This is a genomic window from Simiaoa sp., from assembly GCF_051972595.1.
In the GTDB taxonomy this organism is placed as follows: Bacteria; Bacillota; Clostridia; order Lachnospirales; family Lachnospiraceae; genus Acetatifactor; species Acetatifactor hominis.
The window spans coordinates 57,672-110,513 of the sequence record NZ_JBOKRY010000008.1 but is presented as its reverse complement, the minus strand read 5'-3'; the positions used below and the strand labels follow the sequence as shown (position 1 = coordinate 110,513).

51 protein-coding genes and 1 pseudogene (1 of these 52 cut by a window edge) are annotated in these 52,842 nt (G+C 46.7%); 15 read left to right on the top strand and 37 right to left on the bottom strand.

The window, feature by feature from the left end; genetic code table 11:
* Window positions 1–77: 77 nt before the first annotated feature.
* The 4 genes from ACTRDR_RS05105 to murC all read right to left on the bottom strand — a co-directional run bounded on the left by ACTRDR_RS05105 (window position 78) and on the right by murC (window position 5,151).
* Window positions 78–1,262 (bottom strand): ribose-phosphate pyrophosphokinase, encoded by a 1,185-nt coding sequence (locus ACTRDR_RS05105; protein ID WP_440526380.1) that lies wholly within the window; start codon window positions 1,260–1,262, stop codon window positions 78–80.
* A gap of 53 nt (window positions 1,263–1,315) precedes the next feature.
* Window positions 1,316–2,308, bottom strand: coding sequence for an ATP-binding protein (locus ACTRDR_RS05100; RefSeq protein WP_440526379.1), 993 nt, complete (start codon window positions 2,306–2,308; stop codon window positions 1,316–1,318).
* Window positions 2,309–2,340: 32 nt separating this feature from the next.
* The gene (locus tag ACTRDR_RS05095; protein WP_440526378.1) at window positions 2,341–3,438 is read right to left on the bottom strand and encodes a DnaD domain protein; all 1,098 of its coding nucleotides are present in this window, start codon (window positions 3,436–3,438) and stop codon (window positions 2,341–2,343) included.
* A gap of 315 nt (window positions 3,439–3,753) precedes the next feature.
* Window positions 3,754–5,151: a UDP-N-acetylmuramate--L-alanine ligase gene (gene murC / locus ACTRDR_RS05090; RefSeq protein WP_440526377.1), complete on the bottom strand. Its 1,398-nt coding sequence runs from the start codon at window positions 5,149–5,151 to the stop codon at window positions 3,754–3,756.
* Window positions 5,152–5,532: 381 nt separating this feature from the next.
* Here murC and ACTRDR_RS05085 point away from each other — a divergent pair, with 381 nt between their 5' ends.
* From ACTRDR_RS05085 to spoVG, 3 genes are all read left to right on the top strand, one after another.
* Window positions 5,533–6,801, top strand: a complete 1,269-nt coding sequence (locus tag ACTRDR_RS05085) for a glucose-1-phosphate adenylyltransferase (protein ID WP_440526376.1) — start codon at window positions 5,533–5,535, stop codon at window positions 6,799–6,801.
* Between the two features lie 2 nt (window positions 6,802–6,803).
* Entirely contained in the window at window positions 6,804–7,922 is a 1,119-nt protein-coding gene (glgD, locus tag ACTRDR_RS05080; protein ID WP_440526375.1) for a glucose-1-phosphate adenylyltransferase subunit GlgD, read from the top strand.
* Window positions 7,923–8,009: 87 nt separating this feature from the next.
* Complete coding sequence (gene spoVG / locus ACTRDR_RS05075; RefSeq protein WP_176862493.1) at window positions 8,010–8,285, top strand: septation regulator SpoVG; 276 nt, start codon at window positions 8,010–8,012, stop codon at window positions 8,283–8,285.
* A 67-nt stretch (window positions 8,286–8,352) separates the two neighbouring features.
* On the opposite strand, the gene ACTRDR_RS05070 is transcribed toward spoVG, so the two are convergent.
* The 13 genes from ACTRDR_RS05070 to ACTRDR_RS05010 all read right to left on the bottom strand — a co-directional run bounded on the left by ACTRDR_RS05070 (window position 8,353) and on the right by ACTRDR_RS05010 (window position 18,956).
* On the bottom strand, window positions 8,353–9,480 hold the full coding sequence (locus ACTRDR_RS05070; RefSeq protein ID WP_440526374.1) for a tocopherol cyclase family protein: 1,128 nt from the start codon (window positions 9,478–9,480) through the stop codon (window positions 8,353–8,355).
* 115 nt (window positions 9,481–9,595) lie between these two features.
* Window positions 9,596–10,615 carry a substrate-binding domain-containing protein gene (locus ACTRDR_RS05065; protein ID WP_176862489.1) on the bottom strand — a complete coding sequence of 340 codons (1,020 nt, stop codon included), beginning with the start codon at window positions 10,613–10,615 and terminating at the stop codon, window positions 9,596–9,598.
* Between the two features lie 201 nt (window positions 10,616–10,816).
* Complete coding sequence (locus ACTRDR_RS05060) at window positions 10,817–12,010, bottom strand: site-specific integrase (RefSeq protein WP_055152828.1); 1,194 nt, start codon at window positions 12,008–12,010, stop codon at window positions 10,817–10,819.
* 79 nt (window positions 12,011–12,089) lie between these two features.
* Window positions 12,090–12,293 carry an excisionase gene (locus tag ACTRDR_RS05055; RefSeq protein ID WP_009905235.1) on the bottom strand — a complete coding sequence of 68 codons (204 nt, stop codon included), beginning with the start codon at window positions 12,291–12,293 and terminating at the stop codon, window positions 12,090–12,092.
* Between the two features lie 431 nt (window positions 12,294–12,724).
* Window positions 12,725–12,985 carry a helix-turn-helix domain-containing protein gene (locus ACTRDR_RS05050; protein WP_005933821.1) on the bottom strand — a complete coding sequence of 87 codons (261 nt, stop codon included), beginning with the start codon at window positions 12,983–12,985 and terminating at the stop codon, window positions 12,725–12,727.
* A complete protein-coding gene (locus ACTRDR_RS05045; protein ID WP_021421424.1) occupies window positions 12,966–13,406 on the bottom strand; it encodes an RNA polymerase sigma factor in 441 nt (146 codons plus the stop codon). The genes ACTRDR_RS05050 and ACTRDR_RS05045 overlap by 20 nt, the downstream gene beginning before the upstream one ends.
* A gap of 463 nt (window positions 13,407–13,869) precedes the next feature.
* Window positions 13,870–14,607, bottom strand: coding sequence for an ABC transporter permease (locus tag ACTRDR_RS05040; protein ID WP_005933814.1), 738 nt, complete (start codon window positions 14,605–14,607; stop codon window positions 13,870–13,872).
* Window positions 14,608–14,615: 8 nt separating this feature from the next.
* Window positions 14,616–15,347, bottom strand: a complete 732-nt coding sequence (locus ACTRDR_RS05035) for an ABC transporter permease (protein ID WP_021421426.1) — start codon at window positions 15,345–15,347, stop codon at window positions 14,616–14,618.
* Window positions 15,340–16,263: an ABC transporter ATP-binding protein gene (locus ACTRDR_RS05030; RefSeq protein WP_440526383.1), complete on the bottom strand. Its 924-nt coding sequence runs from the start codon at window positions 16,261–16,263 to the stop codon at window positions 15,340–15,342. Before ACTRDR_RS05030 ends, ACTRDR_RS05035 begins: the two co-directional genes overlap by 8 nt.
* A gap of 15 nt (window positions 16,264–16,278) precedes the next feature.
* The gene (locus tag ACTRDR_RS05025; protein WP_021421428.1) at window positions 16,279–17,046 is read right to left on the bottom strand and encodes an ABC transporter permease; all 768 of its coding nucleotides are present in this window, start codon (window positions 17,044–17,046) and stop codon (window positions 16,279–16,281) included.
* A 105-nt stretch (window positions 17,047–17,151) separates the two neighbouring features.
* Window positions 17,152–18,075, bottom strand: coding sequence for a sensor histidine kinase (locus ACTRDR_RS05020; RefSeq protein WP_005933807.1), 924 nt, complete (start codon window positions 18,073–18,075; stop codon window positions 17,152–17,154).
* Window position 18,076: 1 nt separating this feature from the next.
* Window positions 18,077–18,775 (bottom strand): response regulator transcription factor, encoded by a 699-nt coding sequence (locus tag ACTRDR_RS05015; protein WP_005933804.1) that lies wholly within the window; start codon window positions 18,773–18,775, stop codon window positions 18,077–18,079.
* Complete coding sequence (locus tag ACTRDR_RS05010) at window positions 18,768–18,956, bottom strand: helix-turn-helix domain-containing protein (protein WP_025578756.1); 189 nt, start codon at window positions 18,954–18,956, stop codon at window positions 18,768–18,770. The genes ACTRDR_RS05015 and ACTRDR_RS05010 overlap by 8 nt, the downstream gene beginning before the upstream one ends.
* Before the next feature lie 160 nt (window positions 18,957–19,116).
* Between ACTRDR_RS05010 and ACTRDR_RS05005 the strand changes: the two genes are divergently transcribed.
* The 5 genes from ACTRDR_RS05005 to ACTRDR_RS04985 all read left to right on the top strand — a co-directional run bounded on the left by ACTRDR_RS05005 (window position 19,117) and on the right by ACTRDR_RS04985 (window position 22,044).
* Window positions 19,117–19,470, top strand: coding sequence for a helix-turn-helix domain-containing protein (locus ACTRDR_RS05005; protein WP_005933802.1), 354 nt, complete (start codon window positions 19,117–19,119; stop codon window positions 19,468–19,470).
* A gap of 264 nt (window positions 19,471–19,734) precedes the next feature.
* Complete coding sequence (locus ACTRDR_RS05000; RefSeq protein WP_015529200.1) at window positions 19,735–20,064, top strand: plasmid mobilization protein; 330 nt, start codon at window positions 19,735–19,737, stop codon at window positions 20,062–20,064.
* Window positions 20,025–21,374, top strand: coding sequence for a relaxase/mobilization nuclease domain-containing protein (locus ACTRDR_RS04995; RefSeq protein ID WP_117626625.1), 1,350 nt, complete (start codon window positions 20,025–20,027; stop codon window positions 21,372–21,374). Before ACTRDR_RS05000 ends, ACTRDR_RS04995 begins: the two co-directional genes overlap by 40 nt.
* A 60-nt stretch (window positions 21,375–21,434) precedes the next feature.
* The gene (locus ACTRDR_RS04990) at window positions 21,435–21,704 is read left to right on the top strand and encodes a helix-turn-helix domain-containing protein (RefSeq protein ID WP_015529202.1); all 270 of its coding nucleotides are present in this window, start codon (window positions 21,435–21,437) and stop codon (window positions 21,702–21,704) included.
* 46 nt (window positions 21,705–21,750) lie between these two features.
* Window positions 21,751–22,044: a hypothetical protein gene (locus ACTRDR_RS04985; protein WP_025579757.1), complete on the top strand. Its 294-nt coding sequence runs from the start codon at window positions 21,751–21,753 to the stop codon at window positions 22,042–22,044.
* A gap of 146 nt (window positions 22,045–22,190) precedes the next feature.
* On the opposite strand, the gene ACTRDR_RS04980 is transcribed toward ACTRDR_RS04985, so the two are convergent.
* From ACTRDR_RS04980 to ACTRDR_RS04895, 18 genes are all read right to left on the bottom strand, one after another.
* The gene (locus ACTRDR_RS04980; RefSeq protein WP_005933796.1) at window positions 22,191–22,556 is read right to left on the bottom strand and encodes a cysteine-rich VLP domain-containing protein; all 366 of its coding nucleotides are present in this window, start codon (window positions 22,554–22,556) and stop codon (window positions 22,191–22,193) included.
* The gene (locus ACTRDR_RS04975) at window positions 22,553–22,765 is read right to left on the bottom strand and encodes a transposon-transfer assisting family protein (RefSeq protein WP_005933795.1); all 213 of its coding nucleotides are present in this window, start codon (window positions 22,763–22,765) and stop codon (window positions 22,553–22,555) included. The genes ACTRDR_RS04980 and ACTRDR_RS04975 overlap by 4 nt, the downstream gene beginning before the upstream one ends.
* Complete coding sequence (locus ACTRDR_RS04970) at window positions 22,762–23,706, bottom strand: hypothetical protein (RefSeq protein ID WP_117767613.1); 945 nt, start codon at window positions 23,704–23,706, stop codon at window positions 22,762–22,764. The genes ACTRDR_RS04975 and ACTRDR_RS04970 overlap by 4 nt, the downstream gene beginning before the upstream one ends.
* A 3-nt stretch (window positions 23,707–23,709) precedes the next feature.
* Entirely contained in the window at window positions 23,710–27,582 is a 3,873-nt protein-coding gene (locus tag ACTRDR_RS04965) for an antirestriction protein ArdA (protein WP_440526373.1), read from the bottom strand.
* Window positions 27,583–27,799: 217 nt separating this feature from the next.
* The gene (locus ACTRDR_RS04960; protein ID WP_054344402.1) at window positions 27,800–29,890 is read right to left on the bottom strand and encodes a DNA topoisomerase 3; all 2,091 of its coding nucleotides are present in this window, start codon (window positions 29,888–29,890) and stop codon (window positions 27,800–27,802) included.
* Window positions 29,891–29,905: 15 nt separating this feature from the next.
* The gene (locus ACTRDR_RS04955; RefSeq protein ID WP_015529206.1) at window positions 29,906–30,091 is read right to left on the bottom strand and encodes a hypothetical protein; all 186 of its coding nucleotides are present in this window, start codon (window positions 30,089–30,091) and stop codon (window positions 29,906–29,908) included.
* Window positions 30,088–30,813: a DUF4366 domain-containing protein gene (locus ACTRDR_RS04950; RefSeq protein WP_015529207.1), complete on the bottom strand. Its 726-nt coding sequence runs from the start codon at window positions 30,811–30,813 to the stop codon at window positions 30,088–30,090. Before ACTRDR_RS04950 ends, ACTRDR_RS04955 begins: the two co-directional genes overlap by 4 nt.
* Window positions 30,803–31,072, bottom strand: coding sequence for a DUF4315 family protein (locus ACTRDR_RS04945; RefSeq protein WP_005933780.1), 270 nt, complete (start codon window positions 31,070–31,072; stop codon window positions 30,803–30,805). Before ACTRDR_RS04945 ends, ACTRDR_RS04950 begins: the two co-directional genes overlap by 11 nt.
* A 31-nt stretch (window positions 31,073–31,103) precedes the next feature.
* Window positions 31,104–32,891 carry a CHAP domain-containing protein gene (locus ACTRDR_RS04940; RefSeq protein ID WP_439362997.1) on the bottom strand — a complete coding sequence of 596 codons (1,788 nt, stop codon included), beginning with the start codon at window positions 32,889–32,891 and terminating at the stop codon, window positions 31,104–31,106.
* A 152-nt stretch (window positions 32,892–33,043) separates the two neighbouring features.
* Entirely contained in the window at window positions 33,044–35,473 is a 2,430-nt protein-coding gene (locus tag ACTRDR_RS04935) for a VirB4-like conjugal transfer ATPase, CD1110 family (RefSeq protein WP_035394372.1), read from the bottom strand.
* Window positions 35,421–35,825, bottom strand: a complete 405-nt coding sequence (locus tag ACTRDR_RS04930) for a PrgI family protein (RefSeq protein ID WP_105309320.1) — start codon at window positions 35,823–35,825, stop codon at window positions 35,421–35,423. The genes ACTRDR_RS04935 and ACTRDR_RS04930 overlap by 53 nt, the downstream gene beginning before the upstream one ends.
* Window positions 35,826–35,846: 21 nt before the next feature.
* Entirely contained in the window at window positions 35,847–36,716 is an 870-nt protein-coding gene (locus tag ACTRDR_RS04925) for a VirB6/TrbL-like conjugal transfer protein, CD1112 family (RefSeq protein ID WP_015529210.1), read from the bottom strand.
* Window positions 36,717–36,734: 18 nt separating this feature from the next.
* Complete coding sequence (locus ACTRDR_RS04920) at window positions 36,735–36,950, bottom strand: Maff2 family protein (protein WP_009906233.1); 216 nt, start codon at window positions 36,948–36,950, stop codon at window positions 36,735–36,737.
* Window positions 36,951–37,135: 185 nt separating this feature from the next.
* Complete coding sequence (locus ACTRDR_RS04915) at window positions 37,136–37,306, bottom strand: hypothetical protein (protein WP_179860393.1); 171 nt, start codon at window positions 37,304–37,306, stop codon at window positions 37,136–37,138.
* Window positions 37,299–39,089 (bottom strand): VirD4-like conjugal transfer protein, CD1115 family, encoded by a 1,791-nt coding sequence (locus ACTRDR_RS04910; protein ID WP_097771237.1) that lies wholly within the window; start codon window positions 39,087–39,089, stop codon window positions 37,299–37,301. Before ACTRDR_RS04910 ends, ACTRDR_RS04915 begins: the two co-directional genes overlap by 8 nt.
* A complete protein-coding gene (locus ACTRDR_RS04905; protein ID WP_440526372.1) occupies window positions 39,086–39,568 on the bottom strand; it encodes a PcfB family protein in 483 nt (160 codons plus the stop codon). Before ACTRDR_RS04905 ends, ACTRDR_RS04910 begins: the two co-directional genes overlap by 4 nt.
* Before the next feature lie 93 nt (window positions 39,569–39,661).
* Window positions 39,662–39,880 carry a DUF5348 domain-containing protein gene (locus tag ACTRDR_RS04900; protein ID WP_004611927.1) on the bottom strand — a complete coding sequence of 73 codons (219 nt, stop codon included), beginning with the start codon at window positions 39,878–39,880 and terminating at the stop codon, window positions 39,662–39,664.
* 24 nt (window positions 39,881–39,904) lie between these two features.
* Entirely contained in the window at window positions 39,905–40,873 is a 969-nt protein-coding gene (locus ACTRDR_RS04895; RefSeq protein ID WP_097771238.1) for a DUF6017 domain-containing protein, read from the bottom strand.
* A 674-nt stretch (window positions 40,874–41,547) separates the two neighbouring features.
* Here ACTRDR_RS04895 and xylB point away from each other — a divergent pair.
* The 4 genes from xylB (at window position 41,548) to ACTRDR_RS04875 (ending at window position 45,342) form a co-directional block, all read left to right on the top strand.
* Window positions 41,548–43,017 carry a xylulokinase gene (xylB, locus tag ACTRDR_RS04890; protein WP_440526371.1) on the top strand — a complete coding sequence of 490 codons (1,470 nt, stop codon included), beginning with the start codon at window positions 41,548–41,550 and terminating at the stop codon, window positions 43,015–43,017.
* 88 nt (window positions 43,018–43,105) lie between these two features.
* Window positions 43,106–43,747, top strand: a complete 642-nt coding sequence (locus ACTRDR_RS04885) for a DUF4867 family protein (RefSeq protein ID WP_440526370.1) — start codon at window positions 43,106–43,108, stop codon at window positions 43,745–43,747.
* Window positions 43,734–43,865: a hypothetical protein gene (locus ACTRDR_RS04880; RefSeq protein ID WP_440526369.1), complete on the top strand. Its 132-nt coding sequence runs from the start codon at window positions 43,734–43,736 to the stop codon at window positions 43,863–43,865. Before ACTRDR_RS04885 ends, ACTRDR_RS04880 begins: the two co-directional genes overlap by 14 nt.
* Window positions 43,858–45,342: an L-fucose/L-arabinose isomerase family protein gene (locus ACTRDR_RS04875; protein ID WP_440526368.1), complete on the top strand. Its 1,485-nt coding sequence runs from the start codon at window positions 43,858–43,860 to the stop codon at window positions 45,340–45,342. Before ACTRDR_RS04880 ends, ACTRDR_RS04875 begins: the two co-directional genes overlap by 8 nt.
* A 244-nt stretch (window positions 45,343–45,586) precedes the next feature.
* Here ACTRDR_RS04875 and ACTRDR_RS04870 read toward each other — a convergent pair whose 3' ends face one another.
* Window positions 45,587–46,144 (bottom strand): hypothetical protein, encoded by a 558-nt coding sequence (locus ACTRDR_RS04870; protein ID WP_440526367.1) that lies wholly within the window; start codon window positions 46,142–46,144, stop codon window positions 45,587–45,589.
* Window positions 46,145–46,337: 193 nt separating this feature from the next.
* Here ACTRDR_RS04870 and ACTRDR_RS04865 point away from each other — a divergent pair, with 193 nt between their 5' ends.
* Window positions 46,338–47,702: an MATE family efflux transporter gene (locus ACTRDR_RS04865; RefSeq protein ID WP_440526366.1), complete on the top strand. Its 1,365-nt coding sequence runs from the start codon at window positions 46,338–46,340 to the stop codon at window positions 47,700–47,702.
* Here the strand turns inward: ACTRDR_RS04865 and ACTRDR_RS04860 are convergent.
* Window positions 47,623–49,605 carry a glycoside hydrolase family 2 protein gene (locus ACTRDR_RS04860; protein WP_440526365.1) on the bottom strand — a complete coding sequence of 661 codons (1,983 nt, stop codon included), beginning with the start codon at window positions 49,603–49,605 and terminating at the stop codon, window positions 47,623–47,625. The genes ACTRDR_RS04865 and ACTRDR_RS04860 overlap by 80 nt on opposite strands.
* Before the next feature lie 144 nt (window positions 49,606–49,749).
* Here ACTRDR_RS04860 and ACTRDR_RS04855 point away from each other — a divergent pair.
* Both ACTRDR_RS04855 and ACTRDR_RS04850 read left to right on the top strand, forming a co-directional pair.
* Window positions 49,750–51,039 (top strand): annotated as a pseudogene (locus ACTRDR_RS04855) (ABC-F family ATP-binding cassette domain-containing protein); the annotation flags it as partial.
* 657 nt (window positions 51,040–51,696) lie between these two features.
* Window positions 51,697–52,842, top strand: the 5' portion of a protein-coding gene (locus ACTRDR_RS04850; protein WP_418624547.1) for a hypothetical protein. 105 nt of this gene lie beyond the right edge of the window; 1,146 of the gene's 1,251 nt are visible here — the first part of the coding sequence; its start codon is at window positions 51,697–51,699; its stop codon lies beyond the right edge, outside the window.

The following is a 52,842-nucleotide window of genomic DNA, read 5'->3' as shown; positions in this document are numbered from 1 at the left end:
CTTAGCCCCAATGCGGGCTACGGGGATTCGATAGCATTTCTTAATTAACTCTCAAGTTAAAATAAAAGGGGTGAGCTTTACAGCTCACCCTTCTTATATTTTGCAACGATATTCTGAATTCTCTCATTCGGATTCAGCAGATCGCTGATGGAAGAATCGTGGTTCAAAGTATCAATGATGTAAGCGATGTACTTACTCATATCGCAGTTGATGTACCATTCTCTCTGGAGCAGTTCCGGAGTCTGGTAGATCAGGTTGGTGGTCAGTACCTTATCGATGATGCCGTTTTCATAAGCCTTGTCGAACTTGTCCAGACCGTTGGTGAAGAGACCAAAGGTGGAGAAGACGAAGATCTTATTTGCCTTGCGCTCCTTCAGAGCAGCGGCTACTTCCAGCATGCTTTCGCCGGAGGAGATCATATCATCAATGATGATCATATCCTTGCCCTCTACGCTGGTGCCCAGGAACTCATGAGCTACGATAGGGTTACGACCGTTGACAATGCGGGTGTAATCTCTTCTCTTATAGAACATACCCATATCCAGACCTAAAACGTTGGCCACATAAATAGCACGTCCCATACCGCCTTCATCCGGGCTGATGACCATCATATGGTTGGAATCTAACTGCAGATCCTTCACATTGCGGAGCAGACCTTTGATAAATTGGTATGCAGGCTGTACAGTTTCGAAACCGTGCAGAGGAATTGCATTCTGTACACGAGGATCGTGAGCATCGAAAGTGATGATGTTGTCTACACCCATGCTTACCAGCTCCTGCAGTGCCAGTGCACAGTCCAGAGACTCACGGGAAGTTCTCTTGTGCTGACGGCTCTCGTACAGGAAAGGCATGATGACTGTGATACGACGGGCCTTACCACCGACAGCTGCGATGATACGCTTCAGATCCTGATAGTGATCATCGGGAGACATATGATTCTCATTACCGCACAGGGAATAAGTCATGGAGTAGTTCAGTACATCTACTAACAGGTAGAGATCGGTACCGCGGACGGATTCTAAGATCTGACCTTTTGCTTCGCCGGAACCGAAACGGGGCACCTTTGCATCCAGCAGATAGGAATCTCTCTGATAACCTGCAAATGCCAGAGATTCTTTATGCTCGCTTTCTCTCTCAACTCTCCATTTTACAAGATACTGGTCTACCTTTTCTCCTAAGGGCTTACAGCCGGGCAGGGAAATAATGCCCAGAGAGCCGACGGGGATGGTCTCCAGATTTCTTTTTTCTTCACGATTCGCCATTGGGGTAATCCTCACTTTCTGATTCTGTATACTGTTCGGTTACAATAAAATGATTAATTGTCAGATGCATTCTGCATACGCTTTTTGCACATACGGATATCGGGACCGGTGAGCTTACACAGATCGTAATGACTGGTAATGCGGGAAAATACCCGGTCGGAATATCGGTCGCGCAATTCCTCCAGACTTAAGTTCGTGGAGATGATGGTAGCTTTTTGGCGCAGATGTCTCTCGTTCAGACAGGAGAACAGCTGGGATGCCACAAAAGTATTGGTCATCTCCGTACCGAGGTCATCAATGATCAGCAGATCACAGTTGTAGATATCCTCGTAGAATCCGGAGAGGGCTTCCTTTGCCCTGGCGTCAAAAGTATAACGCGCAAGGGTATCAAATAACCCGGAAGCACTGAAATAGATCACGGAATGCCCGCTCTGCAGCAATTCACTGGCGATGCATCCCGACAAAAAGCTTTTGCCAGTACCTACTGTACCATAAAAGAATAAATTGTGGTAGTCTTGTTTGAAGTTTTGTACAAAATTGTGACAGACATCGACGCATTTTCGGAAATGCGACAGATCTTCTCCCTGATAATATTCGTAAGACAGGTTGGAAAAATTCTCGGAAGCGATCATATCCCGGATATGAGACTGTTCATAGAGAATATCCAGTTCCTGCTGATGAAAACAATGACATTTTTTGCGAAGACCATTGTCACTTTCGATATAACCGGTATCCTTACAGTCCGGGCAGGTGTAGACCGGTTCTAAATAATCGACGGGATAACCGGCCGAGACGAGCAATTCCTTTTTCCGGCGGGAAATGTCCTTCAGAGAAAGGCGTAGCCTGGTAAGCGCTTCATCATCGCCGTTTAATAAAAGCTTTGCCTGGGCTACGGAGAGTTCTCCAACAGATTCGTCCAGTCTGCCGTATTCCGGAAGCTTTGTATAGACCTCCCGGCGGCGCTGTTCCGTCAGGTGACGATTGCGGTCCCTGGTCTGTTCATAGTCTTTCATAATGGAATTGTATTGTGCGTTAGTCAGTGACACGACATGCTCCCCTTTACCTGCAAATATTTCGGTTAATTACTTAAGATCTCTTTTTCCAGAGCGGCAAAGTCATAACTGTTCTGGGCAAATTGTGTGAAACGGTTAGAGGATGCGGCAGGAGCAGGCTTTGTGGCCTTTTTCTTCTGGTAAGTGGCATCCGCCTGTTGGATATCCGCCTTGTGATGGATTCCTGCGTTCTTCCAGCTGCTTAAAATACCTTCGGCATACTCGAAACGATGCCTGTCCGTAGCAAGAGAACTGCGCTCGCAGGCTTCCAATATAATATCTGTACTGAAGCCGTACTCTCTGGTCCAGCGATTGATGAATTCCAGTTCCTTTGCTGTGGGAGCAGTACTGCGTCCTAAGCTGTTCATGATGGAATAGACACTTTTATCGTAACGGGTAGAGAATTTTTGCGCCTGCTTCGGCGTGGTAATGCCTTCCTCTGCCCAGTTGACAGCAACTTTTTCTATGTATTTGAAATCTTTCTTCCCACGTTCTACACAGTACTGCAGCAGATAATCGATCAGATCATCCGAAAAATGCAGCACATCTGTGAAGAACAGAATCGTTTTGATCTCGGAGGGAGTCAGAGGCTTACCGATATATGCTTCTGCGATGAACAAAAGTTGGGAAGTTTCTTCTCTCTCTTTAAATTCCCGCAACTGATCCAGGGAATAGGCTGGCTTGGTATAGACAGGAGTTGTCTCCTGCGGTGCAGTCTGCACGGGCTGTGCGACAGCAGCACTGATTACGGAGTTCCCTGCTGTATTCTGTGCCTGTACGGGACCGGAAGTTAACAGTACATTGTGCTGGGAGGCAGGAGTGGCCTGGGCACTCAGATCACGGAGATGGATACCTACCAGAGCCTTATTCTCATCGAAATCCAGATCCAGAATCTGCTGATTCTCCCAATACTTCAATGCACGGATTACATCCTTTTCCGTGTGGTTGAACTTGTCCGCAATTCCGGACACACTGATAGCCTGATCCGCATTCAGCATGCGCAGCAGATAGAAATAAACCTTCAGCTGTGCGTCGTTGGCATCCTTCATATATTCATCAATAAACAGATTAGACACTACCGTCGAATCTGCATAATTATCCTTATAGAGCGCTATTCGTGCCATAACACACAATACCTTCTTTCACAAATTTCACAAATCGTTCCTTTTTCAAAGTAAGACCAAGTATAGCATAAGACCTGTGAAAAAGAAATAGTCAATTTGCCGGAAAACCTTGTAAACACTGGGCTTGCGGACACACAAAGCAAAATGTGGAAACGGTGGATATTGTGGATACATACAGACGGTGTATCGGAAAAACCTTATATATCGGCAAATATGCGTCAAAATTCGACACAGAATTATCCACAGAGAAACAATAAAATATCCACAGGGAAAGAAGGGATAATCCCCAACCATCTCTGTGGATAATGTGGATAACTATTTGCCAAGCAGGTTTTCACCGATTTTTACTACATCTCCGGCACCCATAGTTATCAACAGGTCACCGTTTATGCAGTTTTCTAATAAAAAGTTTTCAATTTCATCAAAAGAAGGAAAATAGTAGCATTCATGACCCAGTGCCCGGATCTCTGTCTGAAGGGTCTCGGAACTGATTCCAAGGGTGTCGGTCTCGCGGGCGGCATAGATATCTGCCAGGACGACCTTGTCTGCCAGACTTAAGGCTTTTGCGAAATCTTTCATAAATGCTTTGGTCCTGGTGTAGGTATGGGGCTGGAAGACGCACCAGAGGGTCTTGTGAGGGTAATTGGCTGCGGCATGCAGGGTGGCGGCAATCTCTGTGGGATGATGCGCGTAGTCATCGATAATGGTGACACCACCGATGTTTCCCTTGTATTCAAATCTGCGGTCTGTGCCCGTGAAGCCGTGAAGTGCGGAAGCGGTAATTCCACGGTCGATCGACAACAGATCGGCTAATGCAATGGAAGCTACCGCGTTGCAGACATTGTGTTCTCCGGGAACCTGCAGGGCAAACCTGCCGGATTCCTCCCCATGACAATGAAGTGTAAAGGAAGGATGCCCCAACTCATCATAAGCAATATCCGAAGGATAATAGTCTGCGGCAGAACCGTCACTATTGACTGCTTCCTTATTAAAAGTGATCACACGGCAGTCAAGATCCCCTGTGATCTCCTGCAGTTTGTCAATGGCACCGTTGATGATCAGGCAGCCGTCTGCGGGCAGGAGCTTTGCAAACTTATGGAAAGAATTTCGGATATCGTTAATATCCTTGAAAAAGTCCAGATGATCCTCCTCAATATTTAAGATCATACCAACCTTGGGGAAAAAACTTAAAAAACTGTTGGTATATTCGCAGGCTTCTGTAACGAACAGATCGGTACTGCCTACGCGGATATTGCCGCCGATACTTTTTAACATTCCACCGATGGACAGAGTGGGATCTGTGCCGGCGTGCAGCAGGATCTCACTGACCATGGATGTCGTGGTGGTCTTGCCATGGGTACCGCTGATAGCGATGGGAGTTTTGTAATTCTGCATGATCTCACCTAAGAGCTGGGCTCTGGTCAGATACGGGATGCCTTTTTCCATCGTGGCGATATATTCGGGATTATCCTTATGGATCGCACTGGTAAATACAACACAGTCGATATCATCGGTAATATTCCCGGCACGTTGTCCATAAAATACATTGATCCCCTTTCTCTCCAGTGTTTCGGTAAGGGGGCTCTTGGAACGATCGGAGCCGGATACACGGAAACCGGCATCCTTAAGGATCTCTGCGAGACCGCTCATGCTGATACCACCGATACCTACAAAATAAATGGATGAGGGGTGATTAAAGTCTATCTGATACATATTGACACTTCCTTAATATAGTGTAGTTGCATTGCTTATTAACATTATATACATAGGAGCGGAAAAAAACAATCCGTAGGTACGATTTTGAAAAAATGTGTAAGTTCACAATTTTTTGGAATCTAATTTTTAATGTACTGGTAGAAATTTACAAAAAGAACGCGAAAGAGAAGATAATTATGTAAAAAATGAATATAAAAATCGTAAAAAGACAAAAAAATCAAGTAATAAATATTCACTTTCCCATGTCAATGTGTTATAATCGGATTATCACATCCGAAGGAAAGAGCGAACGCTTTTTCGAGACAGATGGATACATCGGATAATAGCCGCGAGCGACTATTTATTACAACAGGTGGAAGGCTAGATAGAGGTGAGGATATGATTAAGAAAGAAATGATAGCCATGCTATTGGCTGGAGGACAGGGAAGCCGTCTTGGTGTTCTGACATCCAAGGTCGCAAAACCTGCCGTTGCATTCGGAGGCAAGTATCGCATTATCGATTTTCCCCTTTCTAATTGTATTAATTCGGGAGTGGATACGGTAGGCGTGCTGACACAGTACCAGCCCCTCAGACTGAATACCCATATCGGAATCGGTATTCCCTGGGATCTGGATCGTAATATCGGAGGAGTTACCGTACTTCCTCCATATGAAAAGAGTACCAACAGCGAATGGTATACCGGTACTGCGAATGCGATCTATCAGAATCTGGAGTATATGGAGAGCTACAATCCGGAGTATGTGCTGATCCTTTCCGGAGATCATATTTATAAAATGGACTACGAAGTCATGCTGGACTTCCATAAGGCCAACAACGCGGAAGTTACCATTGCGGTAATGCCGGTTCCCATGGAGGAGGCAAGCCGTTTCGGTATCATGATCGCAGATGAGAATCATCGGATCACCGAGTTTGAGGAGAAGCCGGAACATCCCAGAAGCAATCTTGCAAGTATGGGTATTTACATATTTAACTGGAAGACATTGAAAGAGGCTCTGATCGCTATGGCAGACCAGCCGGCACTGGACTTCGGTAAGCATGTCATTCCTTACTGCCACGAGAAGGGATCTCCGTTGTATGCGTATGAGTTCACCGGATACTGGAAGGACGTAGGCACCTTAAACTCCTATTGGGAAGCTAACATGGAGCTGATTGACATTGTGCCCGAGTTCAACCTGTATGAGGAGTACTGGAAGATCTATACCAAGAGCGAGATCCAGCCCCCTGATTACATCGCTGCGGACAGTGTGGTAGAGAGAAGTATCATCGGTGAAGGCTCCGATGTCTATGGAGAAGTATATAATTCCGTCATTGGCTGTGGCGTAACGATCGGTAAGGGAACCGTGATCCGCGATTCCATTATCATGAATCAGACACAGATCGGTGATGACTGTGAGATCAATAAAGCAATTATTGCAGAAAATGTTGTGGTGGGTAATCAGGTAAAATTAGGTGTCGGTGAAGAAGCAGAGAACGATACCGCACCTCATATTTATAACCACGGACTTGTAACCATCGGTGAGAAGAGCGTGATTCCTGACGGTATCAGCGTAGGCAAAAACTCAGTGATATCCGGAGTGACAGCTGCTGCAGATTATGAGGATTCCCAGCTCGCAAGCGGCAAAACATTAATTAAGGCAGGTGAATAGCAGTGAGAGCGATTGGAATTATTTTAGCAGGCGGTAACAATCACAGGATGCGGGAACTTTCCCAGAAGCGAGCAATATGTGCGATGCCTATTGCCGGAAGCTACCGCAGTATTGACTTTACACTGAGTAATATGACCAACTCTCATATTCAGAAGGTGGCAGTATTTACCCAGTACAATGCGAGAAGTCTGAACGAACATCTGAATTCCTCCAAGTGGTGGGATTTCGGACGTAAGCAGGGAGGTTTATATGTATTTACTCCTGCTGTGACAGCAGAGAACAGCAACTGGTACAGAGGAACTGCAGACGCTATTTATCAGAATCTGAGCTTCCTGAAGAACAGCCATGAGCCTTATGTAGTCATCGCTTCCGGTGACTGTGTATACAAGATGGATTACAATAAGGTACTGGAATATCACATTGAGAAAAAGGCAGATATTACCGTAGTCTGTCGTGAGATGGAAGCCGGTACGAACGTAGAACGTTTCGGTACGATCCGTATGAACGAGGAGAGCCGTATCGAGGAGTTCGAGGAGAAGCCTTTACAGGCTAAGACCAACACCATCTCCTGCGGTATCTATGTGGTTCGACGCAGACTGCTGATTGAGATGATTGAGAAGTGTGCTGAGGAAGACCGTTATGATTTTGTAAGAGATATTCTGATCCGCTATAAGGATCTGAAGAGAATCTACGGATATAAGATCAAGGATTACTGGAGAAATATTGCATCGGTAGACGATTATTACAGTACCAACATGGATTTCCTGAAAGCAAATGTGAGAAATTACTTCTTCAAACAGTATCCGGATGTATATTCCAAGGTAGACGATCTGCCCCCCGCAAAATACAATCCCGGTTCCCAGGTGCGCAACAGCCTGGTATCCAGCGGATGTATCATTAACGGTGTGGTAGAGAATTCCGTTATCTTCAAGAAGAGTTATATCGGTAATAATTGTGTGATCAAGAATTCCATTATCCTCAACGATGTATATATTGGAGATAACACGCATATTGAAAACTGTATTGTAGAGAGTCGTGACACGATCCGTGCAAATTCGTACTTTGTGGGAGAAGGCGAAGTCAAGATCGTAGTGGAACGTAATGAAAGGTATGTCATTTAAGTGATCCGGATATCTTTAGCATTTTGAGAGCCCGCAGGGCGGAAAAATGTGTAAGGATCATGATAACAACACCAAGGGGGTTAGCCAATGCAGATTACAGATGTACGTGTTCGGAAGATTACCAAGGAAGGCAAGATGAAAGCCGTCGTATCTATTACGCTGGATGATGAATTTGTTGTACATGATATCAAGGTGATCGAAGGGGAAAAGGGATTGTTCATTGCAATGCCGAGCAAGAAGGCAACGGATGGAGAATACAGGGATATTGCACATCCCATCAATTCTTCTACCAGAGAAAATTTGCAGAGAGTGATCCTGGAGAGCTATGAGAAGGCTTTGGACGAGCCGGAAGAAGTCATCTGAACAGAATAATAATAAAAAGCTGTTGTCTCAAGAAAAATCTGAGACAGCAGCTTTTTGTTTGTTAAAATCAGGATCTCTGATAAGCGCACAATCCATTTTCGAATTGCAGTCTGTCGATTAACTCCAGAGAACCGCCGACTCTTCGATACAATTCAATGGTTCCGACAGCAGTGCCGCCCTCCCACAGAGGAGCGGGAGAGACTTTCCCATCCGGATTTTCATAGAGCAGGGGCATCATCTGCTCCTTACTGCAGCTTCCGGAGATTCGGATGACGGAAGTTAGGTTCTGGGCTTTGAAGTGCCAGATGAAGCGTTTGTTGGTCTCTTTGACTTTCCACTTGCAACGGGGCAGCGTAAGCGGTTTGCCAAAGTGATATTCAAAATCTTCTCCGGTATAAGTCAGCTGCATCAGAATTCTCCGACGCATGGGGAAAAATAAAAATTTCGGACAACAGCCGTCGATGGCGAGAGCGGAATGCTTCAGCTCACGACCGTTTCGTTCGCTGATCAGATGACCGGAAGCGAACTGCAGCCATGGCTGATTGTAGCTGCGTCCCCAATGCTTATCCGCATAACCGTAGGAAGTCTCCGGTGTAATATCATAGGTGACACCGTTTAAAATAACAGTACCGCGGAAAAAGGTCCGGATTCCCTCACCGTGCCAGTAGCTTTCCAGTGCATGAATCGCCGTGAAAAACGCGTTGGCAATATATCCGGTATGGCAGGCTACCGCCTTGTGCATTTCCAGATTCCACACGAAACTGCCGGCATCGGTCATCAGAGAGCGATGCCTTGCGGTATCCTCGGAGATCTCGATGGCACCACTGATGCGATTTTCACTTAAGATGCAGTCCTCAATCTGCATATAAAAAGGATCCTGCGCTACCTGCAGAGCAGTCATGGGATAGTAGGACTGCAATTGCAGTCCACCGTCACCGTCCTTCGGGAAAACGCCTGCTTTCACGCAGAGATAGGAGGGCTTCATGCCGTGCCGTCTGTAATAAGGATGTTGTCCTAAAATCGGTTGTGCAGCGCCAAGTGCCGGATTTAAAATACTGTATTCCACAAAAAAAGTGCGGGTCTCCTGTGTCGTAGGACAAACGCCCTGGAAAGAATGCCACCAGCGCATATAACCACGTTTTGCATCAGAACCCCGCAACATATATGCATTTCTCTTCAGATCAGATATGTTCATCGATGAAAGACTCCCCCGCTTTAGTACCCCTCAAACAACATTTCGTAGATAATATCTATATTATAATACTATATGTTGTGAATGACAAGGGTGTCGGAAGAATCTTAAGAAAGTTTTAGAGATTTTCTTTGATCCGGATATCCACCGCGGTATAATTGTATTCTTTCTCCGGAGTTTCTCCGGTGGTCAGATAGGCGAACAGCAGGGAAAGGGGTTTGCTGCCCTGGATTTTTGGCTGTTGGCAGATAGTAGCGGCAATGGTGTCATTTTCCAACATCTGTCTCGTGGTAGGAACCAGATCGAAAGCAATGATCCGGACGGAATCTTTTCTCTCCAGGGCTTCCACACTGCGGCAACCGCCGTAGACACCGCCGGCAGCAAAAAACAGCGCATTGATCTCGGGGTGTTCTGACAACAGTGCGGTGGTCTTCTCGTAGCTTTCTACTTCGTCATCGTGGATCTCCACCGTGTCTACCACGTGGATCCGGTTGCGGTAAGGGGCTAAGGTTTTAAGAAATCCGGCAATACGCTCCGTATGACAGAGGATCTTGGAGGAACCGGTGACGATACCAATGTTTACCATACCGGAAGTCATCAGCTGTAAAAGTCCGGCGGCAGTGGCACCACTGCGGGTATAATTGCTGCCCACATAAGCGAGGCGTCTGGAATTTTCAATGTCTGTATTCAGCGTGACTACGGGGATGCCTTGTTCATATAACGCATTGATACGGTTGCGGATCCGGTCGTCATTATAAGGAGTCATGGCGATGCCGTTTACCTCTTCCGCCAGTAGCTCGTCGATTGTCTGCAGCTGCGCCTCCACACCGAAGGAGATCTGTTTTGTAATTACAGTGCAGTTGTAATTTGCCAGCTCTTCCGCTTTTTCATCGATTCCTGCCAATACATCCTGGAAAAAGGGATTCCCGGTGGAAAACAGAATGACGCCTAACTTCAATCTCTTTTTCTGGGCAGCCAGGACCAGACCGGCACGGTTGGGCTTATAGTCCAGTTCTTTTGCTATTTTTCTGATCTTCTCAGCAGTCTCCGGGTTTACTGCGCCGCGGTCATTTAAGACACGGTCCACGGTGCCGCGGGACACTCCGGCAAGAGCTGCAATTTCTTTAATAGTAGCCATAAAAATCCCCCTGTATTTTTGATAAAATCACAAAGTAATTTTTGATTATCTTTTCAAAAGTTCTTATATGCCGGTATAGCCTATTGTTACAGGCTTTTCCGGCATTTTTTGTTATGGAAGATACTCTCAAATCTTCTTATATCCCCGTATGTTTTGATGTTCAAAAGTAGTATGTGGAGTAGTAAATTCTCCGTTTACTACTTATGCAATTAGCCGCTTCATTTCTGTTATCGACGTTTCGGAAGTCGTATGCGCGTAATAGTTCAGCGTCATATTGATGTTGGAATGTCCCATGATGTACTGCAATGCTTTGGGGTTCATTCCCGCATTTGCTAACGTGGTGCAGAATGTGTGGCGTAAGGTGTGCGGTGTCATTACTTTTGGCAATGCTACCTTTTGCGTTTTGTTGTATTTCCTCACAAGTCCTCGGAACATACTTTCATAGTTGACCGCCACTTTTGGCAAGCCGTTCCGGTTAAGGAACAGAAATTTTGTGTAGCCCTCTAAAATAATAGGCTGTGCATATTTCCGTTTGTTCAGCACCCGCTGAAATGCTTCCAACACTTTTTCACTCATAGGAATAACCCGGTTGCCGCTTTTCGTCTTAGGTGTTTCCACATAGTAGCCCACGTCTGCAATTTTCAAAAGTTGGTGGTCTACATTGATAAGCTGTTTGTCTAAGTCAATGTCAGCTTCCGTCAGTCCGCAGAGTTCCGAAATGCGAAGCCCTGTCCCTAACAGTATGATAATCTCGTCGTAGTATTTCTGATAGACTTTATCATGCTGCACAAAGGACAGAAAAGCCGCTTCCTGCGTAGGGGATAGAGGTTCCTTTGGTTCCGTATCATCTTCAAGGACGGTGTTCAACTGGAAGTCAAATGGATTTTTACGAATACAATCGTCCTGTATGGCTGTGTAAAAGGCAGCCTTTAAGGAACGCTTGTGGTTGTTAATAGTCTTGAAGCCGTAACCTTTTTCTTTCATGCGTAACGCCCATTCCTTTGCGTCGGAGAGCTTCACATTTTCAATCCGACAGGCTCCAAGTTTATCCTCCTGCAAAATCCGCATGAGCTGTTTTCGCCCCTGCTTTGTACCATGCCGCACATTTGCCCGGTGGCGTATCTGCTTTGCGTAGAGTTGGCAGACCGTCATTTTCTTTCCGATATGGTCGATACCGTCGTCAAGGTCTTTTTGGATTTCTTTCTCTTTTTCCCTCAACGCTATATCGTCGCGCTTTCCTGCCGGGGTTTTGTCCGTAGGCACTAACTTCCAAGAATAAACAAACTGCGGTTTCCCAAAGGTATCTATATATTTGTAGGCATATCTTCCGTCTTTTCTCTGGCTCTCTCCGGTTCGGAGAATACGATTTTTATTATCCCGTCTTTTTTCCGACATCGTTATGCTCCTTTCCATAATGGAAAGAGCCTTGATATGCTTGACTACATTGTACCACATTCAAGGCTCGATTTCACTATCAGATTGCGTCCACCGTATCAATCATTTTTTCAAACTGCTTACGCTTAATCTGAATACGGTTTCCGTTCATCATTACCCAGTCCGGGACGGGATTTTCTTCTGCCAGTTTCCGCAGCTTGCTTTCTCCGATACGGAAATATTTTGCTGCTTCTTCTATGGTAAGCGTGTACTTTTCCCAAATCGGCACGTCGTTATTGTTCAATTTGTCGTCCCCCTTTCTTAACGGGTCAAAAATCAATCTGTGACATAGGCTTTAATCGGACGGCTATTAGCGTAACCTCATGGGAGTTGCACCCCTCCGGCGGTCTGCCGAAGCCCTACCCATTGCCTGCGACGCTTCTAACGCTCGGACTATGGCTGTAAGGAAGTATCATTATATATTCTGTGCGTTATCGCCCGCAGGGTGCTATCCCTACTTTACGGTGTGGTATTTCTCGCTCGCTTTTCGGTTAAGAAAAAGGTCATGGCGTACCCACCGCATGGCTCGGCACAAAAGGAACGTATCCGATTTGCCTTATGCTGCGTCGCCGTTCTCTTGCGTCGCTTTCTTTGTCAAGGTTCAAAATGGCTGTGCTGCCGCGTCAGCAGCGGAACGGAAAAGGGGGAGTAAAGACGTTCCACCGCCGATTGCGGTTATTTCTCTGTTCTAAAATTGAGGACAGCCATCATCAGTTTGGCTTGCAGCCGTTCCCGAATGTCGTTGTCTATACCAAAATAAACATTTCCACGCTCGTCATATAACTTTCGCATGGATAAACGGGCTATATAACCGCTGAAATGCTGCAAGACCATTTTCATAGCGTCCGGGTCGCCCTTTGTCGCTGCCACAATGACAGGATAAGGAACAAGGGCATTTTCAGGGTAGCCGGGTTGATTACCATTCGTCCCATTCATCAGCATTTTCCTCCAAATATTTTCTTAATTGTTCAAAAGAGCTTGTCCGTCTGTACTGTATTGTACTTCTCGGTGTATTGAGCAACTCTGCAATTTCTGTATCGCTCATTCCCTCGAAATAATACAGCAATATGGCTTTGCGCTTTTCTTCCGGCAAAGTACGGATTGCTTCAAGAAGCAACTTCGGCGTGATTTTCTTTCCGGCTTTTTCAAAGACGGTTTCAGCAGTTTCCCGTTTGAAATATTCATCAAAGGTATGTAGCTGTCGCGCTTCATCTAAGGTCATGTCGGAAAAGGTTACTTCCTTTGCCTTATGTGTACGAAGCTCTCTATGAGCGTCGCACGCTTCATTGTGCAATACCGCATTGCAATACTTCTGAAAAGAACATTGCTTATAAAACTCCCTGCTATTAGGTTCCACATTCTCACCTCCTTTCTCGTTGAAAGTTGGTGGTGCTTCCCCCTTTTCGCGGGGTAATACGGAGCTTTGAAAAAATGCCAAATATTTTCGGAAATTTTTTCAAAAATTTTTTTAAGCATACAAAATGCGCCCGTCCGCAAAAAAACGCGGACAGGCGCATAGGAATAATAAAAAGTATTTAGATGATTTAATAGTTCATATCTAAGGGTAGGAATATCCCCGGTGGCGGTCGGGCTTTTTTTGATAAATCAAAGAATGTAAGAATTTGTTGTTGTAGTTTATAACTCATGGCGGCTACCTCCTAAAGCCGCCATGTCTACATGGTTAAGGGTCGTCGTACAGACAAAAAGAAACGGCGGCTCTGAAAATCAAAGCCGCCGAAATAGAATAGGCGCGTGAAAATATGGCTGCTCTGCGACGGCTTTTTTTCTTTGCCGTCGTCCGGCAGATGTTGGTTGTATCATTACTTATTTTTGATTGTTTTTTTAGATATTAAAATCAAGACAGAAAACAATCCACAAAAGAACAAACTCATAAGGCTAATAATGATTTCTCCAAAGGTGGCAGAATAATAGCCGGAAATATTGAATGTAGCAGTAATAGGATAGCAAGCCGAAAGAACATCGGATATACTTGTGAATAATCCTGCAAAAGAATAAATTACTGTAAAAATCAAAGCAAGCCAATAGCCTTTCTTTATTCTTGATACAACCGCAATAACAGGTGCAATAGCAAAGAAAATCCCAATGCCGTCAAGTAAATAGATTTTGAAAAAACTTAAAATCATTTTGATAGACAAGCCCCTAAAATGTAAAATAACTTCAACTAAAAATGTAATGCCGAAAAGCAGCAAATAAAAGAGTACGCTAAATGCAAAAGTAATAAGTAATTTTGCAATCGTCATTTTAGCTTCACTTATAGGAATTAAACGTAATGATTTAATAGTATCTTCTTGTTCCTCACGACAAATCATATAGCTCCCCAAAAGTGCAATAACCGCAGGAAGAACAAAAAAAGTTGCTAAAGACTGTGCTGCGTTCATAAACCACCCTGCGTCATCTATATAGCGTTTTTCCCCAAAAGAAAACTGCCCTTGAGTAAAAACAATAATTGCAACCATAATAACTGCGAATATGGCGACCAACACAATTTTTGAACGTCGGAGTTTTTGATGTTCTGCCCAAATCAATTCTTTCATCATTCAATCACTCACTTTCTATGCTTTAAGGAAATGTACGCAAATACGATAGAAACAATAGTCCATATACCGATACAAAAAAGTGCAGCCGGAATATTGACTTCCTGTGCCAAAATAACACCGGGAATATCTCGCATGATAATTGCTGTTGCACTGGATAGAGGGTGTAGGTACATATTAACCATAAGCAAAATAAAGCTAAGAAAGGTGTAAACCAGTGTCACACATACAGGGAGTATATAGTTCTTCCCGGCAGCTGCAACCGCTAAAAGTGGTAATATGGAAAATGCGGTAAGTATGGCGATTTCAATACATTTCTTAAATAGATAACTGATACTATTCCATTCAAAGGTTATATAACCGGGAAGCATACCGAAAAATACAGACGCTATGGCTGTAAGCAACATAAAACAAACGGAATAAGACAGTACAACAATAAATTTGCTAAAAAAATATCCTGTCTTGCTAATCGGTATAATCCACAACTGTTTGAGCATATCGTTTTGATTTTCGTCATACATGAGCATAGTAGAAACCAAACCCAATACAACAGGAAGTATAATCCAAGCTGTATAGCTGAATGTAGTCCACTTATAAAATTGTAATGGTTCAATAACTGTTTTATCAGCACTTCTGAAATAAAAAACTGCAAGAAGTGGCATGAAAAGAGCGGATAACAGCATTAACACAATAAATTTTTTTCGACGCAGTTTAAGAAACTCTGCCTGTATCAGCCTAAGCAATTCCTTCTCCTCCTGTGATTTTTTTGAAATAGTCCTCTAATGTATCATTGCATAGCTGAGAACTGATAACAGCTATATCCTGTACCACAAGAGCTTTATTGACAGCAGCCATATCCAACGAAGTGTCATAAATCCGCAGGGTGTGTTCGTCCTGTACGGAATATTCGGTAACCCCAAACTGCCTTTCCAAAACAAGAGAAGTTTTCGGTATATCAGAAACTTGCAGAAGTATATACTTACTGTTTTTCTTTTGTAGCTCATTCATGCTGTTTTCTTCCAGTAGTACACCATGGTCAATAATGCCGATGTCATCAGCCAGTAGTGCAATTTCGGACAGAATATGACTGGAAATAAGAATTGTTTTTCCGCGCTCGATACTTAAAGTCTTAATAAAGTCCCTTACTTCTGCAATGCCTATCGGGTCAAGACCGTTTGTGGGTTCATCTAAGATTAGCAGTTCAGGGTCATGTAAAATAGCATTTGCTATTCCAAGACGCTGCTTCATTCCAAGAGAATACTTGCTAAACAATTTTTTGTCCCGATAAGGCAGACCGACAATCTCCAAGGCGTTTTTTACTGCATTTGGCGCAGCAGTACCGCGCAGTTTTGCAAATATCTCCAAGTTTTCCGTACCTGTTAAATTCGGATAAAAGCCGGGTGTTTCAATAATAGCACCAATCCGGGGATATACTCTTTTTTCCCTCCCTTTGATATTTTGACCGAATACGTCTACTTCGCCGGAAGTAATATTGGTCAACCCCAAAATCATTTTCATAATTGTGGTTTTACCCGCCCCATTACGCCCCAACAGCCCATATATCTGTCCTTGTTTCACATGGATATTAACAGAATTGACTACCGTTTGCTCTCCATAAGTTTTTGTCAGTTGTTTTGTTTCAATTACATATTTATTCATCATATATCCTCACTTTCAATAGGTCTGTTTCCGCAATGCAAGTACGGAAACAATGGCTGAAATACTTCCAATTACCAAAAGAGAAATTAAACAGATATTCGGAGATATAGTTATTTCTATTCCTCCCGCCCATTTCTTAACCATTTCTGCTGCGTCAGATGAAATATAGGGATAAATTCCCATAACACTCGCCAGTGGGTGCAGTCCCATAATCCCCGACGGAATAAGCACGACAGGCACAAGATAAAGTAATGCAGCCCCAATCGGTAGAACATATCCCTTTGCCAATGTTGCTAAAAAAATAACGGGGAGCATTGCAAGTGGAACTAACACGCCACCGGCTAAAAATAATAATCCCGCCTGTAAAATTGTTTCCGTATTCAAATCTGTAAAGCCGCCTGCAAGAAAGCCGCCAAGAATACAGATTGCAAAAGTAAGCAGACATAGTGCTAATGACATAAAAATTACCACTGCTATCTTTGAAAAATAAAGTTGCGTTTTGGAAATCGGAATAATCAGAAGTCCTTTTAAGGTATCATTTTTCTGTTCATCAAAGAACAATGTGGTTGCAAACATACTCAACACAATAGGCAGAAACAAACTTGTAAGGTTCTTAAATGCCAATGTGTATAAATCACTAAAACTATTCATTAGTGAGCTACTTCTTGATATACTGAAAGCACGTTCAACTGCGAATATTCCTAAAATTGCAGTTAGAATAAAGATACCTAAGACTGTCTTATTGCGTTTCCATTTCAGCATTTCAGTAGAAATGATAGTCATTGTCTTTTCCTCCTTTCTACCTCCCATTATATAGTATCAACCTTGCCATAACCTTGCCGAAACCTTGCTTTTTTCTTGTTTTATAGCAGGAAAGCCCCGCATTATTTACAGGGCTTTGGGAAGCAATATAGTAAATACAGTCCCTTTATCAGAGCTGTTTTCAGCGGTAATGGTTCCTTTGTGAACACTGATAAGCTCTTTAGCAATCGCCAGTCCTAAACCATTTCCCTTTGCAGACCGCGACTGGTCGCACTGGTACATTCTTTCAAAAATATGTGGCAGCTTATCGGGAGCTATTCCTTTTCCATTATCTGAAATTATAATTTTAGCTTGTTGTATATCTTCACAAATATGCAGTGCCATTTTATCTCCCGCACTATGGATAATAATATTTTGAAAAAGATTGTTAAGTACGCGGGTATATGCGTTTACATCTATGTGAATAAAATACTCTGTTTCGGGTATGACAAACTCATATTCAAAATGATTGCTTTCTAAGACGGGAATCCAATCCGCTATAATGTTGCGGGATAACTCGTTAAGGTCAAATTTTTCAAAATGAAAAATCTGCTCTCCGGAATCCAGTTTTACCCATTCAAACAAATTTTCCACAAAGGATTTCATATAGTGGGCTTTTTCATGTGCGACATGGATATATTCGTCCTTTTCCTCTCCAATAACAATTTTGTTTTCAACCGCTTCCAGATAACCTACAAGAGAAGCAAGCGGGGTCTTTACATCATGTGAAAGACTTGTCATCAGCCGTTTATATGCCTGTTCAGATTGTCTTTGCCGTATAAGCTGCGCCTGACTGTTTACTGCTATTTTGTTAATGTCATAGCAAATTGTTTTTGTCATATCGTTTTCGCCTGCTAAAATACGTCGGTTCAAATTCCCGCCCTTTATATCCTCTAAGGCGTCTTTTATCAGCGCAAGCTGTGTCCGCACACGCCGTAAGACAAAAAGGAGATACATAATAATAAGCAGCATAAGGGCTATCACTATGAAAAGATAAACATTTATATCCATGTTACGCCTCCTTGTTAAAACGGTAGCCGACACCCCGGACAGTTAAAATGTAAAAGGGGTGGTCGGGGTCTGGCTCAATCTTTTTCCTTAATTTGCTAATAAAAGACATAATATTGCTATCATCAAAAGCGTATTCTTCCTCCCATACCTGTGAATAAATTTGTTTTTTGGTAAATACTCGTCCTTTGTTGGAAGCAAGAAAGAGAAGTAAATCAAATTCTTTTCCTGTAAGCAAAACGGGAATATCTTTGACCGTAACTGTACGATTTAATTTGTCAATTACCATATCTTTCAACGATATGCTGTCTATGTCTGCCGTAAAGGGGTTTAAGGTGGTATATCGCCGGATAAGGGAATTGACACGCGCCAAAAGCTCGTTAATACCAAATGGCTTTGTCAAGTAGTCGTCTGCTCCCAGTCGCAGACCGAAAACCTTATCTTCTTCGCTGCTTTTTGCAGTAAGCATAAGCACCGGGATATTGCTTGTATCTCTAATTTTTTGGAGAATCTGAAACCCGTCTATATCCGGCAGCATTACGTCCAAAATAATAAGGGAATAGCTATCTTTATTTTCATCAATTAGACGAACCCCCTCAATACCGTTATATACAGTTACGGCTGATAATTTTTCCTGCTCTATGCACTTTTTCATAAGAGCGCAAAGCTCTTTATCATCATCAATAATCAAAACTTTATTCATGGTGCAGCTCCTTTCCTCGTTTTGTTCTCCCGTCAATCGGTTTTTCAGCGTCCTTTGGTATCAGCCACATATATCCAAGTTTTGAAACACCCGGTATGCGGTTTTCTCTGCAAAGTACCTGTACCCGCCTTTCAGAAATTCCCCATTTCTTCGCTGCTTCGGGGCAAGACATATATTCCATAACACCCAAGTCCTTTCTACAAATCATATCAGTATAATTATAGTCGGACATACGAATAATAGCAAGTATATAAATATGAATTATTATGGCTAATTAGTGGAACTGTATAGACATATCCAAGAAGAAAGGGGAACAGTAAAATGTAACTGGGTGAATAAATATGGCAAAAAGACCAGTAGAAAAATATGACTTCAAAGCCTTTGGAGAAGCGATAAAAGCTGCGCGGACAGGACGCAAGGAAAGCCGCAAACAGGTAAGTGATGAAATGTATATTTCCCCTCGCTACCTTGCGAATATTGAGAATAAAGGACAGCACCCCAGTCTGCAAATCTTTTTTGAGCTTATGCTCCGTTACAATATATCCGTAGACCAGTTTCTTTTAGATACGCCCGTCGGAAAAGATACAAAGCGGCGGCAGCTCGACGCTCTGCTTGATGATATGAGCGATAACGGCATACGGATTGTAACAGCAACCGCAAAGGAAATTTCAGAAGTCGAAAAAGAGGACAAATAGAAACGTCCGGCAAAATTGAATATGGATTTTCGGAAGCGTTGTAATCTTTTTTGAGATTGCAGCGTTTTTCTTTTGCATAAGTTCGGCAAAATGGTTTTTTCTCCGTAGAGGGAAATAAGGACATAAAAGATAAAAAACTTTCTTAGCAAGCATAGGAAAAGAGTACCCTTTTCCGTATTTTCGCCCTCCCGCCCTGCGGTGCGTCGGTTAAAAATTGCTTGTTGGGAAGTGTCCCAAACCCTCGGAATGGAAAGGAACGATTGCATGAACGGACGCAAAAGAAAAGTACAAATCAAATTCTATGTAACAGAGGAAGAACGGGCATTGATTGAACAGAAAATGAAGCTCGTCCCTACCCAAAATATGGCGGCGTATCTTCGCAAGATTGCCATTGACGGGTATATCATTCAGACAGACCATAGCGACATAAAAGCCATGACAGCGGAGATACAGAAAATCGGGGTCAACGTCAATCAGATTGCAAAGCGTGTCAATGCGACAGGCAGCGTCTACCAAGAGGACATAGAGGAAATAAAGGGGGTGCTTGCAGAGATATGGCGGTTACAAAGATTAAGCCTATTAAAAGCACGTTGAGCAAAGCCCTTGATTATATCCAAAACCCGGATAAGACAGACGGGAAAACGCTTGTGTCCTCCTTTGGGTGCAGCTATGAAACGGCAGATATTGAGTTTGAATATACTTTGTCGCAGGCTCGGCAGAAAGGGAACAACTTAGCCTTTCATCTGATACAATCGTTTGAACCGGGAGAGGTGGACTGTGAGAAAGCCCACACAATCGGAAAACAGCTTGCCGACGCGGTAACAAAGGGACAGCATGAATACGTCTTGACTACCCACATAGACAAAGGGCATATCCATAACCATATCATTTTTTGTGCGGTCAACTTTGTTGACTACCATAAGTACAATTCCAATAAGCGCAGTTACTACGGCATACGGAACATAAGTGATAAGCTGTGCAGGGAAAACGGGCTGTCCGTTGTCATTCCGGGTAAAGGCAGTAAGGGAAAAAGCTATGCAGAATATCAAGCGGAAAAGACGGGAACAAGTTGGAAAGGCAAGCTAAAAATTGCCGTTGATACACTTATCCCCCAAGTAGCAAGTTTTGAAGAATTATTGCAGCGGTTACAGGCGGCGGGCTATGAGATAAAGCCGGGAAAATATATCTCCTGCCGCGCTCCCGGACAGGAACGCTTTACCCGCTTAAAAACCCTCGGTGCAGATTATACAGAGGAAGCAATCAAAGAACGGATTGCAGGCAAGCGCACAAAGGCAGCGAAAGCTCCCAAAGAGCAGCGCGGCGTATCGCTGCTTATCGACATTGAAAGTAGTATCAAGGCACAAGAGAGCCGGGGCTATGAACAGTGGGCGAAAATCCATAATCTGAAACTGGCTGCAAAAACTATGAATTTCTTGACAGAACACAAGATTGAGCAGTACGCGGATTTAGTCAGCCGGATTGAAGAAATAAATGCGGAAAATGAAAAGACAGCAGACGCATTAAAGAGCGTGGAGAAACGTCTTGCAGACATGGCGGTGCTGATGAAGCACGTTACCACCTACCAAAAAACAAAAACCGTCTATGAAGCATACCGCAGGGCAAAGGATAAGGACACATACCGGGCAAAGCAGGAAAGCAGTCTGATACTCCATGAAGCGGCGGCAAAGGCATTGAAAGCGGCGGGCGTTACCAAGCTCCCCAATCTTGCCGCCATGCAGGAAGAATACGGGAAGCTCCAAGCGCAGAAAGAAGCCCTTTACACTGATTATGGCAAGCTGAAAAAACAGGTCAAGGAATACGACGTTATCAAACAGAACATAGACAGTATTTTAAGACTGGAAAAAGAACCGGAACGGGGCAGGGAAACCGAACGCTTACAGTAGAAATATCTATAAAAGCGTGGTAGGATAAAGGTATTCCAATATAGACAGGAGCGTGAAAACATGGCAGACCAAACGATACCCGATTATGAAACCATAAGCGCCGCCGTTACCGGAGAAACATGGGCGGTGGAAAAGGTGCTTATGTGCTACAAGGACGAAATCGACAGGCAGGCAACTGTAAAGAAACGTCAGCCGGACGGAACATTCAAACTGGAAATTGATGAAGATATGCGCCAGTATATCACAATGAAGCTGATAGAAGCCCTCCCCCAGTTTCCCCTTGAAGAAATGGAAAGAGAGGAAAAAAGAAATCGGGACAAAAAATCATAAAAAGGTAGACGGGAAGCTGCTGCGGACAGATAAGCAGTTCCGGCATTTGAAGCAACGGCAGAAAGAAACTATCAGTACATGGCTTTATGAGGAATACCGCCGTCTTTGGATAGAAAAGGGACAGGAGCCGCATAAGTACAACAACCGGGAAATCGTTGCCGCTGTTATGGAACGGATAGAAGCTGCGGGGATATGGCTGCCGGAACAGGAAGTAACAAAATATTTTTACCGCAGGAAAACCCATTACCGGAACCGGATAGAAAAAGAATTACAGCCGAAGCCGGAAATGCAGGATAAAGACAGTCAGACACAAAAAGAACAGGGCGCAGGAAGCCAGTAATGACCTCCCGCACCCTGTTCTTTTATATAGGTACTGATTTTAAAATGTTACGCAGTAGAACCCCCATTTTAAGGGAAAAGGTATTCTGTATCGCCTATGCCAGTTTCACGTCATTTATGCCCTGTAAATCAAGGCTTTTTTTGCCCTTATCGCGTAACCGCCGCACGCCGTTTCCTCATGCGCTCGGCTGCCTGTCTGCGGGTAATCCGCTTCCGGCAGTCCGGGCAGTATTTGACGCTGTTCGATTTTGATACAAAGAACGTGCCGCACTCGGTACAACGCTTTTTGTCCTCTGTCTTGAAAAGCTCTGCATACAGTAGCTTATCAAGAGGAAGTACGGCAATTTGAAACCACTTGCATAAAAGCGAACAGGAAATGAGCTGCGGGCAGACACATTCCTCCCCGTCGTCCAGTAAGATACAGTGTCCGCGCTCGCAGTTGCAGCACTCCTTTTTTACAAGGCTGTTGACTTTTCGGCTCTGTGGCGGCGTAAGCCGCTTACCCCCGGTCATACTTCATCAGCGGCGAAAATGGCAAGCTCCGCATACTCGTTTTCTGTTAGCGGGGAAATTTTCTGTAAGGTGCGTTCTGCAAAGGGGCGCATATCCTCGTCCATGAACGGCAGCGCAGCCGTCATATTTTCCATAAGCTGTGCTTTGCTTCCCTCATGGTAAATACTCAACAGGTTCATTTCTTCAACGGTCAGTCTAATCATGCTCATACCTCCAATTCGTGATGTTTTGATTTTGCTGTCTTTTTCGGGACTTTTGGGGATTTTTCTGTTTGTAACTGCGCCCGGACAGAGGGAGGGGACTGTTTCATCTCTTTCTTCCTCTCGCTTTTATCTATCAGCGCATAAACGCCATGCCTGCCCTCCAACGTAGATAAGGAAAGGCTTTTGTAAGGGAGCATGGAAAGCAGCCGTTCCATATCCTTATCCGTTGCCAGTGGAACAAAGTAGGGAGAAAGTTCTACCGCACAATGGGTCTTTTCGGGGCTGTCCGGTTCTCCAAGCCCTTTTACATTTTCCACAATCCGGCGGGCTTCTGTTTCAATCTGTCTATCATGCAGGGCGGCGATATGTAACTGAAAATCCCTCTGCGTATGCGGTGTTCGTTTTTTCTGCTGTTCCCTCAAAAGGCTTTTTAAGGCTTCCGGGTCGTTTGGCTGTGCTTCAAAACGTATAAACTTTCCAAGTTGCGGGTCAGTGTCCCCGTCAAAATATTGTCCGGCAGGCTTTGTCAGCTCCCCATGCTCATAAATCAGCGTGTAGTTGTCGGCAGGGATTGATTTTTCGATTACTTCCCGGAAATGCTGCAAATAATCCAGTTCATAAAGATTGCCCTTGATTTTTTCCTGCTCTGTGCCTGTCAGTTCCACCGCATAGGCAAGGATAGTATCGCGGGTCTGTTCCCCGTAAAACCGCCATGTATTATGCTGCCTTGTGTCCTTTAGAAAAACGTCCCGTTCCCGGAAGCAGCACGTCCCGGACGGGCGGGAAAACCACAAAAGCCGTTTGTCCTCCGGGATAAGGCTTACCGCCGCTTTCCGCAAAATCTGTTTGTCTATGTCAAAATCGCTCTGATAAAAAGCGGTGTTCTGTTTCATTATGGCTTCAAGGGAAGCAATAACGTCCACATTTTCAAATTTTTGTAACTTCATAGGTCAGCTCCTTTCCAAATCCTGTGTTTTCTGTCTTGCCTGTTTCTTCGGTGCCTGTTCTTTCGCTGCTTTAAGCTGCGCCCGGATAGAGGACTTTTTCTCCGGCTCTGCCTGTTTCTTTTCTGCTTTGAGGGCTTCGGCGTATTCTGCAAGGGAAATCTGTCCTCCGGCTTTTGCTTTTTCTTCCAGTTCCGTAGCGGTCGGGGTGTTGTTTATCTGCCCGTCAATCATGTTGTAATTCTGCTCGGTGGTCTGTTCGGCAGCTTTCAGATAATTTTCCGGCTGCAAAAACTCCGGCACGTCCTTATAACCGAAGCTGTCTACATAGTGGGCGGTGTCCTGTCCGTTCTGATGAAGTACCACCACGTCGGAAACGGAAAGGCTGTGTCCCTTAAAATCTTTCGGGTGGTCGATATTAAAGCGGGTGTAAATATCTTCAAGGGAAGTCCCCGGCGTAAGAGGTGCGGAATAGACAAGTGTATAGTTTTTCGCGTCTACCCGGTGTCCGGCGGCAATCAGACGGTCGTAAGGCTCAAAACGCAAGTCCCTTGTTTCGTCCCCGCCTTTTATCTGATAAATGGAAAAGGTGTCTTTATCCTGTGGGGCTTCCTGCTCCGGCTGCCCTTGTGCGAATTGTTCCTGTGTAGCTACCTTTTGCGCCCGGATATGCGCCCGCTGTAACTCGGTAGGCTTTTCCCCGGTAAGAGGTGCAATCGCCTTGACATAATCAGCCGCATAATAGGCGTTACTGGTAAGCTGCCGCTGCCATACCCCGGCTTTTGGCGACCAACGGAAGCCGTTGCTTTTTAAGGCTTCCCGCGTAGCTTCGTCCGGCTTATCCTCAAAGAAGATTTGCAGACGGTTCGCTTCGGTGTTTGCTTCCACCTTGCCGCCGTCGAATTCCCAACCCACAAAACCGATTTCTTTTTGCTGTGAAAGGGATTTGATACGGTCTTTCACGCGCCGGATTTCCGCGCTGTTGTTGGATAACGCCCAAGTCGCAAAGGGCTTGTCCCCCAAATGCCAACTGCTCGCCATGTCCGCTTTTAATTTTTCAAGCTGTTCCGGCAACAAATGCGGGCAGCCGTCAAGGGTCTTGTGCTTACGGTAATAGGCGTTTACGGCTTTCATGGTTTCCTGTGATTTTTCAAGGCTTTCCAGTTTCTTTTCTAACTTCTGTACTGCCTGCGGGTCGTCTGCACTGATACCGCCCATGCCGGTACTGCGGATTTTATCAAGAAGTCCTTGTATGTCCTGCCATTCCCGGTAATTGCTGTCGCGGGCTGCGTTCTGCTTTTCTTTCTTCCTTGTGGGGAAGTTAGAGCCGCCCGCAATGAGGATAGAAGGAACACGCGCGTCAATCTCATAGCCTTTGTTCATGTTCGCCGCCAGTTTCCGGGCGTAGGTGTCAAGCAGGCTGTCGATTTTCTCATGGTACATCGGGTCTACCCGCTGTTTCTGCCTTTCTGCAAGCTGTACGGCTTCATCTACATAGTGCCTGTATTCAGCCGTCGCGCTGCCTTGCTTATAATCGAAAAAACTGTTTGCGTCCTTTGCACGTTTGGCGGCAGCTTCGTTGATTGTGTAATAAGGTGCGGCGGGTGCAGCTTGTTCCGGCTGTGGTGCTTCGCTGCTTGCGCCTGTATCAGCTTCCGGCTCGGTCTGTGCTTCTTTTTCCTGTACCGGGGCTGTTTCTTCGGGAAGCTCCGGCGCGGCTGCTTCTGCTTCGGGCTGTATGGTAGCTTCCTGTGGGGTCTGTGCCTGTTCGGTGGTCTGTTCCTTATCCTGTGCCTTTTGGATTTCTGCAAAATGTCCGTCTATGGTATCAATCAGACTTGCGGCGGTGCTGCGGATTGTTTCAAGAGAGCCTTTCAGTTCTGCAAGTTCTTTTCCGCTGCTCCACCCGGCGATATATCCAAAGGAATAGTCCGACGTATCAAGCCCGTAGTGTTGGCAAACGACATAGGCGACGCTTTCTGCCTGTACCTCGCGGGTGCGGCGGTCGGGACGTTCCGGCGCGTCTTTGTCTATGTCATGGAGTGTCGCATGGGCAATTTCATGGATAGCGGTCTTGATATTCTGCAATTCGTCCATGCCCTCGTTGATGAGAATACACTTTTCCTCATAATTGCAGCGTCCTTTTATACTGCCGCTTAGTGCTTCAAATCCCATAGCAAAGGGGGAAGTTTTTTCAAGGGCAGCGAAAAAATCCTGATACTGTTCCACGTCGCCCGTAAGCTCCTTTATCCCAAGGTCGGGCAACTCCTTACCCTCGGTCTGCGACACGTCAAAAACAGATACCACACGAAAGGCGGGGATTTGGATTTCCTTTTCCTCGGTAACGGCTTTCCCGTTCTTATCGAAAACAGGCTTTTGCGTGTCCGGGTCGATTTTTTCCACCTGTTTCTTAACGGTAAAGGGCGTGGGCGCAATTATCTTGATAGCTTTTTCCCCCGGCTTTACATGGCGGTCAAATTCCTTTTCCCATTGTTTATAGCCTTTTACAAGGTTGCCGCCCTGCATGGCGATAAGGATTGTATTGTTTAGGCTGTAATCATGGAATTTAGACATAGTACGCAGATAGTCGGCGTAACGGTCGCTTTCATAAATCCCCAAAATGCCCTGTTCCAGTCGGTCGGTAATCTCTTTCATTTTGTTGGCGGGCTTTTCGGAAGATAGGATAATCGGGAGAACCGGGGGCTGCTCTGTGGCAGTGGTCGGTATGGCTGCGGCAGCGTCAAGGTCTGCCTGTTCCTTTTCCTGTACTGGCGGCTGCGGTGTTACCCGATATTCCTCCGGCACGTCCCGTCCGTCATACCACTGTGTAAAGGTGTTGCGGTTGTTGTAGATATATCCCTGCTCGGTAAATCTGCCCCCGTCATTGATAGCAGCGTCCCGCCCGTATTCCTCATAGAGAAAATAGTTTTTTGCTTCTTCCGGCAGCTCCAACTCGTCCAGTTCTTCAATCAGATAATGCCCGTAATCTTCCTCGGTTTTTACGGACGGATAAATCCAGTAACAGTCAAGATTTTGTGCAAGGTTTATAATGTCCTGCAAGTCCCTTGTATGGTCGCCGTATGTGATAGCCGCAGCAAATTTTTCCCGGTCGTCGTCAAACTGCATTTTCAAAAGCTCGCCCAAATAGTTCAGTTCGTCAAGGCTTTCAAGCTCGGTCAATTTCCCTGCCAGTCCCGGAATAGAGGACTGATATTCTGTGATGTGCAGCTCCCCGTAGTTTTTGCCGTCTATCCCGATACGGTCAAAGACTTCTTTCAAATGTTCAGCAGTCGTGGGGAATGATACCCATTCGCCCGCAGGTCTGCCCTCGGTGTACTTTCCAAGATTAGAAAGATACCCGCTTAAAATCGTTTCTTCCATGCGCTCACTCCTTTCTTTCTCAATCATGCGGTGCATAAGCTCGTAGTCCTCCATGCTCATGCTCCCGTCAAATAGATAGGGGTCGGGTTCTTCGCCGCCCCGGTAGGCTTTTTCAGAAAAAGGCAGCCCCGCAGCGTGGGCGGCGGCTCTTGCTTCCTCGATAAGCTCCGGCGGCAGCCTGTCGTCGTGGGCTTCGATAAATTCCCCGATATTGCTATATCCGTTTTCGTAGTGGCGGCGCACCCCGGCGGTCAGTTCGTCAAGGTTCCTGTCCTCGCCAAGATAGCCGGAATAATAGCCGTTTACCACAACGGCGGCAGGGTCAGCCTGTTTGATTTCTTCCATGCGGCTTCTGTCCTCCGGGTAGAGAATATCGCCCATTTCAAGGTGGAAATATTCCGCGTTCCAAGAACGTCCCGTTTTCCAAAACGCCACCCAAGCGATACCGTCCCTTAATTCTTCTTGATAGTCTTTTACGGTGTCCCGTAAATTTGCCATGTGTAACCTCCTTTCCCAAAGGCAGCGCGGACGCTGCGCTTTCCAGTTTCATCATTCAGTACCCCGCGCCCGCGTTTTTGCCAAAGAGTTTAGATATTTTTTCAAGATTTCAGAGGGTTTGGGAAACTTCCCAACAAGCAAAAATCCCCGCCGTTCTCGGTAGAGAAAGCAGGAATTTTACGGAAAAGGGTACTCTTTTCCTATGCTTGCTATTCAGTTATTTTTTCTTCGGAAGCTCCACCCGGTAGTTGACATATTTCCCGCCCGTATCAGCCAATACGATAGTTCCGTCGTAGGTCTTGCCCGTCTTTGGGGAATAGAGCTTTTTCACATTTACCTTGCCGGATTGTAAGAGCGCGGCGGCAATCTTCGGGGTAAAGGTTACTTTTCGTTCTTCAAAGAAACGGTCATTTTTCCACATGGTAAAGATACATTCCTTATTGCTGCAATAGTAATTCTTCTTGCCCTCATAGACAGGAGAACCGCAGCGGGGGCAGCTTCCCAACGCTTCCCGTTCCGGCTTGAACATCTGCGCTTTATCATCAGAAAGAAACGGGTACGTCTTTACCAGTTCCCGCGCCATATTCTCAATACCCTCCATAAATGCGGCGGGGTCTGCCTTGCCTTTTGCAATCTGTGTCAGATTGTTTTCCCATTCTGCGGTAAGCTGCGGGCTTGTCAAGGTGTCCGGCAGGACGCACACAAGGTTGATACCGTCCTTTGTGGGAAGTAGCTGCTTGCCTTTTCGCTCCACAAAACCGCCCTTTACCAGTTTTTCAATGACGGCGGCGCGGGTGGCGGGAGTTCCAAGCCCTTTGCGTTCTGCGTCCGGGTCGGTGTCCTCGCTTCCGGCGTGCTCCATAGCAGAGAGCAGCGACGCTTCGTTGTGAGGTTTTGGCGGTGTTGTGTCATGTTCCGTTACCGTTGCCGCCGGATTTTCAAAGGTCTGTCCCTCGGTAAATGGCGGCAGGGTCTTTTCTGTGTCGCTGTCTGCGTCGTCCGTTTCGGGCTTGTTCTTTAAGGCTGCCCGGTAACGGCGGTCAATCTCTTTCCACCCGTCGTACAGCACTGTTTTTCCCTTTGCGGTAAAGGACTGTCCGGCACATTCAAATGTAGCCGTAACCGCTTCAAAGGTATGTACTGCGGCGGTCGCCATGAGCAGACGCGCCCCGGCAAGGGTAAGGATATTCCTTTCGCTTTCCGGCAGCGCGGCAAGGTCGGTCTTTGCAAGCTCCATAGTCGGGATAATGGCATGGTGGTCTGATACCTTTTTACTGTTCAGCACTTTTGCAAGCTCCGGCGCAAAGTCCATGCCCGCCATAAAAGAAAATTTCCCACAAAGCAGCTTGATAATGCCCGCCGCTGTGTCGCCCATGTCGTCGGTCAGAAATGCGCTGTCGGTTCTCGGATAAGTAAGCAAACGCTTTTCATACAGGGCTTGTGCAAGGTCAAGGGTCTGCTTTGCGGTATATCCGAACAGGCGGTTTGCTTCCCTCTGCAAAGAAGTAAGGTCAAAGAGCTTCGGCGGGGCTGCGGTCTTTTTCTCTTTCACAAGGGAAGTACAGACTGCTTTTGACGCTTCACAAGCAGCTTTCAGCCTGTCAGCTTCGGAACGGTCAGACAGTTTTTCGCTTGCAGCTTCCGCGCCGGATAAGGACAGGCGCACATGATAGTATTTTTCTTTCTTGAACGTGGTAATCGCCGCGTCCCGGTCAACAAGCATTTTTAAGGTCGGGGTCTGTACGCGTCCCACATTCAAGGTATGGTTGTAAAGGACAGAAAAAAGACGGGTGGCGTTGATACCGATTAGCCAGTCAGCCTTTGCCCTGCATAATGCGGAAGCAAAGAGCGCGTCGTATGCTTCGCCGTTCTTCAGATGAGAAAAGCCCTCTTTGATAGCAGCTTCTTCCATTGAGGAAATCCACAAGCGGCGCGTGGGCTTCCTGCACCCGGCAACTTCGTAGACAAAACGGAAAATGAGTTCTCCCTCGCGCCCCGCGTCGCAGGCATTGACGACTTCGGAAACGTCTGCCCGGTGCATAAGTTCCTTTAAGGTCTTGAATTGCTTTTCCTTGTCAGAAGCAACGGTGTACTTCCATTCCTGCGGCAAAATCGGTAAGCTGTCATAGCTCCACTTTTTATACTGCTCCCCGTAGGCGGCAGCTTCGGAAAGCCCTACCAAATGTCCCACGCACCAAGAAACGATATAGCCGCTTCCTGTGAGAAATCCGTCTTTCTTTTCCTTTGCCCCAAGTACGGCAGCGATTGTCTGTGCCACACTGGGCTTTTCTGCGATAACTAAAATCAATGATAATTCCTCCTTTTATCGTTCGGTCTGTCGTTTGTTTTCCAGTTTTCTCATACAGTACCCCACACAAGGGGACTGCCCCTTGTAAGGGCAGCCCGCGCAGCGTGGGGAAGAAAGCTCCGGCGGGGATTTTTCCCGTTTGCCATAGTCCGGCTTCTGTATCATCATCTTTTCAAAGGGATTGTCGGTAAACAGGGTCATACTTCCTCGTCCTCCGTTTCTTCCTCTTTGGAAACTTCCCCGGTATCTGCTTCCGGCTCGTCCTCGTCGTAATCCTCAAAGTCAAAATCTTCAAGGTCGGTGCTTCCTTTCACGTTATGCTTCGGTTTTACAAACTTAAAGTAGTAGAACGCCGCGCCGCCACCAAGCAGCACAAAGAGGACTAAGGCAAGCACCGCGCCGGGATTGCCGTCTTTTTCTTTGGGTTCTTCCGGCTGCTCGGTGGGTGTTGGCGTGGGTTCCTTGCCTGTGCAGCCTGTCAGAGTAGTTGCACATACCGGGCAGGACGTATTTACCTTTCCGACTTCGCATTTTTCCGTACAGTTGCAGACTTCCGGCTTTTTCGTGGCTTCCCCGGTTTCGGTCAGTGCCATAAGGTCGGCTTCGTCCACTTGATTAAGGAAATGTACGGTCTGTTCCCCCTCGGCTGCCCGGTCAATGAGGATATAAAAGTAGTTGCCGCCTTTGGTGGTAACAGTGATAAGCTGCTTATTGCCGCCGAAATCGTCCACCAGTGTTGCGTTGCCCTTTGGGGTAAGGGGCGGCGTTTCCGGTTCTTCCACCACTACATTGCTGTCGTTGGTCGCGTCCTCTGTGGGTGGCTCTGCGGCTGTTCCCTGCGCATAGGCAGGGACAGAAAAACCGCCCATAAGGATAAGGGCGGCACAAAGGGCAGTCATGGTCTGTTTGAGTTTATTTTTCATCTGCATTGTCCTCCTGTTCTTCGTAGTCTGCCGCTTCGGTAGCGGGTGCGGCGTTCATGCCGGGAATACCGCCGCCGGACAGCATAGCATTTAATTCCTGCGGGGTAAGTCGCATAGCGCGTACAAGCTGCACGATTTCAAGGTTTTCCGCTTCGGTTTTCTGCGCTTCCAGTCCTTTTAACTTGTTCTGATACTCTGTGATTTTCTCGCGGGTCTTTGCGATTTCCTTATTGATACGGTCGATTTTGTTGTTTGCCATAAAATAAATTCTCCTTTCTTTTCGGGGCTGCTTACCAGTTCATCAGCCCGTAGCCTTTGATACATTGATAGTTGAGGTCATAGCTTTTAATCTTGCAGGCGTCGCCGGAATTGCCCTCAACGGTATAGACGCGGCTTCCGTCCCTGCCAAGCACAAGCCCCACATGGTCGGCAACGCCGTCTAAATCCCAGTCGAAAAAGATAGCGTCGCCCGGTGCGATATTCTCATAGCCGCGTGCGCCCCATTGTCCCCTTGACTGGAACCAAGGAACGCCCTGCCATTCGCAGCCCGCAAAGCGGGGTTCGCTTTTTCCGGCTTGATTGTAGCACCATGACACAAAGCAGGCGCACCATTCCACGCGGCTGTTAAAGCCGTACCAAGACCAGTAAGGGTAGCCGCCCACGTTTCCGACCTGCTGTTTTGCAAGCTCCATAAGCTCCGGGTTTCCGGGACGTGTGCCGTTTACAAACTCCACGCCGCTTAAATCCTCGGACGGGCTTCCGTCGGGAGAGCCGCCGCCAAAAATCAACGGTTTGTTGCCCTGTGTCTGTAAGTACACCTTGAACATTTCAAACTGCTGTGGGTTCAGCAGTTCTTCCGCAAGGGAAGCAATCGGCTTGTTTGTCAGTTTCACATTTAAGATACGGTATTCGTATTCTTCCTCGTTGCCCTCCTCGTCGGTGGTGGTGCGTATCTCGATTTCTTCCGTCAGCGTCAAGGTGTACTGTAAGCCGAACAGCCGTTTTAGCTCTGCCTGTGCGCTCTGCGGGGTGTAACTCTGCAAAAGGGCAGTCAAGTACGACGCTAATTCGTGGGGGTTATGCCCGATAGTATCAAGGTCATAGCGGTATTCATCATAGCCGCTGTGGGTGCTTTCGATATTGTCAATTTCCTGTTGCAGCTCATTTTCCATTGCAGCATAGCTCTGTTCCGTTGCCACAAGGTCGCTGTCCTCGGACGTGTAGGAAGTCCCTAACACGCTGTTCATGCTGCCGGAAAACATTGCCCCACAAGAGGAAAGCCCTACGGATACCATGATGAACAGAAGCAGCGCGGCGATAGCGATTATCACGCCTGCCGGGTGTCGTCCTGCAAAGGCAGCCGCTTTCTTTGCTGCTGTTTGGGACGCTCCGGCGGCAGCTTTGGCGGTGGCTGAGCCGCTTTTCTTTACGGTTTTTGCATACTGGCGTTTGATTTTCTGTTTCTGCATGAACCGGGAAAAGGGATTGCTTGTAAGCTGCGGGTTCTCCTGCAAGGCTTTGTGATACTGAAAATTGACGTTTGCCTTAAACGCTGCCTGTTCTGCCTTTGCCGCTTCCCGGTAGGGTTTCAGCTTATGGCTGCGGTAGCCCTGTTTTAATTTTCTTGTCCCGTACCTTGCGCCGCGCTCGGCAAGTTCCTCCGATTTGTGCGCGCCCTCCACACCGGAATTATCTTTCTCGACGCTATGGATTTTGTTGTGAACAAAAATACCCGCTTCCTGCGCGGGGTGGGATAACGGGTTACTGTGGGCTTTGCCGCCGGGTATCGGCTTTTCCTGTTCTTCAAAGCGTAAACGGGTCTTTGCCTTTCCGGTGGTTTCCTCAAAGGTGCGCTCTTTTACAAGTTTCTTCTGCTTCGGGAGAGCTGCCTTTGCTGCGTCCAGTTTGTCGGCTGCTTTTTCCGATTTTTTGATGTAGGGTTGCAGTTTTGGCGTTTCCCGTTCCTCGTCGGTAAACTGCAAGCGTGAAGTGGAAGTACGCAAAACAGCCGCTTCCTGTGCTTTCTTGACTGCCTTTTTGCTTGCCTTTCGGGTATGGGCTGCGTCAAGGTGTTCCATGACACGCTCTGCGGTAGCGGTGTCCGGCTGTGAAAAGTCGCTGTCTGCTTCCCGGCTGCTGATACGCTCGGCAGTCTGCTGTGTTTCATTGATTTCCACCGCACCGTCGCGGGTCATTTTCTGCGTGATTTTATCGCGTGGTTTTAACTGTTTCATAGGCTGCTCACTTCCTCCGGCTTCGTCGTCATAATGCGGTAAAGCTCGGTATCTTTCGGGAAATGGTCTACAAAGGGAAGCACCACATTCCCATAAAAGATAAGTCCCTCGCCTGCTTCGGTGTGGGTTACATACTTCATCTGCTGTGGGCTGATATTTAACTGCTTTGCAAGGATAGCCCGGTCGCCCTGTGCCTGATTGAGCATGAGGACAAAATCAGAGTTTTCAAAGATATTTTCCACCTCGCGGGAAGCAAGCAAGTCCTTAATGTTCTGCGTGATAGCTGTGGGTATGCCTCCCCATTTTCTAAAACGCTTCCAAATCTCCACACTGTAAGCGGCGGTCTGTTCCTCTTTTAAGAGCAAGTGAAATTCGTCCATATAGTAGCGGGTAGATTTCTTTTCTGCCCGGTTAATGGTAACGCGGTTCCATATCTGGTCTTGCACAATGAGCATACCTAACTTTTTGAGCTGCTTCCCAAGCTGCTTAATGTCAAAGCAGACAAGGCGGTTAGAAAGCTCCACATTCGTTCTGTGGTTGAATACGTTAAGACTGCCGGAAACATACAGCTCCAATGCCGCTGCAATGCGGGCAGCTTCCGGCTCCGGCTGTTTTAACAGCTCGTCGTAAAGGTCGCCCAAGATAGGCATTTTTGCCGGGTCGGGGTCAGCAAGGTAGTCCCGGTACACATTCCTTACGGCGCGGTCAATGACGGTCTTATCAACGGGCTGCAAGCCCTCCTTGCCGCCAATGACAAGCTCGCAGAGGGACAGGATAAAATCACTTTTCAGTGCAAGGGGGCTGTCGTCCTCGCTGTAATTAAGGTTCATATCCATAGGGTTCACATACTGGGGCTTGCCGTCCATGCCTTTCCCGGTCGGGGATAAGCGTATCACTTGCCCGCCAAGCCGCTTGACAAGGGCAAAATACTCGGCTTCCGGGTCGCAGATAAAAATATCATCGTCAGTAATGAGAAAGGCGTTTGTGATTTCCCGCTTTGCCGCAAAGGATTTTCCGCTGCCCGGTGTTCCCAAGATAAGCCCATTCGGGTTTTTAAGCTGCTTGCGGTCGCAGAGTATCATGTTGTTGCTTAAAGCGTTCAGCCCATAATACAGGGCAGACCCGGTCTGAAATAGCTCCTGCGTGATGAACGGGATAAAAATAGCGGTGCTTGATGTGGTAAGTCCCCGTTGTATCGGGATAAGGTTCTCCCCCAAAGGGATAGAGGACATCAGCCCCGCTTCCTGCTGATAGTCAAGACGGGTCAGGGCGCAGTTGTATTTCTGTGCAATGCCCGCCGCCGCGAAAATGTCATTTTCCAGTTTCCGCTTCGTGTCTGCCATGTTTACCACAAGGAACGTGAGAAGAAACATTCGCTCGTTGCGGCTCTGTAAATCCTGCAACAGGTTCTTTGCTTCATTTCCAAAGGTGGCAAGGTCGGACGGGATTATATCCATATCGTAACCGCTTCTAACCGCTTTTTTCTGTTCCTCAATCTTCATCTTGTCAAGGTCAGTGATTTTGCGCTTAATGGTCTTGATTGCTTCCGACTGGTCGATACTTTTAATGTGGAGATTGACAATAACGCCTGTTTCCAAGTCCAACATATCCGCTAAGATACGGTCGTTTAACTCCGGGGCAAGGATTTCAAGGAACGATACCGCCCCCGTCTTTTTCCCCATAGCAAAGTAGCGTCCCTCCCCGAACTTGAAAGAGGACGGGGCGATAAAGTCCTTTGTGGTAAGCCCCGTCGGGGTCAGCCAGTCATAAGAGAATGAGAACGGCTCGCCTGCCGGGTGGAATACCCCATGCAGCACCTTTAGGCGTTCATAGCCGGATAAGGGGTGCGCCGATACCCCAAGCACCTTAAAATTATTGAGTACGTCTGTTTCAATACGGGAAAGCCGCGCCCTTGCTGCCGCCGGATTGTCCGCTTCAATGGAAAATGTGATGTACTTATGCTTGACAAGCCCGTTGTTCCCTTTGGCAAGCTGCGATTTCAGCATATCGGAATACTCAGTGCGGATAGAGTTAAAATCGTCATTTTGCAGCGGGATATGGATTGCCAGCGCTGCCTGTTCCTGCTGTGAGCCTTGATTGATGAAAGAAAGCTGCACGTTCACGCTTGCGTCAAAGTAGTTGAGAAAATCGCACCAGTTTTCAAAAATGGCGGTCTTATCGTCTGCCTGTGCAAGCTGATAGTTGATGTCCTCAAAGGCAATGCTCTTTGAATATTTCCGCTGTGCCACTTTGCAGATACCGTCCGGGTACATGGCAAGGTAGGGAATGGTCTGCTGTGCGGTGTGGGCTTTGCCGTCCCCCTTTGCCTGCCGGATAACCGCCGCTATCTGTTTCTTTTCCGCGCGGGTCAGCTTACGCCTGTTTCCTGCGGCTTCCCGCGTCTTTTTTGTCTGTCCTTTTGACAATCGCTGATACCTCCTTTTCTAATGCCCGCTGTTTCTCCAAGAGTGCATACAGGTTTTTCGTCTGATACGGTCGCACTTTGGGGCGGGTCAATTTTGTCTGAATGATGTTCTTTACAACCACTTCAAGGGGCTGCCCATGCTTTTCATACATGGCAACCAAGAAGCAGGGAAGCATGACGACAATCATTGCCATTGCCGCAAGGCTCGTCCCTGCGCTGTCTTTGAACAAAAAGAAAAGTGGCAGTCCCATAAGAAGTGCCACTGAAAAACAAAGGATTTGCCGCTTTGTCAGATTGAAAGCGACTTTTGTTTTGACTTTGGATAAGTCTTTGGGTACAGGTACATACGCCAAGAAAAAACCTCCTTTCTGCCCTTAGTGGGCGTTGAATATAGATTTTGCCAGTGCGCCGGATTTGAACAGGGAGAAACAGAGGATAACGGTATAGGCTGCAAGGGAAAAAATCGCGCTGTGCAGGTTGTCCGCTAAGACCATTTCGCCTACCAAAACCGCATAAATGCCGACGCATATCATAATGAGGAAGCCTTGAAAACCAAGTGCAAACAGCCCCTTTAGGTAGTTGTTCCCAATCTGTCCCCATTCCCGGTTTGTCATGGTGGCAAAAGGGATAGGGGAAACGGAACAGTAGGCGTATATCTCAATCATTCTGCCGTAGAGGATAACGGTTATCAGTACGGACATGATTTTCATACAAAGGCTTACAAGGCTCGTTTCCATGACAAGTAACAGTAGTTCGGGGATTTCCATATCTTTTAGTCCCTCCTGCATGGCGGCAAGGGCTTCGGTTACGTCGATATTCGTATCGCCGCCGATTACCCCCGCCGCGCCGGACACAATATGCTGCGCCATATCAAACACCGCCATAGTAATATCAAAGGTATGTGTTACCAAGAAAACGGCAACAAAGGCTTTGAAAAACCACTTAAAGAACATGAATGTGTCAACGTCGTGCATATTGTTTTTTTCCGTTACCATGCTGATAAGCTCATAACAGAGGACATAGGTAATGACAAGCCCCGCAATGGGTACAATCACATTTTCCGACAGATTTTGTATCATGTTGAAAATGTTTGCGTTCCACCCCTGCGGGGTCTTGCCTACCTCCGCTGCAATGGTGCCTACTTTTTCGTTTACGTCCCCGAACATCGTTGACAGATTACCGTTTATCGCGCCGATAAGGATTTCCTTTATCCATTCGTTAATCGCGTCAAGTATGCTCTCCATAGGCTACCCTCCGTAAACTTATCCGAACAGACCGGAAAGAAGCGGTACAAGGATAGTGCCAATAAGGGCAACGCCGCCGCCCGCCATAAGCTGCTTAATGCCCTGTGATTTTGCACCTGGGTTGTCGTTTCCATATCCCTCTAAGAGGTTGATAACGCCCCAAATGCCTAAGCCTGCGCCCAGTGCGATAACAAGGGTCTGTAATACGTCGATAGCAGAGTTAAAAAATTCCATAAAGCTCCTTTCTGCCGCAAATGCGGCTTGCCCCATAAAAGGGCATAAAAAACGGCGGTCAGTTTTGTAACTGCCGCGGTCATAAGTCCCCGCGCTGCCTATGTGTCTGCCGCGCGGCGGTATTCAGTTGTTAGCGATAGGAATTTTTGTAGGGGCGCGTATTCTGTAAGTTATCTGTTTCTTTGTTACTGCGTCAATTCCTCCTTTCGCTGCTGCTCATACAGGGTTTCACACCGTTTTACAAACTGCCGGATAGCTGCCTGTCGCTGTTGCTCCCGTCGCTCGGCAATGAAAATAAGCCCGTTTATGGCTTCTGTGATTTTCTTATCCTGTTTCTTTCGGATACGTCTATTCATGGGCGGTGTCCTCCTGCAAATCTGCTTCGCTGATTTCGTAATAGTCAAAGGGTTCGTCCGGCTTCACAAGGGCGGGTCTGCGTCTTAAATGCTTTTCCATATCAAAAGTATTTTTCTTGTCATAGTCGGACAGGTATTTATAGTTGGGGTGTTTTGTAATGTCGTACTTATCAGAGAAGAACGGGCGCACCCCTCGTAGCTGCAAGATACATTTCCCGCCGTCCATGACTGCTATTTCATCTTCCGTCATAAGCTGCTTGCCTAACTTCTGATAGTTCAGTCCATGTGATACCTCCCGCCCCCGGTTCTCGGAAGTGTTGAAGCTGTCAATGGTTTCTTTCCCCAAGATTTCCGACATTTCTTTGAGGGTGGTTTTCTCCTTGCCGCCCAAGAACAGGGTGGTGTCGCAGTTGCCGGCTATGGTATCGGCGTTGTCCTTGTAAATGGCTTTTAGCTGCGACTGGCTCTGCAAAATGATTGAAGCGGAGATTTCCCGGCTTCGTATGGTGGCTATGAGCTTTTCAAACTTCGGTATCTGCCCGATATTTGCAAACTCGTCTAACAGACAGCGCACATGGACTGGCAGCCTGCCGCCGTATTCATCATCTGCCTTGTCGCAAAGCAGATTGAAAAGCTGCGTGTAAAGAATACTCACAACAAAGTTAAATGTATCGTCGGTGTCGGAAATGATAACAAACAGGGCGGTCTTGCGGTCGCCTATGGTGTCAAGCTCCATTTCGTCGGTTTCCATAAGGTCGCGCAGCTCTTTAATGTCAAAGGGGGCAAGCCGCGCACCGCAGGAAATGAGGATAGAGCTTCTTGTCTTTCCCGCAGATAACAAAAATTTCTTATACTGCCGGACGGCAAAGTGTTCCGGGTCTTTTCCCTCCAACCGTTCAAACATAAGGTCAACGGGGGACTGAAATTCCGGGTCGTCCTCGCGGGCTTCCGACGCATTTATCATTTCAAGCAGCGTCGTGAAGTTCTTTTCTTCCTCCGGGGCTTCGTACCAAATGTAGCCGATAAGGGCGCAGTAAAAGAGCCGTTCCGATTTTACCCAAAAATCCTCCCCGGCTTTTTCCCCGTCCCCTTTGGTGTTGGCAATCAAAGTGTTTACCAGTTTCAAAATGTCTTTCTCGCTGCGGAGATAGGCAAAGGGATTGTATTTCATGCTTTTTTTGAAGTTAATCGTGTTCAGCACTTTTATCCGGTAGCCGCCCCGATGCAAGAGCCTCCCGCACTCGACTAAAACCGTACCTTTCGGGTCAGTTACAACGTAGCTTGAGTGCATTTGCATTAAGTTGGGCTTCACGAAAAATCTCGTCTTGCCGCTGCCGCTTCCCCCGATAACAAGGATATTTTTATTCCTTGCATACTTCGGCTGCTTTGGGCGGCTGTTCATGGTAAGCCGTTCCGTCTGTGTCAGCAGCACATTATTTTGAAATACCGGGTCGGTGTAGGGCTTAATATCTTCGGCAGTCCCCCAACGGGCAGAGCCGTATTCGATACCTTTGCGGTATTTCTTCGCGTTCTTGCCTTTTACATAGACAATCAGCCGGATAAGGACAGCCCCCACAATACCGATAAGCAAATCCATACGGGCAAGGCTCGGAAGCGGATTTGTAAAGGCAGCGGAAAAGCCGTCTGCAAGGGAAAGCACCTTGCCGGACAGGTCAGCCCCCGGCGCAAGGCGTACCGCCTGCCCGACTTTATCAAAGAGATACACAAAGAGCAGATAGGGAATGTTGGGAAGCAGCAGCTTTTTCCAGTTGATAGCGTTCATCTTGCAATCCCCCTGTCTTTGTTTTTTACTTTGTCCCGCTGCGCGTTCAGAGCCGCCGCCTTTTCTTTGAGGGAAACAATCAGCTTGCGGATAGAGGGCTTTTGTTCCTGCGTCAGCTTCTTTGCGGAAAACTCCTTAAAGGCTGCGGTCAGTGCGTCCGCGTCCCGTCCCTTGAAAAACACAAGATAACGGGGCGGGGTTTCGGTGCTGTCTTTCTTTAGGGCAAAGTCAATCCCGTATTTTTTCGCCGTACTCTCAAAGGCTTTGATATTGTCCTTTGTGATTTCAATGTTGGAAATGCCCGCGTTCTGCTTCATAAGCTGCTTTAGGGTCTGCTTTCCATGCGGGATTTTCTGTCTGTCATGCTGCTTTTTCATCTGTGCAAGCAGGGCTTTCATAGCCTTTTGGAGCTGCTGTGCCGTCAGCTTCCCGGTCTTGATGTAAAGGGCTATGGTCTTTTCGTTAGTTTCCTCCTGCAATGGGTGTCCTCCTTTCGTGTTCTATGGTGGTATGCCCGCCGCCGGGAAGCGGGGCGGGCATGAAAAAAGAGCGTCCGCTTTCACGCCGCCCTGTTAAATCCGTACCCGCAGCCCGGAAAGGTCTGCCGCCCGAATACCCACAAGATACCAGTTGTCCCCGTACTCCATACGGGTCGGCTTCCATTTGCCCCGCACAAAGACCTCCATGCAGTCGCCGCAATGCAAGCCCCCGTAATAGTCGTTTACGTCAAAGCGAATGTCGTAGCGGTCAGCGGTTTCATCAAAAATCAAAGCTCCTGTTTTCTGTGTCATCATAAAATCCTCCTTTGGGTTGGTTTACAGGCTTTCGCCCTCGTTGCAGGTGTAATCGGGTATGCCCTTGCTTCTTGCCGACTGGATAGTACGCCCGCCGTACATATCGTGAGATACAAGGGACGTGTAATAGTTGCCAATCGTAGACGGGGCATTGAAAAGGGCAGCTTTCATGTACTGCTTGATGTTGCGGATTTTGGTGGTGTTTTCCTGCATACAGTCCAGTACAAAGCGGATATGTTCGCTGTTCAGTTTCATAAATTTTGCTTTTACAAGCTCTGCCGGGTGGTCGTCCCCGGCGATACGGATTGTTCTTCGTTTGGTGCAGACAGTTTCAAGAATAAGGGCAAGGATTTCCTCTATCCTGTCCCGGTCAAGGTATCTATCCTGTATCAGATAGTCGTACTCGATATTGTCCTTGATGATTTCCTCATACACGCTATATGCGTCTGTCGTTTCCTTTCGCTTCCGTTCCGGCGGCTGTGCCGCGTCCTCTAAGGGAGAGGGATTTAGGGAATGGAAAGGAATGGAATGGGTACTTGATATATCTGTATTTAATTTTTCTTTTGTTGGTAAGTTAGTCTTTAATAGTTCTTTATTTAATTGCGTTGGATTTTCCAACGTAGGTTTTTCCAACATAGGCTTTTCCAATGTTGGATTATCCAATGTTGGTTTTTCCAATGTAGGTAAATCCAACTTAGGCGGCTGCTCATAGATAACATACGTTGTACCGCGTAAGCATCCTTTCTCATCACGTTCCCTTGAACGCTGTATATATCCGGCATTTTCCAGTTCCCGTACTGCTTCCCGGATAGCGTCAATCTTTTCCCGGTTGATAAGGGACAGTCCTGCAAGGGTGTAGTCCCAATCTTCGGGAAGTGAGAGCATTTGCGACAACAAGCCCTTTGCCTTTAAGGAAAGCTCCTTGTTGCGTAAATGGTGGTTGCTCATAACGGTATAACCTTTGTTCTTTTCCACGCGGAAAACTGCCATAGCTTCGTCACTCCTTTTCGTTGGATTTGTTACGCAGTAGAAACGCGGTTTTGAGGGAAAAGGTATCAACCCTTGTCTTTCTCATTTCCACGCTCTAAGAGCCGCATAAATCAAGGCTTTGTTTGCCCTTACTGCATAACACGAGGGCATAAAAAAAGCAGCGTTCCTGTTCTCCTGTGTAGGAGTGAGAAACGCCGCCTTATAGGTGGTGCTTATTTTATTTTTTCTTTTCGACGTGCCGCGTAAGGTGGTGCAGCGGTCTATCCGGCAGTCCGCAGGTGCTTTTTGCATATCAAGGCTCAATTCATTAAAAGTAGTAAATGAGTAGTAAAATCAATCTGCAAACCTGCGAATATGCCTGCAAATCAAGCATTTTTCAAGACAATCAACTAATTTGTTATAAAAATATCACAATTTCCACATAAAGTCAATGAATGCTGCGTGTTTGTCCGAGCACGGTTTGGATGGACGGACATCGGGAACATACAGCTTCGCTTTTTTGAGAAAATCATAGAAAACATAAAACTTCTACTTGAAAATATTTCTCACAGCAGTTATGATTAAAATGTAACGTGCACGAGCACATAGAGGAGGAACAGAAGTAAACCGTAAACATAAATAAAATGAAACTTATGGGACAGAAAATGCAGTACAGATAAAATGGGAGGAAGAGCATGTTATATATTGGAATTGACCTTGGTACGTCAGCGGTAAAGCTGCTGTTAATGGATAGTCAGGGGAATATTTGCAATATTGTATCCCGGGAATACCCCTTATATTTCCCGCATCCCGGCTGGTCGGAACAGAATCCTCAGGACTGGTATGAACAGACTATGGAAGGCATCCGGGAACTTTTAAAAGATGCAGACAAGAATCAGGTGGCAGGCATCAGCTTTGGCGGACAGATGCACGGACTGGTCCTCCTGGATGAGCAGGATCAGGTGATTCGCCCGGCGATTCTTTGGAATGACGGCAGAACCACCGAGGAATGTGACTACCTGAACAACGTGATCGGCAAGGAGAAGCTGTCGGAGTATACCGCAAATATCTCCTTTACCGGTTTTACCGCACCAAAGATCCTCTGGGTGAAAAAGAATGAGCCGGAGAATTTTGCAAGGATCAAAAAGATCATGCTTCCGAAGGATTACATTGCGTATCGTCTGACCGGAGTACATTGTACGGATGTATCGGATGCTTCCGGTATGCTCCTGTTCGATGTGAAGAATCGTTGCTGGTCGAAGGAGATGTGTGAGATCTGCGGTGTGAGCGAAGATCAGCTGGCGACCTGTTATGAAAGCTATGAAAAGGTGGGCTGCGTATTGCCTGAGGTGGCAGATGAACTGGGACTTCCGCACAAGGTAGTGGTAGCGGCGGGAGCCGGAGACAATGCGGCAGCAGCTGTGGGAACCGGAACGGTTGGGGATAATATGTGTAATATTTCTCTGGGAACCAGTGGAACGATTTTTATCTCTTCCAATCATTTCGGTGTGGATCAGAACAATGCCCTGCATTCTTTTGCTCATGCAGACGGACATTACCATCTCATGGGTTGCATGTTAAGTGCTGCATCCTGCAATAAGTGGTGGATGGATGAGATCATCGGAACGAAGGATTACGCCGCGGAGCAGGCACAGATCAGTAAGCTTGGCGAGAATCATGTCTATTTCCTGCCGTATCTGATGGGTGAGCGTTCTCCACATAACGATCCCAATGCCAGAGGTACCTTTATCGGCATGACCATGGACACCTCAAGAGCCGATATGACCCAGGCAGTATTGGAAGGTGTAGCATTTGCCTTGAGAGATTCTCTGGAGGTGGCAAAATCTTTGGGGATCCATCTGGAACGGACCAAGATCTGCGGCGGAGGAGCGAAGAGCCCGCTGTGGAAGAAAATGATCGCCAACATTCTGAATCTGAAGGTGGATGTGATTGAGAGTGAAGAGGGTCCGGCCATGGGTGGTGCCATGCTGGCAGCGGTAGCCTGTGGCGAATATGCAAGTGTGGAAGAGATTGCGGAGAAGTTTGTGAAAGTCACCGGAACGGTAGAACCGGATCCGGAGCTGGTAGCGAAGTATGAAGATCGTTATCAGAAATTCCGCCAGATCTATCCGGCATGCAAGCCGCTGTTTGAGATTATTAAATAACATCGTAGAAAAATCAAACAACGACATAACAAAATGAACCTCGCTATTTTCAGATTGTGCTATAATAGAGAAAGGCTGGTAGAGTAGAATGAAAATTTTGTCAGTAAAGGATCCTGCGTTTCGAAAATACGGCAGAGTGATCACCAACGTGAATTTCACAGAACTGGTGGAGGAGATGAAGAAGACTCCGATTCCCGAGGGAGTGGTATATGAGCCCGGGATCAACGCACTGGAAGCACTACCTGTGAAAAAAGAACTGGAGACGGTCACCTACGGAGAGACGCCCATACAGATCGGCTATTGTAATGGTCATAATTCCAAATTAAATGCTGTGGAATATCACAGAAGTTCTGAGATCAATGTGGCAGCTACGGATGCCATTCTGCTCCTCGGACAGTTGGCAGATGTGGCAGAGGATTTTACCTATGATACTTCTAAGATGGAAGCATTTTTAGTACCGGCGGGTACCGGTGTGGAAGTCTTCGCTACTTCTCTGCATTATGCCCCCTGCGGTGTGGACGGTCAGGGATTTCAGGTGGCAATTGTATTGCCCCAGGGCACTAATTATCCGCTTCAGGGAACCCATCAGAAAGTGGATCATGGCCGCGCACCCAGTGAGGATGCACTGCTTGCCGCTACGAATAAGTGGCTGATCGGTCATGCAGAGGGCGGACTTCCCGAGGGAAGCTTTATCGGACTGATTGGAGAAAATTTGGATGTCAGCAAATAATGTTGGCAGAATAAAAAGATTTGAACGCCGGAAGCTTCCTGCATGGATGCAGGACGGCGGTAAAATAAATGGTATAGAGAAAAAGAAAACGAAAACAGGAGGATTACAAAATGAGTAATTTACCCGAAGTAAAAATTGGCGTTGTGGCTGTCAGCCGTGACTGTTTCCCCGAGAGCCTTTCCGTGAACAGAAGAAAAGCTCTGATGAAGGCTTATACTGAGAAGTACGGCACCGACAGTGTCTATGAGTGTCCCGTATGTATCGTGGAGAGCGAGATCCATATGGTACAGGCGCTGGAAGATATCAGGAAGGCAGGCTGTAACGCACTGTGCGTATATCTGGGCAACTTCGGCCCCGAGATCTCCGAGACCTTACTGGCAAAGCATTTTGACGGTCCTGCCATGTTCATCGCGGCAGCAGAAGAGACCCAGAACGATCTGGTAGGAGGCAGAGGCGATGCTTACTGCGGTATGCTGAATGCCAGTTACAACTTAAAGCTTCGTAATATCAAGGCTTATATCCCTGAGAATCCTGTGGGAACCGCAGCAGAGTGCGCAGATATGTTGCATGAGTTCATTCCCATTGCAAGAGCTATCGTGGGCTTAAGCGACCTGAAGATCATTTCCTTCGGTCCCAGACCTTTGAACTTCTTAGCTTGTAACGCACCGATCAAGCAGCTGTACAATCTGGGTGTGGAGATCGAGGAGAACTCCGAGCTGGATCTGTTCGAAGCTTTCAGGAAGCATGACGGAGATGAGAGAATTCCGGCTAAGGTAAAAGAGATGGAAGCAGAGCTGGGCGCAGGCAACCACAAGCCCGAAGTACTGCCGAAGCTTGCTCAGTATGAACTGACTCTGCTTGACTGGATCGAGGCGCACAAGGGGTATCGTAAGTATGTAGCGATTGCCGGTAAATGCTGGCCTGCATTCCAGACTCAATTTGGTTTTGTACCCTGCTATGTGAACAGCCGCCTTACCGGTATGGGTATTCCTGTATCCTGTGAGGTAGATATCTACGGCTGCTTAAGTGAGTTCATCGGAACCTGTGTCAGCGCCGATGCCGTTACTCTGTTAGACATCAACAACACCGTTCCCGATGACATGTACGAAGAGTCCATCAAGGGCAAATTCAACTATACGCACAAGGATACCTTCATGGGCTTCCATTGCGGCAATACCAACTCTAAGAAGCTGACCTCCTGCAACATGAAGTACCAGATGATCATGGCAAGAACCCTTCCCGAAGAGGTGACCCAGGGTACTCTGGAAGGAGATATTGTTCCCGGAGACATCACCTTCTACCGCTTACAGTCCACCGCGGACAACAAGCTGCGCGCATACATTGCACAGGGAGAAGTCCTTCCCGTAGCTACCAGATCCTTCGGTGGTATCGGTATTTTCGCTATCCCCGAGATGGGACGTTTCTATCGTCACGTACTGATCGAGAAGAACTTCCCTCACCACGGTGCCGTAGCTTTCGGACACTTCGGCAAGGCTCTGTACGAAGTATTCAAGTACATCGGCGTACCCGTAGAGGATCTGAACTTTAACCAGCCGAAGAGCATGCTGTATCCGACCGAGAATCCTTTTGCATAAAAAGAACTTAAGTAACTGGCAAGTTAACGAACTTATTGGCTAGCCATCCGTAGCCTCGATTGCATATAAGAAACGCTGACATCGTTTCCACTCGGAAACAGAGCGCAGCGGCACATAAGCGAGGAAAGTACCCTCGCTAAGTGCCGGCGTCTGTTTACGGTCAGCTTATTCTTATATGCAACCGGGGCTACTGGTTTTCTGGCAACTTTAGAAACGCAGAACTCCCGGGAGTTCGTCCGGTTAGTTAACTAACTTGCCATTTAGCAGGAGATTTCTTCCGGGCTTTCACAACATACACAATGGCGATCGCCACATCCGCACAGTAGATAAAACATCCGATCCCCATGAAGATGGCACCCGGCAGGGAGACAAGCCTTTCTTTGCGCATGCGAATACTGCAGCCGATGGAACTGATGCCGGTGAGCAGGATCGTCAAAAGATCAATGAGTACTGCCCACAGGAGAAAGCCGATGCCCCAGACACTCATGGCAAGTCCGATGAAACCCAGGATAAAGTGCATGATATAAGCAGGAATCTGAATTCCTTTGATGATCAGGTTCATCCGGGCAGCCTGCCCTGCAGTCAATTTTCCCCTGGCGGTCTGTACCGCATTGACGATTACGATGACAAAGGAATACAGGTTATAGATGACTGCGATGATAAGCAGGACAAGCAGGGAGATATCCGTGGTATCCTCTGGCAGTACGCCTACAAACAGGAAGAAGACAGCAAGAATCAATACATAAATATAAGGATAGATAATTACAGGTATCATTTTCAGATATTTCAAAAATTCGTTCATGACAATTCCCCTCTCATAATAACAATGCTTGTAAAAAAATGACAAAAAGAGTATAGCAAAAAAATATAAAATGTGCAAAAAAAGATATTGCTTTTTTGGAGCGCCGCGTATATACTCTCAACGATAGAAATAACAGGAAACACTGATAAATTCAGTGCTTGCGGTTGATTTGAAAAATGGAGAGGTTATTACCATGACGAAAGATCTGACAAAAGGAAGCCCCATGAGACTTATCATCAGCTTTGCTGTGCCGTTATTATTCGGATTTTTATTCCAGCAGTTCTATAATCTGGTAGATACCATGATCGTAGGACGGTTTCTGGGAGTAGACGACCTGGCAGCGGTAGGCTCTACCGGTTCCATCAACTTTCTGGTGATCGGTTTCTGCATGGGTGTCTGCAACGGATTTGCTATCCCCGTATCTCATAAATTCGGTGCCGGAGATTATGTAGGTATGCGGAAATATGTGGCGAACTGCGCCTGGCTGGGACTGGCATTTTCCGTGGTTATGACGGTCGTGACGGCAATTCTGTGCCGGGATATTCTGGTATGGATGAAGACCCCTTCCAATATTATTGATGGGGCTTATGATTATATTTTTATTATTTTCATCGGTATCCCTACTGTGTATCTGTATAATATCGTGGCAGGTGTGATCCGCGCTACCGGCGATAGCAAGACTCCTGTGGTATTTTTAGTGCTGTCTTCCATTATTAATATTGTGCTGGATCTGTATTTTATCATATCCCTGCACATGGGCGTGGCGGGGGCAGCCTGGGCTACGGTGATTTCCCAGGGCGTCTCCGGTGTGGCGTGTCTGGTCTATATGGTGAAAAAGTTCGAGATCCTGCGGATCCGCAGGGAAGAATGGAAAGCGGACGGGCATATGATGATGGTGCTGTGCGGCATGGGTGTTCCCATGGGATTACAATATTCCATTACCGCCATCGGCAGCGTGATCTTACAGACTGCAGCCAATACCTTAGGTTCTGCGGCAGTTGCGGCCATGACTGCAGGCGGTAAGATCGGCAATTTCTTAGCCTGTCCTTTTGATGCCATGGGTTCTACCATGGCGACCTACGGTGGACAGAACGTGGGAGCCGGCAAACTGGATCGTCTTGGCAAGGGCCTTAAATCCTGCGTACTGTTGGGGGTAGGATACTCTGTGATCGCATTTTTGATCGCCGTATTTTTCGGCGGTCCGCTGGCACAGCTGTTCGTGGACAGCGGCGAAGCAGAGATCATTGCCAACGTGCGTGCTTTCCTGTTATGGAATACGGCATTCTACATTCCACTTGCACTGGTGAACATTGTCCGTTTCCTGATCCAGGGTATGGGTTTCCCGAAATTCGCGATTTTAGCGGGTGTCTTCGAAATGATAGCAAGATCATTAGCAGGCTTTGGACTGGTGCCCATCATCGGCTTCACCGGGGTATGTCTGGGCAGCCCCATTGCCTGGATCATGGCGGATGCATTTCTTATTCCGGCTTATTTTCATGTGAGTAAGGTGCTGCAAAAGAGGATGGCGCCGCAAAAGGATGCCCCACAGGCAGTTTGACGATGCGTCGGTCGTAAGTCACCAGACCGTTGACCTCTTCCTCTACATCGGAGAGCTGCGTGTATACCGCACCGCTCAATCCTTTTGAGATCAGAGGAAATAATTGTCTGGAAAATAACTGCTTCAAGGCAGCAGCCATCTCCTCCGGAGTGTCATATTTCTGGTATCCGTAGACGCGGTCCACGCTGGAATGCCCATCGATATGGCAGGCGTAGCCACCATATTCCGAGATAACGAAAGCCCTTTTTCCATCCAATTTAACCTGTAACGGACGGAAATAATTATGAATACTGCGGAAATCCCCGCCTTTCTGGTCGAACCAGCCGCTGGCATGGTCTACCGGACGAGTGGGGTCTTTTTTTGCCACCATTTTCGCGATACGGGCGGCATCGAACTGCCCCCAGCCTTCGTTAAACGGTACCCACACGGCGATGGAAGGCACGTTGTACAGATGGTCAATAGTGTCCAGACATTCCTGCTCCCAGCTTTTCCGGCCTTCTTCGGAGCTACGGGAGAACAGTTCGTAATGATTGTCCTTCGTGTGGGCGGACATGTGGGGGAACAGTGTTGGCATATAGCATACCCAGGGCATATGATAGGTAGAGCCACCGCTGACCATATCCTGCCATACGATCATTCCCAAACGATCGCAGTGGTAATACCATCGCAGGGGTTCGACCTTGATATGCTTCCGGAGCATGTTGAATCCCAGCCCTTTTGCGAGGCTAATATCATAGACAAAAGCCTCATCGCAGGGAGCAGTCATCAACCCGTCGGACCAGTAGCCCTGATCCAGGATCCCGTGGAGAAAATAGGGTTTGTGATTCAGACAAAAACGCAAAATCCCCTTGGAATCCTTTTCGACGGAGAAACATCGCATGGCAAAATAACCATCCACGGTATCCGCATCGGCGTTCAAGGTAAAAGGATACAGCCAGGGGTGTTCCGGGCTCCAGGGCTTGAAATTCACCGGCTCCGGTGCATCCGCGGGAACCGTAGCGGAATAGGTGATACTGGCGGGAAAAGAAAGTACTACCGTGGTATACGTGAGTCCAAAGGGATCCGTCTGCTCGGAAAGTTTTCGCAGCCGCAGCCGCACCGGTGTGTCTTTTGGCGTGTCAGACCCGTCGCAGGAGGGGGCACTTACCTGGAATTCCAGATGTTGAAAAGGCTTCGGAGAACACAGAACGAAGGTTACGGAAGCCTTGTTGTACTCCGGAGTGATCTTATAATTGATCACATAGTTTTCCGGAACCCATTCGTACCAGACACTCTGCCAGATGCCGCTCTGGGCGGTGTAGAACATGCCGCCGCGGTTCAGGGTCTGCTTGCCTCTGGTGGCGTAACCGGTGTCGGTCAGATCCCGGACTTTTACATAGAGAGATACCGGATCTGCGTTTACATATTCTGTGATGTCTAAGGAAAAAGGAAGGTAGCCGCCGCTGTGAGTGCCGAGCTTCGTTGTGCCGAGGAAGACGGTTGCCTCCTGATCCACCGCGTCAAAATGCAGAATGCAATGCATATTTTCCTCTTTTTGAGAAAGCTCTTCCGTGGAAAAAGAGAGTTCCCGGTGATACCACAGGTATTCTTCAGGTTCCAGCCGTCTGTTTACTCGGGAAAGCAGGGATTCCGGAGAAAAAGGAACCCGGATGGAACCCTGAGAGGTAAAATACGCAGGATCTTCCGAAGAACTACTCCCGTCTGCGGGCACAAAAGCATATTCCCAGAGACCATTTTGCGTATGGTAATCTGTCCGTCTCATCTGCGGACGGGGATATTCCGACAGGATATCATCATAAGAACCGGATCGCATCAGCAATTCCCCCCAGGGAGTAAAGAGGGGATGCAGGGTATCCTCCGGGTGTGCCTGATTCAGATTCGCAGCAGCATCTTTTAAGTTCATGCGAAAACCTTCTTTCCTAAAATAGATTATTTATAGTATACTACATTTGGAAAGCATAGCACATGAAAAATGATACGATTCTTTGAGAAAAAAGTTTGGATAAGCTATGCGGAGAATTAATTCTGAAAATATGAGGTAGTACAGATGAATATATTGACTGTTGACAATATTACCAAAAGTTATGGAGTACGCAAGATTTTTGACGGAGCCTCCTTTTTCCTGCAGGAAGGGGAAAAGGCCGGAATCATTGGTATTAACGGAACCGGAAAATCTACTTTGTTAAAAATAATTGCCGGGCTGGAGGAGGCCGATGACGGTACCGTGATCAAGGCAAATCACTGTCTTGTGCGTTACCTGCCCCAGAATCCGGAGTTTGCACCGGAAGAGACCGTACTGGAAGCGGTGCTGCGGGGCAACCGCGTGGAGGAAAACGCAGGAACCATCGAGGCGGATGCCAAAAGTATGCTGACAAAACTGGGTGTTACGGAATTTGACCAGCCCTGCGGGCAGTTGTCCGGCGGACAGCGCAAGCGTCTGGCACTGGTATCGGTACTGTTGTCCCCGGCGGAGATCCTGTTATTGGACGAGCCTACCAACCATCTGGACAATTCCATGTCCGACTGGCTGGAGGACCAGCTGCGCCGCAGAAAAGGTGCCATGATCATGGTCACGCACGACCGGTATTTCCTGGACAGCGTCACTGACCGGATCCTGGAGCTGGACAAGGGGAAGATCTATTCTTATGATGCCAACTATTCCGGCTATCTGGAACTGAAAATGCAGCGGGAAGAGATGGCGCAGGCCAGTGAGAAAAAGCGTCTGAACATTTTACGGAATGAGCTTGCCTGGGTGCAGCGCGGTGCCAGAGCCCGCTCCACGAAGCAGAAGGCGAGATTACAGCGTTTTGAGGAACTGAAAAATGTGAAAGGTCCTGTGACGGACGGTAAGGTAGAGCTGGCTTCCGCAGCATCAAGACTTGGCCGGACTACCGTGGAGATCGAGAATGTGTCCAAGAGTTATGGGGATAAAGTCCTGATCCGCGATTTTACTTATCTGTTCGGGAAGGATGACCGGGTGGGATTCATCGGACCCAACGGAAGCGGCAAGACTACGTTAATGAAAATGATCCTGGGTGAAGTGGCTCCGGACAGCGGACATATTGAGATCGGGCAGACCGTGAAGCTGGGATATTATGCCCAGGAGATCGATGACACCATGATGCATCCGGAGCAGAGAGTCATTGATTACATCCGGGATGTGGCAGAATATATCATCACGGAGGATGGACAGATCACGGCAGCGAGAATGCTGGAGAGGTTTCTTTTTTCCGGGGAAGATCAGTATGGACAGCTGGGAAAACTGTCCGGTGGAGAGCGGCGCAGACTGCAGTTATGCAAAGTCCTGATGGGGGCACCGAATGTTTTGATCCTGGATGTAAACTATAGCCCCCTTTTTAAGTGTGCATAGAGTGTATTGAGTAACAAAATAGGTGTAAAAGGTACTGGATACACAAAAATATCGTTATACTGTGTATTGTGTAACAAGGGATATAATCAAAAAGATGACTACTTTTTTGTTTGGTGTATAGGTGTATAAATGAAAGGTAAAGTAAATGAGTGATGTAATAACATGAATATGATTAACATAGAGAATCTGACAAAGTCTTATACTGAGAGGAAGCTATTTGTCAGTGTAGCGTTTCCTTTACAGGAAGGAGAGAAGGTAGGTGGCATAGGTATCAATAGTTGTAGGAAATTCATGTTGATGAAAATTATTGCTTGAAAGTGATATGGCTGTAATGTCAACAGACTTTGTAAATTGAGTCAGATCGTGGCTGACAAAGAAGCGGCAGATTGTCTATTGAAAGAGAGCGGATAGAGAAACAGATTGCCCAGATGTTGGAATTTAGTAATGATTTATGTAGAAACAATGCATCAGGGTTGTTTCCGCATACTTAATAAATAAATTTTTTGATTTACACTTAGTATAAATTTATGACAAGGGATTTCTGTTGGAGATATATTTAAATTGTTGTATAATGTTAAAAGAGAGAAATCTGTGAATTGATTGTTGATTTAGAGGAAAGAAAAAATGGCGCAGTTTAGAATAAAAACCAATGAAAATAAAATACTATGTCCAAACGAAATGGATAACGATGAAAAAAAGTTATTATATGAAAAGTGTAAAAATGGTAAAGTGAAACTTTTTTGCAATTGTAATGGAGTAAGTGAATATAAAGTGCGTAATGGAAATTGGGCAATATATCCATGCAGTCAAGGGAAACAAGCAGATCACGAGGATTGGTGTCCGAAATCGAAAGTATTCTTAGATAAACGTGAGTATAATGCAGGATTTTTGATTGATGATGAGACAGGGGAGGTACGGGTGCATTTATCAGAACCATTAATGCACCGGGATCAAAACAACGATGAGCCGGATGAAAATGCACCAAATGAAAATGTTCCACAAAATCATGGTGGAGGAGGTAGAAGATATCCTCAGTATCAGCAAGGAGAAATTACAATTTCTGCAATGATAAAGAAGATGAATATGCTCACATTTAAACATGTTGCATTTTATAAAGGAAAAAATAGTACAGGGTATCCTAAAACGGAAGTAATGATTAAGAAAATGTTTTGGGCTGAAAAGCGGACAAGGATAGGGGCTAGGAGAAAAAGCATTGCTGATTTAGATCGTCAAAAAGATGGTCTGGAATTTGTATACAAAGAATTAGCAGAGATACCTCCATATAAGGAAGAGGATGAGATTACACGTTTAGTAATAAAAGAAAAGAAAAATGGTAAGGCGTTATCAGTTCCTGTTTATACAAAAGAGTTAATTAGAGCGCTTGAAGAGTACGAAAATACATATGCGACTAATGATTTATCTAATAGAAGTATTATTTTAGCAGGATTTAGAGATAAGTATGCAATGTATAGCCTGCGATTTCTTTTAGTAAATGATTATGGATTATTTTCTGAGAGTAATTATGAAGTGCAAATGTATAATGCCATTTGTGAAATAATGAATCAAAATGGATTTAAGGAAAGAGGAGCATTCTTTTATAAACCGTTTGAGTATGGATATGGTGCATATAGAGATAAATATTTGGAAGATGGTATTATAGAATTTGATGGGACAAATAAAAAAATAGTTATAGAAGTTTATGGTAGAGATGATAAGGATTACTTAGAGAGAAAAAAAATTAAGTCCCAGATGCTTTCGAACAAGGATGAT

Coding starts and splice junctions, on each gene's coding strand:
- ACTRDR_RS04920 (WP_009906233.1), bottom strand. CDS start 36,950: ATGGAATTTTTTAACTCTGCTATCGACGTATTACAGACCCTTGTTATC.
- ACTRDR_RS05070 (WP_440526374.1), bottom strand. CDS start 9,480: ATGAACATATCTGATCTGAAGAGAAATGCATATATGTTGCGGGGTTCT.
- ACTRDR_RS05095 (WP_440526378.1), bottom strand. CDS start 3,438: ATGGCACGAATAGCGCTCTATAAGGATAATTATGCAGATTCGACGGTA.
- ACTRDR_RS04915 (WP_179860393.1), bottom strand. CDS start 37,306: ATGAATAGACGTATCCGAAAGAAACAGGATAAGAAAATCACAGAAGCC.
- ACTRDR_RS04900 (WP_004611927.1), bottom strand. CDS start 39,880: ATGACACAGAAAACAGGAGCTTTGATTTTTGATGAAACCGCTGACCGC.
- ACTRDR_RS04955 (WP_015529206.1), bottom strand. CDS start 30,091: ATGACCCTGTTTACCGACAATCCCTTTGAAAAGATGATGATACAGAAG.
- ACTRDR_RS04940 (WP_439362997.1), bottom strand. CDS start 32,891: ATGGAACACCTTGACGCAGCCCATACCCGAAAGGCAAGCAAAAAGGCA.
- ACTRDR_RS05000 (WP_015529200.1), top strand. CDS start 19,735: ATGAACGGACGCAAAAGAAAAGTACAAATCAAATTCTATGTAACAGAG.
- ACTRDR_RS04860 (WP_440526365.1), bottom strand. CDS start 49,605: ATGAACTTAAAAGATGCTGCTGCGAATCTGAATCAGGCACACCCGGAG.
- ACTRDR_RS04925 (WP_015529210.1), bottom strand. CDS start 36,716: ATGGAGAGCATACTTGACGCGATTAACGAATGGATAAAGGAAATCCTT.
- ACTRDR_RS04910 (WP_097771237.1), bottom strand. CDS start 39,089: ATGAACGCTATCAACTGGAAAAAGCTGCTGCTTCCCAACATTCCCTAT.
- ACTRDR_RS04885 (WP_440526370.1), top strand. CDS start 43,106: ATGAAAATTTTGTCAGTAAAGGATCCTGCGTTTCGAAAATACGGCAGA.
- ACTRDR_RS04895 (WP_097771238.1), bottom strand. CDS start 40,873: ATGGCAGTTTTCCGCGTGGAAAAGAACAAAGGTTATACCGTTATGAGC.
- ACTRDR_RS04865 (WP_440526366.1), top strand. CDS start 46,338: ATGACGAAAGATCTGACAAAAGGAAGCCCCATGAGACTTATCATCAGC.
- ACTRDR_RS04945 (WP_005933780.1), bottom strand. CDS start 31,072: ATGGCAAACAACAAAATCGACCGTATCAATAAGGAAATCGCAAAGACC.
- ACTRDR_RS04875 (WP_440526368.1), top strand. CDS start 43,858: ATGAGTAATTTACCCGAAGTAAAAATTGGCGTTGTGGCTGTCAGCCGT.
- ACTRDR_RS05065 (WP_176862489.1), bottom strand. CDS start 10,615: ATGGCTACTATTAAAGAAATTGCAGCTCTTGCCGGAGTGTCCCGCGGC.
- xylB (WP_440526371.1), top strand. CDS start 41,548: ATGTTATATATTGGAATTGACCTTGGTACGTCAGCGGTAAAGCTGCTG.
- ACTRDR_RS05050 (WP_005933821.1), bottom strand. CDS start 12,985: ATGAATGGGACGAATGGTAATCAACCCGGCTACCCTGAAAATGCCCTT.
- ACTRDR_RS04965 (WP_440526373.1), bottom strand. CDS start 27,582: ATGGCAAATTTACGGGACACCGTAAAAGACTATCAAGAAGAATTAAGG.
- spoVG (WP_176862493.1), top strand. CDS start 8,010: ATGCAGATTACAGATGTACGTGTTCGGAAGATTACCAAGGAAGGCAAG.
- ACTRDR_RS05060 (WP_055152828.1), bottom strand. CDS start 12,010: ATGTCGGAAAAAAGACGGGATAATAAAAATCGTATTCTCCGAACCGGA.
- murC (WP_440526377.1), bottom strand. CDS start 5,151: ATGTATCAGATAGACTTTAATCACCCCTCATCCATTTATTTTGTAGGT.
- ACTRDR_RS04995 (WP_117626625.1), top strand. CDS start 20,025: ATGGCGGTTACAAAGATTAAGCCTATTAAAAGCACGTTGAGCAAAGCC.
- ACTRDR_RS04950 (WP_015529207.1), bottom strand. CDS start 30,813: ATGAAAAATAAACTCAAACAGACCATGACTGCCCTTTGTGCCGCCCTT.
- ACTRDR_RS04990 (WP_015529202.1), top strand. CDS start 21,435: ATGGCAGACCAAACGATACCCGATTATGAAACCATAAGCGCCGCCGTT.
- ACTRDR_RS05085 (WP_440526376.1), top strand. CDS start 5,533: ATGATTAAGAAAGAAATGATAGCCATGCTATTGGCTGGAGGACAGGGA.
- ACTRDR_RS05010 (WP_025578756.1), bottom strand. CDS start 18,956: ATGGAATATATGTCTTGCCCCGAAGCAGCGAAGAAATGGGGAATTTCT.
- ACTRDR_RS05030 (WP_440526383.1), bottom strand. CDS start 16,263: ATGAATAAATATGTAATTGAAACAAAACAACTGACAAAAACTTATGGA.
- ACTRDR_RS05040 (WP_005933814.1), bottom strand. CDS start 14,607: ATGATGAAAGAATTGATTTGGGCAGAACATCAAAAACTCCGACGTTCA.
- ACTRDR_RS05020 (WP_005933807.1), bottom strand. CDS start 18,075: ATGGATATAAATGTTTATCTTTTCATAGTGATAGCCCTTATGCTGCTT.
- ACTRDR_RS05005 (WP_005933802.1), top strand. CDS start 19,117: ATGGCAAAAAGACCAGTAGAAAAATATGACTTCAAAGCCTTTGGAGAA.
- ACTRDR_RS04970 (WP_117767613.1), bottom strand. CDS start 23,706: ATGAAGTTACAAAAATTTGAAAATGTGGACGTTATTGCTTCCCTTGAA.
- ACTRDR_RS05105 (WP_440526380.1), bottom strand. CDS start 1,262: ATGGCGAATCGTGAAGAAAAAAGAAATCTGGAGACCATCCCCGTCGGC.
- ACTRDR_RS04980 (WP_005933796.1), bottom strand. CDS start 22,556: ATGACCGGGGGTAAGCGGCTTACGCCGCCACAGAGCCGAAAAGTCAAC.
- ACTRDR_RS04880 (WP_440526369.1), top strand. CDS start 43,734: ATGTCAGCAAATAATGTTGGCAGAATAAAAAGATTTGAACGCCGGAAG.
- ACTRDR_RS05015 (WP_005933804.1), bottom strand. CDS start 18,775: ATGAATAAAGTTTTGATTATTGATGATGATAAAGAGCTTTGCGCTCTT.
- ACTRDR_RS04870 (WP_440526367.1), bottom strand. CDS start 46,144: ATGAACGAATTTTTGAAATATCTGAAAATGATACCTGTAATTATCTAT.
- ACTRDR_RS05025 (WP_021421428.1), bottom strand. CDS start 17,046: ATGACTATCATTTCTACTGAAATGCTGAAATGGAAACGCAATAAGACA.
- ACTRDR_RS04975 (WP_005933795.1), bottom strand. CDS start 22,765: ATGAGCATGATTAGACTGACCGTTGAAGAAATGAACCTGTTGAGTATT.